Source organism: Actinoplanes sp. GCM10030250, from assembly GCF_042666575.1.
GTDB lineage: Bacteria > Actinomycetota > Actinomycetes > Mycobacteriales > Micromonosporaceae > Actinoplanes.
On the sequence record NZ_JBHTDO010000035.1, the window covers coordinates 1 to 57439 of the forward strand.

Sequence of the window (57439 nt, forward strand, 5' to 3'; positions counted from 1 at the left end):
GCGCTCAGCGGGGCCATCAGCGCGTTTGGGCACCGCTCACGCCCAGCCGAGTCGACCAGCTGGCGCTCAGCGGGGCCATCAGCGCGTTTGGGCACCGCTCACGCCCAGCCGAGTCGACCAGCTGGCGCTCAGCGGGGCCTTCAGCGCGTGGGGGCGCCGCTCACGCCCAGCCGGGGGTCAAGCGATGGCGGAGCGGATGGCTTCGGCGGTTATCTCGGTGGTGGTGGCGCGCAGGAGGTCCAGGTCGATGCCGGGGCCTGCTTCACCGGTGGCGAGAGCTACCACGGCGTCGCCGTCGAAGCGGGAGTGGGCGGGGTGCAGGGCGCGGGCGAAACCGGTGTGGCCGCTCTGCGCGAGCAGGAAGCAGTCGGCTTTCGTCAGCTGGGCGTCGGTGAGCACCACGGCGATCGTCGTGTTGTCCATGCCGAACGGTGCCCGCGCCTCGGCCACCGGCACTTCCGCGAAGCGGGGCTGCCCACCGGCGTCCAGCACATCACCCCACGCATTGACCACGGCAATCACCGCGACCCGGGCCACGCCGTTCTGGCCCGAGCTGCCCTGAGCCGCACCACTCTGGCTCACGCCGCCCTGACCCGCGCTGGGCTGACCGGCGCCGCCGTGACCCGCGCTGGGCTGAGCGGCGCCGCCCTGAGCCGCGCTGGGCTGACCGGCGCCGCCCTGAGCCGCGCTGGGCTGACCGGCGCCGCCCTGAGCCGCGCTGGGCTGGGCCGCGCCTGAGCTGCCCTGGGCCCAGCCGACACCGCCTGGGGCGGGCCGGCCGCGCCACTTGCCTGTCGAGGCGCCGGTGCCGGCTCCGACCGTACCGCTGCTCAGAACATCTCCACGCAGTGCCGCAAGCGCGGCATCCCGCCCGGCCGTGGCACCTGGTGGCGTCGTAGCCACCGATCCGTCGAAGATCGACATGCCCACGACGATTGGAACCGGACCGGCCGGTGTCGGAAAACCGAGACCCCGCTCTCGCAGGAATGTCATCACACCGTCAGCCGCGGAGAGCCCGAACGCCGAGCCACCGGAGAGCACCACCGCGTCCACCCGATCAACCAGCCGGACCGGGTCGAGCAACGCGAACTCGCGCGTCGCCGGTGCACCACCGCGCACCTCCCCGGACCCAACGGTCCCGGGCGGCGGCAGGATCACGGTCACCCCGGTGCCGGATCCGGTCCAGTGGCCGACGTAAGCCGACAGCAGTTGCGGAACGGTCATTCCCGCACGCTACGCGGATCCAGCACCGGCCGTTGGGGTGGTGAGCGCACACGGTGAGGTGGAGTGCGATCCGACAAGGCCTATGACGTGGGGTAAGAAGCGCACGGTCGGGGTGTGTGTGCGCCTGCCCCGGTTGAGAGGCGGCCCGCGCCGTCGGCGACGCAAGCCGGCGCGGTAACGGTGAAAGCCGGCGCGGTAACGGCGAAAGCCGGCGCGGTAACGGTGAAAGCCGGCGCGGTAGACGGTCAAGCCAGCGCGGTAGACGGTCAAGCCGGCGCGGTAGACGGTCAAGCCGGCGCGGTGGCCGTGGGGCCGCCGCGCCGGCTTGGTGGTGCGGGGTTGTGTGGTGCGGGGTTCAGGTGGTGCCTGTTGCTGCGGGGTCAGATGGTGCGTGTTGGTGCGGTGGTGCTTGGTGCGGGTCAGGTGGTGAGGGCGGCCTTGTCGGCGGAGGAGCCCTCGATGACCGGGGACTGGCCGGTGGCGATCTCGATGCGGCGGGGCTTCGCGGCTTCGGCGACCGGGATGGTCAGAGTGAGGACGCCGTCCTGCCAGGTGGCGGCGATGCGGTCGAGGTCGAGGCCGTCGCCGATGGTGAGTCGCCGTTCGAAGGTGCCCGTGACGCGCTCGCGGCGGACCCACTGCACGTCGGCGTCGGTGCGGGCGGAACGTTCGGCGCGGATGGTCAGCACGCGGCCGTCGACGTCCACCTGGACCGAACCCGGGTCGATGCCGGCGAGGTCGCAGTGGAGCACGAAGTGGTCACCGGACCGGTACAGGTCCATCGGCATCGCCGCGGTGGCGGCGCCGCTGACGCCCGGGGCGCCGAGCATCTGCCCGGCCAGGCGGTCGAACTCGCGGAAAGGATCGAAAGTCAGCACCACGGATCCACCTCCTCGATGCAGCCGCCGGCCTCTCCGGCGGCTCGTGGCGCTCGGCTGACAACCATTGCCGAGGTCGCCTCCCAGATTCCTTTGACCAGGGGCGACAACTATTTTTTTAGCACTGCCACGACCCGACTGCCAGTCCTTCGCCAAGATTTTTTCGACCCGATTCCGAAGCCCGTGGAGCACGCCCGCCGGCTGGCTTCCAGCGGGCCGGATCGGCGCACGAGACACCCCTGAGAGCCAGCCGGACGTTGCGCCCTCGGATGGAGGGCGGGCGGGATGGAGGGCGGGCGGGATGGAGGGGCTGGGCGAGGGTGTGCGGGGAGGCGTACGAGAAAGGGGTTGAGCGTAGGTTGATCTCATGAGCATGCGTTTCGGGGTTTTCGTGCCGCAGGGGTGGCGGATGGACCTGGTCGAGATCGCCGACCCGGTGGAGCAGTACGAGGCGATGACCGCGGTGGCGAAGCTGGCCGATGCCGGGCCGTGGGATTCGATCTGGGTGTACGACCACTTTCACACGACGCCCGAGCCGACGATGAACACGACGTTCGAGGCGTGGACGGTCACGTCGACGCTGGCGCGGGACACGAGCCGGGTGAACATCGGGCAGATGGTGGGCTGTAACGGCTACCGGCACCCGGCGCTGTACGCCAAGATCGCCTCCACGGTGGATGTGGCGAGCCATGGGCGGCTCTACGCGGGTATCGGCGCCGGGTGGTACGAGCACGAGTGGAAGGCGTACGGCTACGAGTGGACCGACGTGCCGGAGCGGATGGCGGCGTTCCGTGAGGGCGTGCAGATCGTGCACAAGATGTGGACCGAGGACCGGCCCGTGTTCACCGGTAAGCACTACCGGATCGACCAGCCGATCAACGAGCCGAAGGGTGTGCGCAAGCCGCACCCGTCGTTCTGGATCGGCGGCGGCGGTGAGAAGGTCACGTTGAAGCTTGTCGCGCAGTACGCGAACGGCGCCAACTTCGGCAACGGCGACCCGGACACGATCCGGGAGAAGCTGGCGATCCTGAAGCAGCACTGTGAGCGGCGGGAACGCGACTACGATCAGATCATCAAGTCGACGAGTTTCAATCTTCGGCTGGAGGATTCGACCGCTGACAACATCGGCAAGCTGGAGCGGATCGCCGAGGCGGGCGCTGATTACGCGATCGTCTACGTCCCGCGGGTGGCCTACGACCACGAGCCGCTGCTGCGTTTCCAGCAGGAGGTCATTCCCCAGTTCTCCTGACCGGGGCCGGACGTGGCATGATTTCGATGCCGCGTCCGAAACTTCCAGCCGAATGGACCGGCGGTAAGGAGCGCTCCCATGGCCGTGGCCAGGCAACGCGTGACCATCGCGGCCATCGCGGAGGCAGCCGGGGTTTCGGTGCCGACGGTGTCCAGGGTGCTCAACGGACGTTCCGACGTCTCGCCGCAGACGCGCGAGCTGATCGAGCGGCTGCTGCGTGAGCACGATTACCGGCCTCGCAACTCTCGGCACTCCGGCCGGGCCCGGCTGGTGGACCTGGTTTTCAACGACCTGGACAGCCCGTGGGCCCTGGAGTTGATCCGCGGCGTCGAGGACGTCGCGCACGCCTCCGGTGTCGGCACCGTGGTCTCCCAGGTGCACCGGCGCACCACCGCCACCAGGCAGTGGCTGCAGAATCTGCGGGCCCGCGCGTCGGACGGGGTCATCTTCGTGACCTCGGACGTGGCGGAGCCGGTGCACAACGAGTTGCACCGGCTCAAGGTCCCGGTGGTGATCATCGACCCGGCCGGCGGGGCGGCGTCCGACGTGCCGACGATCGGCGCGACGAACTGGTCGGGCGGCCGGACCGCCACCGATCATCTGCTGTCGCTGGGTCACCGGCGGATCGGTTTCGTGGCGGGGCCCAAGGAGCTGTTGTGCAGCCGGGCGCGGCTGGACGGTTACCGGGCGGCTCTGGAGGCGGCGGGTGTGCGGGCCGACGACGCGCTCATCGAGATCGGCGACTTCCGCCACGAGTCCGGTTTCATTGCCGGGTGCCGGCTGCTCGATCTGGCCGACCCGCCGACGGCGATCTTCGCGTCCAGCGACCTGATGGCGCTCGGTGTGTGCGAGGCGGCCCGGCGGCGCGGCATGCGGGTGCCCGAGCAGCTCAGCGTTGTCGGTTTCGACGATCTGCCCGAGTCGCGGTGGGCCTCTCCCCCGCTGACCACGGTTCGCCAGCCGCTCGCCGAGATGGGTGCGCTCGCCGCGCGGACCGTGTTGCGGCTGTCGCGCGGCGAGTCCATCGAGACTCCCCGGGTGGAGCTGGTCACCAAGCTGATGGTCAGGGAGAGCACCGCCGCCGCTCAATGACCAGCATCCGAGCTGGTCATCGAACGGTGAAGCGAGAGCTGAGTGACCAGCATCCGTGCTGGTCACTCAGCGGCGGTGCGAGAGCTGACCGGCTCCTACTTGCTGAAGCCCGCTGTCAGGCCGCTGACGAGCTGGCGGCGGCCGATCGCGTAGAGCAGGACGATCGGGACCGTGGTGAGCGTGACCGAGGCGGCGATGGCCGGCACGTTCACGCCGAACTGGGTCTGGAACGAGGCGAGCGCGAGCGGGATGGTCGACTGCTCCGGGCTCTGGGTGAGGATCAGCGGTAGCAGGTACCCGTTCCAGATGCCGACCGCGTTGTAGATGATCACGGTCATCAGAGCGGGCCGGGTGAGCGGGAAGGCGAGCCGCCACATGGTGCCCCACTCGGTGGCGCCGTCCATCCGCATCGACTCGAAGAGCTCCTTCGGGACGTCGCGGATGAAGTTGCCCAGGACCAGCACCGACAGCGGGATGGCGAAGGCGATCGACGGCAGGATGATCGCTTGGAGCGTGTCGTACAGCTCCATCTTGATGATGATCAGGTAGACCGGGATGATCACCGCCTGGAGCGGGATGGCCAGCCCCATCAGGAAGATCCCGTTGACCGTCTTCAGGAACCGGTTGCCGGCGCCGCGGACGATCGCGTAGGCCGCCATGAACGAGATCAGCGTGGCCGGCAGAACCGCGCCGGCGGTGACGATGACGCTGTTCATGAAGAACCGGACGAAGTCGCTCTCGACCACCAGTTGGTAATTTTCCATGGTGAACTCGGCCGGCGGCTTCAGCGGGTTGGTGAAGAAGTAGTTCGACTGGGTCTTGAAGCTGGTGATGACGAGCCAGTAGAGCGGCAGCATCACGATGAGCAGCCAGAACCAGCCGAATCCGCCGCCGATCCAGTTCATCTCGCGCATGCGGCGGCCCATCGACCGCCGGGGTGCGTGCGACACCGGTGGCCGGCCGGCCTGTTTGTGGGCCGTGGGGGTCATCGTCGCCACCTCAGGCTCCTTCCATCTGGCTCTCGTCGGCGCGCCCGCCCAGTCGCCGCAACAGCAGCGAGAGGCCGAGGCCGACCAGGACCAGGATGACGGCGATCGCGCTGGCCGGGCCCATCAGGCTGGCCTGGAAGCCCTGCTGGTACATCTGCACCGCGAGGGCGCGAGTGGCGTCGCCGGGACCACCGGCGGTCAGCACCCAGATCAGGTCGAAGAAGGTCAGCGAGCCCACCACCATCAGCGTCGACGACGTGATGATCGTGTACTTGAGCTGCGGCAGCGTGATGCCGAAGAACTGCCGCACCCGCCCGGCGCCGTCGATCTGCGCCGCCTCGTACATCGAATTGGGGATCTGCCGGACCGCGCCCTGGTAGATCAGCGAGTGGAACGGGATGAACTGCCAGGAGACCACGAAGATCAGCGTGGCGATGGCCAGGTTGGCCTGACCGAGCCAGTTCTGGTTCAGCGCCTCGATCCCGAGGCCGGCGCCCAGCCCGAAGTTCGGGTCGAGCAGCGACTTGTAGGTGATCGCGATGGCCGCGGAGCTGAGCAGCAGCGGGATGAAGTAGAAGACCGCGAGGAATCCGCGGTACCGGGTCTGGCGGGCCATGAAGACACCGAGCAGGATCGAGATCGGGGTCTGCACGATCCAGGAGAGCGCCATGATCAGGAAGGTGACCCACAGCGCGTTCGGCAGGCCCGGGTTGGTGAGGGCCGCTTTCCAGCTGACGAGGCCGGTCAGCTCGATGGTCGGCGTGATGCCGTTCCACGTGGCGAAGCTGAGCGCGATCACTCCGAACAGCGGGATGATCCCGAAGAAGACGAACATGATGAACGCCGGCAGGGCCATCCACACGACGGAGCCGCTCCGCCCGCCGCTGGATCTGGTGGGCTCCTGACCACGTACGACGGGCGGAGCGAGCGTCGTCATTTACCGATGACCCCGTTCATGTTGTCGACCCACTGCTGCGGGGTGACCTGGAGCTGGAACAGCTTGGCGATGTTGTCCAGCAGCACCTCGGCAGCGGTCGGGCTCAGCGCCTGGTCCCACGACTGCGCGAAGGTCTTGGCGTTGGCCGCGATCGTCGACATGTCCTTGAGGAACTGCGCGTCGTCGCCGGTGAACAGGCTCTCGGCGCCCTTGAGCACCGGAACGCCGCCGGACTTGACCCAGCCGGCCTTCTCCTCGTCGTCGACGAGCGTGGTGGAGAAGAACTTCTTCGCGGTCTCCTTGGCCTCCGGGGTCGCCTTGGAGGAGATCGACAGGTACTGGCCGGGGTTGCCGACGGTGTTGCTCGGGTCGCCCTTGCCGCCGTCGATCGGCGGGAAGTTCATCCAGCCCAGGCCGCCGTCGGCGACGAACTTGCCGCCGTTGGCCTTCTGGATGCCGAACGACCAGGAGCCGTGCACCATCATCGCGGCCTTGCCGGTGTAGAGCAGGGCCTGGTCGGCGTTGGTGTCGGCGACGGTGGAGGCGAAGCCCTTCTGGAAGGCGTTCTGCTTCACCAGGTCCTGGACCTTGGTCAGCATGTCCAGGACGGCCGGGTCGGACCAGGAGCCCGCCTTGCCGGCGAAGACGTTGTCGAACACCTCGGAGCCGGCGTTGCGGTCGAGCATGAACTCGAGCCACATCATGTTCGTCCACCGGGACTGGCCGGCGAGCGAGAACGGCGCGATGCCCTTGGCGTTGAACTTGGGGATCAGGTCGAGGATGTCGCCGTAGCTCTGCGGCGGCTGCACGCCGACCTGGTCGAAGATCTTCTTGTTGTAGAAGAGGACGATCGGCTGGACCGTCTCGACCGGGAACGCGTAGACCTTGCCGTTGACCGTGGCGGCGCCGAACGAGGACGGGAGGATCTTGTCCTTGACCGGTGCGTTCTGGGCCAGCCAGTCGGTCAGGTCCTCGACCTGGCCGGCGTCGACGTAGCTCTTGAGGCCGCCGCCGCCCCAGCCCCAGATCATGGTGGGGGCCTGGTTGGCGCCGAGCGCCGTCTTGATCTTCGCCTTGTAGGCGTCGTTCTGGAAGAACGTGGGGGTGATCTTGCTGTCCGGGTTCGCCTTGTTGAACCGCTCGGTGGCGGCTTTACGGTACGGCTCGCCGGGCTCGCCGCTGAGGGACCAGTAACTGGCCGCTCCCGCGCCGCTCGCACCTCCGGAACTGTCGTCACCGGGGCCGTCATTGCCGCAGGCGGCGAGCGCGGCACCCGCGGCGGTGCCGGCGGAGATGGTCAAGAAACTCCTGCGCTTCACGCTGATCTCCGTACTCGAAGAAGCCGCCTGGGGAGCGGCTGGTGATATGGCAACGTCTCGCCGCCGATCATCCCGAACCGGTTAAGTTTCGAAAGTTTCGATCTGCGGCTGTAAATTAACGTGAGGTTTCGTAAAACTAGGGTTTCGTTGTGACGAGTGTCAAGACCCTTGCCGTAACAGTGCTCAGGGCGCGAGAGTAAGCGGCACGAACGCCCGCCCGCGGGCGTGTCGCGGGCAGATCGCCGAAGTCCGGCGGCTCCCGAAAGTTTCGGAAACTATCGGAGGAACCGTTGACTGCTGATCAGGCGCTCCAGCCCTGGCGTGACCCGAGCCTTCCGGCAGCTGATCGGGTCGATGCACTGCTCGCCGAGATGACGCTCGAGGAGAAGGTGGCACAGCTCGGCAGCCGCTGGCTGGGTAAGGACAAGGGAGCCACCGGCGCCGCCGGCCCGGAGCCGGAGGAGAGCCACAACGTGGCGCCGATGGAAGACGAGTTCTCCGGCGCCCCCGCTCTCGAAGAGGCGAGCCGCCACGGCCTCGGTCACCTCACCCGCATCTACGGCAGTTATCCCTTGACCGTCGCCGAGGGCGCTGCCGAACTGGTCCGCCAGCAGCGGATCGTCATGGCCTCGAACCGGCTCGGTATCCCCGCGCTGGTTCACGAGGAGTGCCTCACCGGTTTCACCGCGCACGGGGCGACCGTATACCCGTCGGCGACCGCGTGGGGCGCAACCTTCGATCCTGATCTGATCGAGCGTATGGCCGGCGCGATCGGGCGGGACATGGCAGCGCTCGGTGTGCACCAGGGGCTGTCGCCGGTTCTCGACGTGGTGCGCGACTACCGGTGGGGCCGGGTCGAGGAGGCGATCAGCGAGGACCCGTTCCTGGTGGCGCGGGTCGCCGCGGCCTACGTGCGCGGGTTGCAGAGCGCCGGCGTGATCGCGACGCTCAAGCACTTCGCCGGGTACTCCGCGTCCCGCGGCGCCCGCAACCACGGCCCGGTGCCGATGGGCCGCCGGGAGCTGCTCGACGTCATCCTCCCGCCGTTCGAGACCGCGATCGTCGAGGCCGGCGCCGGCTCGGTGATGAACTCGTACGCCGACGTGGACGGCGTACCGGCCGGTGCCGACTCGTGGCTGCTGACCGAACTGCTCCGGGACGAGTGGGGCTTCACCGGCACGGTGGTCTCCGACTACTGGGCCGTGCCGTTCCTGGCCGGCAACCACGGTCTGGCCGCCGACGCCGGAGACGCCGGTGTCCTGTCGCTGACCGCCGGCATCGACGTGGAACTTCCGGACACCATCGGCTTCGGCGAGAACCTGGTGGACCGGGTGCGCCGCGGTGACGTCGACGAGATGTACGTGGACCGGGCGGCCCGCCGGGCCCTGATCCAGAAGGCCGAGCTGGGCCTGCTCGACGAGGGCTGGACCCCGGAGCGTACGGTCGCCGGCGCCCCGGACGCCGACCTGGACTCGGAGAGCAACCGCGCCCTCGCCCGCGAGCTGGCCGAACGCTCGATCGTCCTGCTCGACCCCGGCACAGCGCTCCCCCTCTCCGGCGCCGGTACGCGGATCGCGGTCGTCGGGCCGTGCGCTGCCGACGCCCGCACCTTCCTCGGCTGCTACGCCTTCCCCAACCACGTCCTCCCCCGCTACCCCGGCATCGACCCCGGCATCGGCCTGCCCGACGCCGTGACAGCGCTGCGTGCCGAGCTGCCGGACGCCGAGATCGTCCACGAGACCGGCTGCGCGGTCAGCGGCGGCGACCGTTCCGGGTTCGCCGCCGCGGTGGCCGCGGCCGAGTCCGCCGACGTGTGCCTGGCGTTCGTCGGTGACCTGGCCGGGCTCTTCGGCAACGGCACCTCCGGCGAGGGCTGCGACGCGGCGGACCTGCGGCTCCCCGGCGTCCAGGCGGAGTTCGTCGAAGCGCTTCTCGCCACCGGCAAACCGGTCGTGGTGGTGGTCGTCTCCGGCCGCCCGTACGCGCTGGGCGACGTGGCCGGCCGCGCCGCCGGCCTGGTGCAGGCGTTCATGCCGGGTGAGGAGGGCGGCGCCGCGATCGCCGGTGTCCTCTCCGGCCGGATCCAGCCGAGCGGCAAGCTGCCGGTGCAGATCCCCCGGCACCCGGGCGGACAGCCGGGTACCTACCTGCAGCCGCGGCTCGGCGCCGTGCACCTCGGTGTCAGCAACCTCGACCCCACCCCGCTGTACGCGTTCGGGCACGGCCGGTCGTACACCACGTTCACCGTGGGTGACCTCCGGGTCAGCGAGGCCGAGGTCCCGACCGACGGCGAGTTCAGCGTGACCGTCCGGCTCACCAACACCGGATCGCGCGAGGGTGCCGAGGTGGTGCAGCTGTATCTGGCCGATCCGGTCGCCGAGGTCACCCGTCCGGTGATTCAGTTGACCGGCTTCCGCCGGGTCCAGCTGGCCGCCGGAGCCGCGGCGGACGTGACTTTCCGTGTGCACACCGACCGCGTGGCCTACACCGGCCGCCGGATGCGGCGCATCGTCGAGCCCGGTGAGCTGCGCATCTCCGTCGGCACCTCGGCCGGTGACCTGCCGTGCCAGGGCACGATCACGCTGACCGGCAAGGTCCGTGAGGCCGGAACCGGTCGCCGGCTGGACACGCCGGTAGAGGTGCTGCCTGCACAATCGTGAGGGGCGGTGGCATTCCGGTGCCCGGCTCGGACACTAGGCTTTCGGGTGTGCCCCGACCCATCAATGTCGACGAGCGCCTGCGGCGCCTCGAAGCGATCACTGATGCGACGCTGTCCCGGCTGGACGTCTCCGACCTCCTCGACGAGTTGCTCGACCGGGTCCGTGACCTGCTCGACGTCGACACGGCGGCGATCCTGCTGCTGGACCTGCACGCCCAGCAACTGGTCGCGACCGCCGCGAAGGGCCTCGAGGAGGAGGTTCGTGCCGGGTTCCGGGTCGCGGTGGGTCACGGCTTCGCCGGGCGGGTCGCCGCGACCCGCGAGCCGGTGCGCCTGATCGACGTCACGAGCGACGACGTGCTGAACCCGATCCTGCTGGAGAAGGGCATCCGGTCGTTGCTGGGCGTGCCGATCATGGCGGGTCGCGATCTGGTCGGGGTGCTGCACGTCGGCTCCCTGACCAGGCGCGCCTTCGGCGACGACGACGTCCGTCTGCTCGAACTGGCGGCGGACCGGGCCGGGGTGGCCGGCCGGATCCGGTCGGCCAAGATCGATCAGGCGGCCGCGCTGGCGCTGCAGCGCAGCCTCCTTCCGCCCCGGCTGCCCGAGGTGCCCGGCGTCGAGATGGCCGCCCGCTATCTGCCGGGCCACTCGGTCGGCATCGGCGGCGACTGGTACGACGTCTTCACCCTCCCGTCCGGCTGGCTCGGCGTGGTGATCGGCGACGTCTCCGGGCACGGCCTCGCGTCGGCGGTGGTGATGGGCCGGGTCCGCAGCGCGCTCCGGGCGTACGCGCTGATCTGCGACGATCCGGCGGAGGCACTCACCCTGCTCGACCGCAAGGTCCATCACTTCGAGGCCGGCAACCTCACCACCGCCCTGTACGCCATGATCAGCCCGGACCGGACCCGGATCGTGATCTCCTCCGCCGGGCACCTCCGGCCGGTTCTGGCCGAGCCGGGCCGTCCGTCGGTGCTGATCGAGTTCCCGATCGACCCGCCGCTCGGGGTGGGCCGGATAACCGGGCCGCGGCGCAGCACCGAGATGCCCTTTCCCGAGGACGGCGTGCTCCTCTGCTACACCGACGGCGTGGTGGAGCGCCGCGACCGGGTGATCGACGTCGGGCTCGACCGGTTGATCAACGCGGTGCACGCGGTCCCGCCGGAGGCGGTGTGCGCTACCGTCATGGCTATCGCGGGCGAGGAGCAACCGACCGACGACGTCGCCGTGCTGGCGGTCCGCCGCCGGACGTGAGGGCCAGGCCGTCACAGCTGCGGAAAAATCTCTGAACCCTCTTGTTCGCCACGGATTCAGCGGAAAAGATGGGGCCGCATGCACTGATCCCACGGCTGGAGGCCGCATGACCGCCAAGACGGCATTGCACAACTTCGTCAACGGCGAGGCGGTCGCGCCCGCCGGGGGGCGCTACGAGGACCTGATCGACCCGTCCACCGGCGAGGTGTTCGCCTCCGCGCCGGTCTCCGGCGCCGAGGACGTGGACCGGGCCATGACGGCCGCGGCGTCCGCCTTCGAGAAGTGGCGTGACACCACACCGAGTGACCGGCAGCGGGCGCTGCTGAAGTTCGCCGACGCCATCGAGGCCCGCGCGGACGAGCTGGTGGCCGCCGAGTCGCAGAACACCGGCAAGCCGCTCGGCCTCACCGCCAGCGAGGAGCTCCCGCCCGCCATCGACCACCTGCGGTTCTTCGCCGGTGCGGCCCGGGTGCTCGAGGGCCGCTCCGCCGGGCAGTACATGAACGGCTACGAGAGCTACGTGCGGCGCGAGCCGATCGGCGTGTGCGCCCAGGTCACCCCGTGGAACTATCCGCTGCTGATGGCGATGTGGAAGATCGCCCCGGCGCTCTCGGCGGGCAACGCCGTGGTGCTCAAGCCGTCCGACACCACCCCTGTCACCAGCGTGCTGCTCGCCGAGATCGCCGCCGAGTTCCTGCCGGCCGGCCTGTTCAACGTGGTCCTCGGCGACCGGGACACCGGCCGCGCCCTGGTCACCCACCGCACACCGCAGATGGTCTCGATCACCGGCTCGGTGCGGGCCGGGATGGAGGTCGCGGGCAGCGCCGCCGCCGACCTCAAGCGCACCCACCTGGAGCTGGGCGGCAAGGCACCGGTCGTGGTCTTCGACGACGCCGACGTCGAGGCGGCCGCCGCGTCGATCGCCGAGGCCGGGTACTTCAACGCCGGCCAGGACTGCACCGCCGCCACCCGGGTGCTCGTCGCGCCGGGCATCCACGACGACTTCGTCGCCGCGCTCGCCGAGCAGGCGCGCAACACCAGAACCGGCGCACCGGACGACGAGGACGTGCTCTACGGCCCGGTCAACAACGCGAACCAGCTGGCCCGGGTCAGCGGCTTCATCGACCGGCTCCCCGACCACGCGGTGCTCAACGCCGGAGGCGCCCGGGTCGGCGACCGCGGCTACTTCTACTCACCCACCGTCGTCTCCGGCCTGCGCCAGGACGACGAGATCATCCAGAACGAGGTCTTCGGCCCGGTCATCACCGTGCAGAGGTTCACCGACGAGGACGAGGCGGTCCGCTACGCCAACGGCGTGGAGTACGCCCTCGCCTCCAGCGTCTGGACCAGGGACCACGGCAGGGCGATGCGGATGACGCAGCGCCTCGACTTCGGCTGTGTCTGGGTCAACTGCCACATCCCGCTGGTCGCCGAGATGCCGCACGGCGGTTTCAAGCACTCCGGGCACGGCAAGGACCTCTCGGTGTACGGGTTCGAGGACTACACCCGGATCAAGCACGTCATGCACCACGTGGGCGCCTGATGACCACGTCGGAGGAACTGCACAAGCGGCGGGTCGCGGCGGTCGCGCGCGGGGTCGGCTCGACCATCTCGTCCTACGTACGGGAAGCGGGCGGCGGCACGCTGACCGACCTCGAGGGCCGGGAGTGGATCGACTTCGCCTCGGGCATCGCGGTCACCAACGTGGGCAACGCGGCACCGCGGGTGGTGGCCGCCGTCCGTGAGCAGGTGGAGAGGTTCACCCACACCTGCTTCATGGTCGCGCCCTACGAGAGTTACGTGTCCGTCTGCGAGCAGCTGATCGAGCTGACGCCGGGGAGCTTCGAGAAGCGGGCCGCGCTGTTCAACTCGGGCGCCGAGGCGGTGGAGAACGCCGTCAAGATCGCACGGCACGCCACCGGGCGGCAGGCGGTCGTGGTGTTCGACCACGCGTACCACGGGCGGACCAACCTGACCATGGCGCTGACGGCGAAGAACATGCCGTACAAGCACCGGTTCGGCCCGTTCGCCCCGGAGGTCTACCGGGCGCCGATGTCGTACCCGCTGCGCGACGGCGGGCTGAGCGGTGCGGAGGCGGCCCGGCGGGCCATCGACGTGATCGAGAAGCAGGTCGGCGCGGGCAACGTCGCGGCCGTGCTGATCGAGCCGATCCAGGGCGAGGGCGGCTTCGTGGCGCCCGCACCCGGGTTCCTGCCGGCGATCGCGGCGTGGACGGCGGAGGCCGGCGCGGTCTTCGTCGCCGACGAGATCCAGACCGGGTTCTGCCGTACCGGTCAGTGGTTCGCGTCGGAGGACGAGCAGCTCGAACCCGACCTGATCACGACGGCCAAGGGCATGGGCGGCGGCCTGCCGATCGCCGGTGTGGTGGGCCGGGCCGACCTGATGGACGCGGTGCACGCCGGTGGGCTGGGCGGCACGTACGGCGGGAACCCGGTGGCCTGCGCCGCCGCGCTCGCCGCCATCGAGACGATGCGTGAGCTCGACCTGGCCGCGGCGGCACGCCACATCGAGAGCATCCTGAAGCCGGCCCTGGAGCAGATCGCGGACCCCGGAATCGCCGAGGTTCGTGGCCGCGGCGCCATGCTCGCGATCGAGCTGGTGCGGCCCGGCGGGATCGAGCCGGACCCGATCCGCACGGCGGCCGTGTCGAAGGCCTGCCACGAGGCGGGCCTGCTCACCCTCACCTGCGGGACCTACGGCAACGTGCTCCGGTTCCTGCCGCCGCTGGTGATCTCCGACGAGGACCTCGATCGGGGACTCTCGATCCTGCGTGCCGCGTTCCACTGACGGCGTAAGGAAGAATCGCGGCGTGACGGACGTGGCCCTGGACGAAATCAACAAGCAGATCATCGAGCACCTGCAACGGGACGGCCGGATGTCGTACGCGACACTGGCCAAGACCATCGGGCTCTCCGAGGCAGCCGTACGCCAGCGGGTGCAACGGCTGCTCGACAACGACCTCATGCAGATCGTCGCGGTGACCGACCCGCTGACCCTGGGCTTCGCTCGCCAGGCCATGGTCGGCCTGCGGGTCAACGGGGACCTCCGGGCGATCGCCGACGAGATCGCGGCGATCCCGGAGGTCGACTACGTGGTGATCTGCGCCGGTCGCTACGACCTGCTCGTGGAGCTCGTCTGCACCGACGACGAGCACCTGCTGGATCTGCTCAACGAGAAGGTCCGGGCGATCGAAGGTGTCGCCGCGACCGACACCTTCATGTACCTGAAGCTCGCCAAACAGACCTATGCCTGGGGAACCCGATAGATGAGCCCGTCCTTCTGGCTGGACTCGCTCTACCCGGCCGATAAGCACCCGGCCGATAAGCACCCGGCCGATAAGCCCTCGGCCGGGAAGGGCCCGGTTGAGAAGCGCCCCGCGCTCGCCGGTGACACGGTCGCCGACGTGGCGATCGCGGGCGGCGGCTACACCGGCCTCTGGACCGCCTACTACCTGGCGAAAGCGGCCCCGGACCTGCGGATCGTGGTGCTGGAGGCGGAGTACTGCGGTTTCGGCGCGTCCGGCCGTAACGGCGGCTGGGCGTCCGGGCTCTTCCCGGTCTCCGAGGCGAAGCTGGCCCGCCGGTACGGGCCGGAACGCGCCGCCGCGATGCACCGTGCCCTCGAAGGCGCGGTGGACGAGGTGGGCCGGGCGGCGGCTGCCGAGGGCATCGACTGCGACTACGCCAAGGGCGGCACGATCTCGCTGGTCCGCACCCGCGCCCAGCTGCGGCGGGCCCGCGGGGCGGAGGGGTTCCTCGGCGCCGCGGAGGCGAGCGCGATCTGCGGCGCCACCGGTGTGCTCGGTGGCATCTACAGCGAGCACTGCGCGTCGCTGCATCCGGCCAAGCTGGTTCGCGGCCTCGCCGACGCGGTGGAGCGGCTCGGCGTGACCGTCCACGAGGGCACCCGCGTGGAGCGCCTGGAACGCGGGCGGGTGGTGACCGGCAGCGGCACCGTTCGTGCCACCACTGTCGTGCGCGCTCTGGAGGGATACACCGCCGGGCTGCGCGGGCACCGGCGGGCGCTCGCGCCGGTCTACTCCCTGATGATCGCCACCGAGCCGCTGCCCGGCGAGTTCTGGCAGCGTGCCGGGCTGGCACGCCGGGAGACCTTCACCGACGAGCGTCGCATGATCATTTACGGCCAGCGGACCGCTGACGACCGTCTCGCGTTCGGTGGCCGGGGCGCGCCGTACCACTTCGGATCCCGGGTTCGCCCCGAATACGACCTGGAGCCGAGGGTCTTCGAGGCGCTGCGCCGCACCCTCACCGAGCTCTTCGAGATCGATCCGCCGATCGCGCGGCGGTGGGGCGGGCCGCTGGGCATCCCCCGCGACTGGATGCCGTCGGTGGGCCTGCACGACGGGCTGGCCTGGGCGGGCGGCTACGTGGGAGACGGCGTCGCGGCCGCCAACCTCGCGGGCCGCACTCTCGCCACCCTCATCGCGGGCCACGCCGGCGAGAGCGAACTGACCGCACTCCCCTGGGTCGGGCACCGCAGCCGCCGCTGGGAGCCGGAACCCGCCCGCTGGCTCGGCATCAACACCGCCCTGCGCGCCACCGCGATCCTGGACGCGTGGGATCGCCGCACTGCCTGAAACCGACGGCCGCCGGGGTGAGGTGACATGAGGGCTCAGGGGGAACACCGCGGGAGGCATCACCGTCGGCAGTGGGCAGGCGCTTCAGCCCGGCGGTCGCGCTGCGGCCCGGAGTGACGCTCAGATCGCGCTGACCCTCGAGAGCTGTTCGTCGGCCGTACCAAAAAATCAGTGAGCGCAAGCGGTCAAATCACGTCTTGGGTCCGGAGAGGGGTAGGCGGACGCGGACGACGGTGCCGGTGGGGCGGTTCTCCTCGAGGCGGATGGTGCCGCCGTGCAGGACCACGATGGCGCGGGCCAGGCTCAGGCCGAGACCGCTGCCGCTGGTGCCCTGGTGGCGGACGTTGCTACCGCGGAAGAAGCGGTCGAAGGCGCGGGCCCGTTCGGCGGACGGCGTGCCGATGCCCTCGTCGGCGATGCAGAGTTCGGCGAGGGTGTCCTCGGCACGCAGGGAGATGTGGACCTCGGATCCCGGTGGGCTGTAACGGACAGCGTTGGACAGCAGGTCGTTGATCATCTGACGGAGGAGGTCGGCGTCGGCGGGCAGGTGCAGTTCGGCGGGAAGGTCGGTCTCCACGGTGAGCAGGTCACCGGGACGACCCGCCGTCGCGGCCGCCTCGAGGATGAGAGCGGCCAGATCGACCGGACGGACGTCCGGGACGAGATGGCCGGACTCCAGGCCCGCCAGGTCCAGCAGGGTGTCGGAGATCCGCTGCAGGGAGGCCGCGTTGCGGGCGATCACCCGGGCCATCTCCTGGCAGTCCGGGTCCAGGCCGGCGGCCTCCTCGGCGAGGATGGCGGCGTTCGCGGTGATCGAGGTCAGCGGGGTACGCAACTCGTGCCCCACCAGGTCGATGAAGTCACCCTGCGCCCGGGCCAGCTGGCGGGCCAGCTCCTCACAGCGGCGCTGGGCCACGAAGACGCCGATCTGCGCCGCCACCCCGTCCAGCAGCACGGTCAGCAGGTCCGGCTCGTACTCCTGGGTGCCGGCGTAACAGGTGAGAACCCCGAGCAGCGAGTCACCGTCGCGGACCGGTACGGCCAGTGCGGTGCGTACGCCGCGCCGCAGGCAGACGTCGACCCGCTCGCGCTCGTGCGAGGTACGCAGGTCCTGGCTGAGCGCCAGGTCGGGCACCCAGATGGCCCGGCAGGTCTCCCAGACCCGGCCGGTGATGCCCTCGCCGCGGACCGGGGTGTGCCCGAAGAAGCCGTCCGGGTCGAGCCCGGAGGAGTCCCAGTGGCCGACGGACTGCAGGGTCGCGGTGTCGTCGTCGATCAGAAAGAGCTCGGCGGACGGCCAGCCGAGCGTGGTGGTGACCGCCTGGAGCACCTGCGGCGCCGCCCGATCCGCCGACCGCGATTGCTTGAGGACGTGCTCGACCGCGAGGTGGCAGGCGCGGAACCGTTCCGCCCGGCGCAGCGCGGTGACCTCGTGCGCGACGGCGACGGCACCGGCCAGGTGGCCGCCGGCGTCGTAGACGGGCTGCGCGGTGGTGTCGAAGATCCGGGCCCGGTGGCCGGGTAGCTGGCTGTAGACGTCCTCCGAGAAGATGTGCTCGCCGCGCAGCGCCCGCATCATCGGGGTCTGCTCCCAGGTCAGCGGGCGCTGGTCGGGACCGCGCAGCAGGCCGGGGGTCCGCTGCTGGTAGTCGTCGGGGATCGGGCCGTCGGCGGGGATACCGCGGGTCGCCCGCAGCGCGCGGTTGGCGAAGACGACCCGGCCGGTCCGGTCGCAGGCGATCACGCCGGCGTCCAGGCTCTCCAGCACGGCGCCGAGGAAGGCGCCGTTGTCCGGGGTGAGGCCGTGGCCGGCTTCGGCGGGCGTCAGCAGGGTCTCCGCGATCGTCAGGAGCGTGGCCGCCTGCTCGTCGGTCCAGCCGCGGGTGTGGCGGTCGAAGACGCTGAGGGAGCCGAGCGGGCGGTCGTCCCGGTCACGGACGGGTACGCCCAGAAACGCCCGGATGCCGAACTCGGTGGCGAGCAGGTGCTCGCAGAGCGCCTCGTCGGGGTCGGCGCCCATGTCGCCGGAGCGCACCATCCGGTCGGCGCAGACGACGTACTTGCAGACCGAGTAGGCGAGCGGTGCGCGGCGCGGTGCGACAAGGCGCTCGGGCATGGCGTGCGAGCCGAGGAAGAACTCCTCCTCGTCGCCGACCAGGGTCACCGCGGCCATCGGGGCATCCGCCAGGCGGGCGGCGAGCGCTGCCACGTCGTCGAGCCGGGCGACATGGCCGGGCATGGTCCGCAGCGCGTGGTCCACCGCTCGCAGGCGTACGGGGTTGCTGAGCACCTCTTCGTCCAGCATCACCATGATCCGCCCCGTTCCTCCGGCACGCGCTCGCGGCAACGAGCGTGCGGAGCGCCTTACCCACTTACCGTCTTTTCATACAGAAACCGGCAAATCGGCGTTGCAGCGGGGCTGGTCGGCGCCGTGATCGTGCGGGCCGGCCGCGATCAGGCCGGTCATCGTCGCCAGCAGGCGGTCGTTGGGGCAGGGCTTGAGCATGATCGCGCACACCCTCGCCGTCTCGGCGCGGGGATCTCCCGGGCGCAGGTGGCCGCTCAGGACGGCGATCGGGGTGTCCCGGACGTCCGGATGATCACGGATCGCCTCGACCAGCTCCCACCCGTCCATCAGCGGCATGCCGAGGTCGGTCAGCACGGCGTCCGGATGCTCGGCGAGGGCCAGGTCGAAGGCCGCCCGCCCGTCAGGCGCTCGCAGCACCCTCATCCCGGCCCGCGTGAACACCCTCACCAGCACCCGGGCGATGTCATCATCGTCCTCGGCGATCAGCAAAACGGCCATTGTCAGCTCCGTCGAAAGGCTAGTTCTCAGAATGCCCCCTGGAGGGTCCCCCAGGGTTCGTTTCCGCCACAGGGGTCTCGCGCTGTGGTGGCCTTGCGCTGCGGGAAGGGTTCGGCATGCGGCACATCACGGTACGGGCGGCCGCGCTGGCAGTCCTGGCCACTCTTACCGTGCTCGCGGTCGTGGCCGCGCTGCTGCCAACCGAGCCGGACGAGCCGGAGGCCTCGGTGATCTACCGGGACGCGCGGCAGCCGGTCGAGCGCCGCGTCGACGATCTGCTCAACCGGATGAGCCTGGCCGACAAGATCGGTCAGATGACCCAGGCGGAGAGGTCGGCGGTCGCCACCGACCCCGGGCTGGTGACGCGATGGCGGCTCGGGTCGGTGCTCTCCGGCGGCGGGTCGGTGCCGAAGCCGAACACCGCCGAGTCCTGGGCCGCCCTGGTGAACTCGCTCCAGCGGGCCGCCCTCGCCACCCCGCTCGGCATCCCGCTGATCTACGGCGCCGACGCGGTGCACGGGCACGGCAACGCGTACGGCGCGACAGTCTTCCCGCACAACATCGGCCTCGGTGCGAGCCGCGACCCGGGCCTCGTCGAGCGGGTCTACCGGGCCACCGGCGAACAGATGCGTGCCACCGGGATCACCTGGAACTTCGCGCCGTGCCTCTGCGTGACCCGCGACGACCGGTGGGGCCGCACCTTCGAGAGCTTCGGTGAGGACCCGGCCCTGGTCAGCAGCATGGGCACCGCGATCGACGGGCTGAGCGCCGCGGGAGTGCTCGCCACCGGGAAGCACTTCGGCGGTGACGGGGACACCGAGTACGGCACCGGGGACAGCGGGTACGCGATCGACCAGGGTGTCACCGTCACCAGCCGCGCGGACCTCGACCGGATCGACCTGGCGCCCTATGCCGCAGCGATCACCGAGCACGGCTTGGCGAGCGTCATGCCGTCCTACTCGAGCATCGACTGGACCGAGGACGGCACCGGTGACCCGGTGAAGGTGCACGCCAGCGCGGAGATGATCACCGGGAGGCTGAAGGGCGACCTCGGCTTCGAGGGGTTCGTGATCAGCGATCTGGAGGCGATCCACCAGATACCGTCACCCGGCGATTCCGCGGAGCCGACTCCGGCGCAGGTGCGGCTCGGGGTGAACGCGGGCGTCGACATGTTCATGGAGCCGAAGACGGCGCCGCGGTTCCAGTCGGTGCTCCGGTCGCTCGTCGAGACCGGCGAGGTGAGCACGGCGCGGATCGACGACGCGGTGCGGCGGATCCTGCGGGTGAAGTTCCGGATGGGGCTGTTCGAGCAACCGTACGTGACTGCCGGTGAGCTCGGCCCGCCCGGGCACCGGGCACTGGCGCGCGAGGCGGTCGCCCGCTCCCAGGTCCTGCTGAAGAACAACGGCGTGCTGCCGCTGCGGCCCGGTGCCCGGCTCTACGTCGCCGGTCGCCACGCTGACGACATCGGCAACCAGGCCGGCGGCTGGACCATCAACTGGCAGGGCCGCTCCGGCGACATCATCCCCGGTACCACGATCCTGGCCGGGATCCGCTCGATCGCGCCCGGTGCGACGGTCACGTTCAGTGCTGACGCGTCGGCGCCGGTCTCGCCGGACGACATCGGGGTGGTCGTGGTCGGCGAGACGCCGTATGCGGAGGGTTACGGCGATGTGGGCGGGATCGTGTGCCCGTGGTGCCCGGCCTCGCAGAAGGAGCCCAAGTCGCTGATCCCGCAACCGGGGGACCGTGCCGTGATCGACAAAGTGTGCGCGGCGGCGGCGAGGTGCGTGGTGCTGCTCGTGTCCGGGCGGCCGCAAGTGATCACTTCCCAGCTGGGCCGGATCGACGCGCTGGTCGCGTCGTGGCTGCCCGGCAGCGAGGGGGCCGGGGTGGCCGACGTGCTGTTCGGGCGGGAGCCGTTCACGGGGCGGTTGCCGCTGAGCTGGCCGCGATCGATCACCCAGGTGCCGATCAATGTGGGCGACGGTCAATACCAACCGCTTTTTCCGTACGGGTGGGGGCTGCGAACGTCCGGATCGTCTCCGTCCAGCTCGGGTCTGTTCGATGCGGCTCAGGGGCGTGTTGTCGCGGGGACGGCGCCCGCGGGATGGCAGAAGGTGATCGCGGAGGCGTCGCTGGCCCACGAGTCCGGTGACGACGAGCGGGCGGCCGAGCTGTTACACCAGGTGACCGGCTGATCCGGGGCACTCTGCCCCGCTCACGGGACGGCGCAGCGCAGCGCACGGTGGTAACTGCACACGTTGGAATTGCGTGCGCCTCTGCTCACGCCATGGGCGCAACCAGCTCGCACAGGACGTCAACGTGTGCGCTGGTGGGCCCTGCCAGGGCGGGAGAGCCGAGGGAGTCAGGCGAAACCGCCGCCGGGCGGGGATTGGGTGTGGGTTTCGACGGCTTGGCAGCGGGTGCACTCCTTGAAGCGCCCGCCGTCGTCGGTGAAGCGCTTCGTCCACTTGTGCAGGCCCAGACGGCAGCGCAGTGGTTTGCTCACCCCGGGGACGCTACGCGCGAAGGGGCCGCTGCGGGAGCGGCCCCTTCGTCACGTGCACGAACCGGCGCCACGCCACCCCCGGCGGGAGGGGCGGCTGCTCGACGCGATGGGGGTCAGAGGCGGTTGGTGGCCTCGGTGAGGACCGAGCGCAGAATCTGCTCGATCTCGGCGAACTGGGTCTCCGTAGCGGTCAGCGGCGGCGCGAGCTGGATCACCGGGTCGCCACGGTCGTCGGCGCGGCAGTAGAGCCCCGCCTCGAACAGGGCGCTGGAGAGGAACCCCCGCAGCAGACGCTCCGACTCGTCCTCGTCGAAGGTCGCCTTGGTGGCCTTGTCCTTGACCAGCTCGATGCCGAAGAAGTAGCCGTCGCCCCGCACGTCGCCGACGATCGGCAGATCGAGGAGCCGTTCCAGGTACGAGCGGAACAGCGGGCTGTTGTCGCGGACGTGCTGGTTGAGGTTCTCCCGCTCCATGATGTCGATGTTCGCCAGGGCAACCGCGGCGCCGACCGGGTGGCCGCCGTAGGTGATGCCGTGGGCGAACCAGTTGGTGCCGGTGAGGAACGGCTCGGCCAGGCGCTCCGAGGCGATCATCGCGCCGAGCGGGACGTACCCGGAGGTCAGTCCTTTCGCGACGGTGATGATGTCGGGCTGGTAGCCGTACTTGTCGGCGCCGAAGTACTCACCGAGGCGGCCGAACGCGCAGATCACCTCGTCGGAGACGAGCAGCACGTCGTACCGGTCGCAGATCTCGCGGACCCGCTGGAAGTATCCGGGCGGCGGCGGGAAGCAGCCGCCGGCGTTCTGCACCGGTTCGAGGTAGACGGCGGCGACGGTGTCGGGGCCCTCGAACTCGATGGCCTCGGCGATCCGGTCGGCGGCCCAGACGCCGAACTGCTCGGGCGTCATGTTCTCGTCGGGGCGGCGGTAGTAGTTCGTGTTCGGCACCCGGACCGTCGACGGCACGAGCGGCTCGAAGTCCTGTTTGAGCGCCGGGATGCCGGTGATCGACAGCGCGCCCATCGAGGTGCCGTGGTAGGCGATCGCCCGCGACAGCACCTTGGTCTTCAGCGGCTTGCCGGTGCGCTTGTAGAACGAACGGGCCAGCTTCCACGCGGACTCGACGGCCTCGGAGCCGCCGGTGGTGAAGAAGACGCGGCTCAGGTCGCCGGGTGCCATCTCGGCGAGGCGGCCGGCCAGCTCGATGGCTTTCGGGTGCGCGTACGACCAGATCGGGAAGTAGGCCAGCTCGGCGGCCTGCTTGGCGGCGGCGTCGGCGAGCTCCTGGCGCCCGTGCCCGGTCTGCACGACGAACAGGGCCGAGAGCCCGTCGAGGTAGCGCCGCCCGGCGGAGTCCCAGACGTAGCAGCCGTCGCCCCGGGTGATCACGGGAACGGGCGCGTCCTGGTAGGCCGAGAGCCGGGTGAAGTGCATCCACAAGTGATCACGGGCGGTCGCCGAGAGCGCGTCCACATCAGCGGGCTGGTGTTCGTTCACGGCTATCTCTCCCACGTGTTCCTATAGTTGCCGTTGATCCTGCCTACGGATTCCGTTGCACACAAGTCTATGAGCAACTATTTCCACGCCATTTCCCCGTCGGCGCCCCGCGTAACGTGATCCGCTCCGACAACTCCGGCCAGACCGGCATAGCGGACAGGCAGTGCCCCCCATCGACGATCTTGACGACCTACGATATGGACTCCCGTAACTGAAGGAGACATTTTGCGTTCACGTAAGGCTGGGCTCGCAGCGGCGATTCTCGCCCTCGCGACGATCACCGGCACCCTCACCGCCCCGGGCCCCGCGCTCGCCGCGGAGCCGGATCCGGTCATCGGCAAGGCGGTGTTCAACAACCCGGCCGGCACCAAGGCTCAGCAGAACACCGTCTACCAGCAGGTCGCCCGGCTGATCGACCGGGTGCCGGCGAACGCCGAGCTGCGCCTGTCGATGTTCCACTTCGAGCCGCCGGTCACGGCCGACACCGCCGAGGACCCCGACATCACCGCGCGCCTGCTCCGGGCGTACGAGCGGAACGTGTCGGTGAAGATCGTCCTCGACCAGGCGTCGAACGGCTTCACGGCGACCGCCAGGCTGCGGCAGGCACTCGGCACCGACGACACCAAGGCGTCGTTCGTGGTCTCCTGCGACGACGTGTACAAGGTCACCCGGGGCTGCATCGGCACCCGCACCTACACCTGGGCGGACGGGTCGAAGTCGACGTCGTACAACCACAACAAGTTCATGGCGATCTCGAAGCTGACGCTCAACGACGGCTCGGCCGTGAACAACGTCGTCTACCAGGCGTCGGCGAACATGACGCTGTGGGACGCGAACGAGGGCTACAACAACGCCCTGACGGTTGCCGACACGACGCTCTACAACGCCTACCTGAAATACCACAAGGACCTGGTCAGCCTGCGGAAGACGGCGGCCGGGAACAGCAACTACTACACCGACTCGGGTAGCGGCACCGATTACCGGGCGTTCTTCTTCCCGCGCCGTGAGGGCTCCGGCGAGGCGTACACCGGCTCGGCGACCGACACGATCTACAACACGCTCAACAGCGTCAAGTGCTCGTACAAGGACGAGGCGGGCGTGACCCGGCAGACCGACGTACGGGTCATGCAGCTGGCGTTCAACCGGACGCCGATCGCCACCAAGCTCGCCGAGTTGAAGAAGGCGGGCTGCTGGGTCGACGTGGTGGCCACCGACTACAGCTGGAACGTTCTCAAGGAGCTGGAGAAGCAGAAGGTCCAGGCGACCCGCTGCAACTGGAACCACGCCCCCGGCATCGACGTCCGGGTGCATCACAAGTACATGCTGATCGACGGCGGCTACGACGACGACATCATTCCGCGCACCTACACCGGCAGCCACAACTTCGCCTGGTCCGCGCTCCGGCTGGCCGACGAGGCGCTGATCCGGGTGATGGGCCGCGCCACCCACGACGACTACATGCGCAACTTCTGGTCGATCCGGGACACCTGCCGGCCGAAGCCGAACGGCGAGATCAAGTACCCGCTGCCGGCCGAACCCCCGGCGGCGGCGTCAGGAGTCGAAGCCCAGGCCGAGGGCATCGAGCAGCTTCAGCCATAGGTTGCGTTTCCCGCCGCGGGCGTCGGCGCGGGCGATCGACCAGCGGGTGAGCTGGATGACCGCCGATCGCACCGGCTCCGGCGGGAACGGCACCGGCTTCGCCCTGACCATTTTCAGCCGGGTCAGGGCGGTCGGTTCGCCGCCGAGCAGGTCCAGCATCACCTCGGCACCGAAGCGGGTGGCGCCGACGCCCAGGCCGGTGTATCCGATCGCATACGCGAGGCGACCGCGGTAGCCCGTACCGAAAAAGGCGCTGAACCTGCTGCAGGTGTCGATGACGCCACCCCATTTGTGGGTGAAACGCACGCCGCGCAGCTGGGGAAACGTCGTGAAGAAGTGGTCGGCCAGGGTCTGGAACGTCTCGTCGCGCAGATCGTGCGACGGCGTGATCCGCCCGCCGTTGTAGTAGACGGCGTCGTAGCCGCCCCAGAGGATCCGATCGTCCTCGGTCAGCCGGTAGTAGTGGAACTGGTTGCCGGCGTCGCCGACCCCCTGCCGGTTGCGCCAGCCGATCGCGCTCAGCTGTTCCGCGGTGAGCGGCTCGGTCATCAGAACGTAGTCGTAGACCGGCACCACCCAGTGATTGAGCCGGCGCAGCAGGGTGCCGTGCGCGCCCGTCGCGAGAGCGACCTTGGCGGCCTCGACCCGCCCGCCGGCGGTGTGCAGAATCAGTCCGGTCGCGCTCTTGGTGATCTTCTCGACCCGGGTGTTCTCGTAGAAGCGCACGCCGAGCTCCAGGCACGCGCGGCGCAGGCCCCAGACCAGCCGGGCCGGGTCGAGGGTCGCGGTGCCGCCGGGCTCCCACACCCCGCCCAGATAGGTCGGCGAGTTGATCTCGGCGCGAACCGCCTCCCGGTCCAGAAGCCGAACCTCAAGACCACGATCAAGAGCCTCTTTCCGGTACGCCAGCAGCTCACGCCACTGCCACTCCTCGGTGGCGACGGTGAGCTCCCCCGTCCGCCGGAAATCGCAGTCGATGCCGTGGCGCCCGACGGTGTCCTCGATCGCGTCGAGGTTGGCCCGGCCGAGCTTCTCCAGCACGTCGATCTCGTCCGGGAACCGGCTCAGGCCGTTGTCGAAACCGTGCGTGAGGCTCGCCGAGCAGAATCCGCCGTTACGTCCCGAGGCGGCCCAGCCGGCGGTGGCCGCCTCCAGCACGACCACGTCGCGGCCCTGATCGCGTTCCTTGGCGATCAGAGCGGTCCAGAGGCCGCTGTAACCGGCGCCGATCACTGCCAGATCGGCCGTCTCGGTGCTGGTCAGAGGTGGTGCGGGCAGCGGGGCGCCGTCCTGGCTCAGCCAGTACGGCTCCCCAACGGCCTGCTCGATCGAGTGGGCTGCCGAAGGATCGCCCATGCGTTATCAGTCCTGTTTCTTGGTCAGTCCTGTGTTTTACGCGGCCTGGACCGGAGGTTGGCGATCACCGCGATCAGCACACCCACCGCGAAGATCAGCGTGCCCATGACGTTGACCTGCGGCGGAAGGCCGACCCGGGTGGAGCCCCAGATCCACAGCGGGAACGTCTGCACGTTGCCGGCGGTGAAGTTGGTGATCACGAAGTCGTCGATGGAGAGCGCGAACGCCAGCATCACGCCGGAGAAGATCGCCGGGAGCAGGATCGGGAAGGTGACCTTCCAGAAGGTGGTCCACGCGGTGGCGCCGAGGTCGGCGGCGGCCTCCTCGATGGACCGGTCCAGGGTGATCACCCGGGCCCGGACCACGGTGGCGACGAACGCGATGGAGAACATGACGTGGGCGATGGTCAGGGTCATCCAGCCGGGGCCCACACCCATCGAGACGAAGAGCGTGAGCAGCGAGGCGCCCATCGCCAGCTCCGGCGAGGAGATGGCGGCGAACATGACCAGGTTGGTGGCGCCGGCGCCGCGGAAGCGGTAACGGCCGAGCGCGTACCCGATGCCGGTGCCGAGCGCGCCGGAGATCAGCGAGCTGACCACCGCGACGACGAGGGAGGCGATCAGGGCGTCGGTCAGGTCGGGAACCGCGAACAGCTCCCGGTAGTGCTGGAGGGTGAAGCCCTGCCAGGTCTGGTTGTAGCGGCCCTGCGGGTCGTTGAACCCGAACAGGATCATCACCGCGATCGGCACGACCAGCCAGGCGATCAGCAGCCAGGTGTAGAAGTGCATCACCCGGGCGCCGCCGATGGTCCGGCGGGGCTTCGCCACCTTCGCCGGCCGGGTCAGCGTGTCGGTCATCGGGCTGCCACCTTCATCACGTCCTCGGTGCCGAGGGCCCGGGCGTACGCGAAGACGCCGACCAGCAGCACCGCCATCAGGGTGAACGCCAGTGCCGAGGCGGACGGGTAGTCGGAGCTGGTCAGGAACTTGCTCTGCACCACCTGGCCGATCATGGTGGTCCCGGTGCCGCCGAGCAGCTCCGAGTTCACGTAGTCGGAACTGGCCGGGACGAACGTCATCAGCACGCCCGCGAAGACGCCGGGCAGGGCGAGCGGGAAGATCACCCGCCGGAAGGCGGTGGCGGGTGTGGCGTACAGGTCGCGGGCGGCCTCGACCACCCGCGGATCGATGCGCTCCAGGGCCACGTAGATCGGCAGCACCATGAAGGGCAGGAAGTTGTACACCAGGCCACCGATCACCGCGACCGGTGTGCCGAGGATGTGGAAGCCGGCCGAGAGCAGGCCGGCCTCCTTCAGCGGGTGGAGCAGGACGCCGTCGTCGGTGAGGAGCATCCGCCACGAGATGGTGCGCAGGACGAACGACACGAAGAACGGCAGGAGGATCAGGAACAGGTAGATCGTCTTCTTCTTGCCACCGTAGAAGGCGATCCAGTACGCGACCGGGAACGCCAGCACGATCAGGATCAGTGAGGTGATGGCGCCGTACACCAGCGAGCGGATCAACTGGGTCTGGTAACCCGAGATCGCCTCCACATAGGTCTGCCAGTGACCCGTGAAGACGTACCCGTTGACGATGTCGCCCTCCTGGAGCGACAGCGACAGCATGGTCGCCATCGGAACCACGAAGAACAGCAGGAGCCACAACCCGCCCGGAAGGACGAGCAGGTAGGGGGCGAGTGCACGTTTCACCCGGTTCATCGCATCAGCCCAGCACGATCGGTTCGAAGACCTTGGTGAAGTCCTGCTGCTCCTCCGCGGTGTTGAAGTCCACGTAGTAGTGCAGCTTGGCGTAGTCGGACTGGCCCGGGAACACCAGCGGGCTCTCGGCCACCAGGGTCAGGGCCGCCTTGTCGTCGCCGCTGAGCTTGGCGGCGTGTGCCCGCATCACCTCCTGCGCGGCCGGCACCGGGCAGACGTAGTTGATGTACTCGGCGAGGGTGGCGGCGTTCTCCACCTCGTAGAAGAAGTCCATCAGCGTGATCGCGTCGACCGGGTTGGCGGCGGTGACCGGGATCGACATGTTGTCGGTCCAGATGGTGCCGCCCTCCTCCGGGATCACGAACTTGAAGTTCGTGCCGTCGGAGACGTTCTTCTGGAAGATGTCACCGGACCACGCCTGGGTGATCCAGACCTCGCCCTTGCCGAGCGCGTCGACGTAGCTCTGGTCGTAGTAGCTGCGGACGATGCCGGCGTCCTTCTGCTCCTGGAGCTTGGCGGCCGCCTTCTTCCAGTCCGCCTCCCCCGACTTCGCCGGGGTCAGGCCGGCCGCGAGCAGGCCGAAGTTGCCCAGCTCCTGGACGTCGCGGAACATGCCGACCTTGCCCTTGAACGCCGGGTCCCACAGGTCGGCGAGCTTGGTGATCGGCCGCCCGGTCTTCGACTCGTCGTAGGCGATGCCGGTGATGCCGGACGCCCACGGGATGCTGAAGACGTTGCCCATGTCGTAGGACGACTGGGCGTAGGACTTGGCGGCGTTGGCGGCGTAGTTGGGCAGCTTCGAGTGGTCCAGCGGGGCGAGGAAGCCGGAGTCGCGGAACTGCCCGAACTGGATCGAGTTGGTGATCACCATGAGGTCGTAGCCGATCGACTGCCCGGCGGACAGCTGCGGCTGGACCTTGGCGAACCACGGCCCCATCTCCTGGATGACCTCGTCGTACTTGACGGTGATCCCGGTCTTCTTGGTGAAGGCCGCGAGTTCCGGCTTCTTCGGGTCCATGTAGAGCGGCCAGTTCGCGAAGTCGAGCTTGCCGTTCTTGGTCTTGCCGCCCCAGAACTTGGCGACGGCGTCGGGAGCGACACTTGCCTGCGGCTTGCCCTTGCCCTCCACGCCACACGCGGCGAGGAACGCGCCCATCGCCGACAACCCGCCGAGGCGCATCGCGTCACGGCGGCCGAGCCGCCGCTGCGTCATGCCGCGGAGGAGGGAGGGGTCCGGCTTATCGGTGGGGAACAACTTCAGACTCCGATCGGGTACGAGTGCTGCGGGGCCCAGGTGAGGTAGACGCGCTCGCCTCGCGAGGCGACGTCCTCGGCGTCGTTGGCGTTCTGATCGAACACCACGAAGTCTGATCCGGCGGAGGTCGCCACTGTGTAGTTGGTCGATGTCCCGTGGTAGACGACCTCGGTGACCACGCCGGAGAGCACGCTGGTGCCGGCGTCGCGCGGGATCGTGCGGTGCAGGTCGATCTTCTCCGGGCGGACCAGCACCTCGAGGTTGCGGCCGGTCTCGACGTGACCACCGACCGGCACCAGGACCCGCTCCTGCGGAGCCGGCTCGAGGACCGCCACGCCGCCGTCGACCCGGGTGACCTGCCCGTCGACCAGGTTGGAGGTGCCGATGAAACCGGCCACGAACCGGGTCGCCGGCTTCTCGTAGATCTCCCGCGGCGAGCCGAGCTGCTCGATCATGCCGGCGTTCATCACGGCGATCCGGTCCGACATGGTCAGCGCCTCACCCTGGTCGTGGGTGACGTAGACGAAGGTGATGCCGACCTCACGCTGGATCCGCTTCAGCTCGACCTGCATCTGCTGGCGCAGCTTGAGGTCCAGTGCGCCGAGCGGCTCGTCGAGCAGCAGGGCCCGCGGGTGGTTGACCAGGGCGCGGGCCAGGGCGACCCGCTGCTGCTGGCCGCCCGACATCTCCCGGGGCTGCCGCTTCTCCATGCCGGTCAGCGAGACGATCTCCAGCATCTGGCCGACCCGCTGCTTGATCTCGTTCTTCGCCACCCGCTTGCGCTCCAGCCCGAAAGCGACGTTCTGGAGGACGTTGAGGTGCGGGAAGAGCGCGTACGACTGGAAGACCATGTTGACGTCACGCTTGTTCGGGGTGACATCGGTGACGTCCTTGCCGTCGAGGAACACCCGGCCCTCGGTCGGCTCCTCGAACCCGGCGATCATCCGCATGGTCGTGGTCTTGCCACAACCGGAGGGGCCGAGCAGCGAGAAGAACTCCCCCTGACCGATCGCCAGATCCAGACTCTTCACGGCGGGCACCGACTCACCGTGCGACAGGTAGTCCTTGCGCACACCGGCGAACTCGATCGCCGGGTGCGCGGCGCGCTGCCCGGCACCGGGCTGCACGCTCGTGGCGTGATGCGGGGGAGAAGTGGTCATCTATCACCTCTGGGCGGTATTCAACAGGTGGCGTGGCCCGGATCAGCCGTTGAAGCTCATCACGTGCTTGATCCGGGTGTACTCCTCGAAGCCGTACATCGAAAGGTCTTTGCCGTAGCCGGAGTGGCCGTAACCGCCATGCGGCATCTCGGACACGAACGGCAGGTGGGTGTTGATCCAGACCGCGCCGAAGCCGAGCCGCCGGGAGACGCGCATCGCCCGGCCGTGGTTCTGCGTCCAGACGCTGGCGCTCAGGCCGAACCGGACGTCGTTGGCGTGGCGGATCGCCTCGTCCTCGCCGGCGAAGGTCTGCACCGTGATGACCGGGCCGAAGATCTCGTCCTGGATCATCTCGTCGCGCTGGCGCAGGCCGGTGACCACTGTCGGCTCGAAGAAGTAACCGCGGTCGCCGATCCGGCTGCCACCGGCCACCACCTCGGCGTGCTCCGGCGTGCGGTCCAGGAAGCCGGTGACCCGCTCCAGCTGGCCGGCGTTGTTGACCGGCCCGAAGTAGGCGCTGGCGTCGGAGGGCGCGCCGACCCGGGTGCCCTTGGCCGCCGCGGCGAGCGCCGCGACGAAGTCGGCGGCGATACCGTCCTGCACCAGCACCCGGGTGGCGGCGGTGCAGTCCTGGCCGGCGTTGAAGAATCCGGCGCCGGCGATCGCGGCGGCGGTGGCCTCGACGTCGACGTCGTCGAAGACCACGACCGGGGCCTTGCCGCCCAGCTCCAGGTGCACCCGCTTGAGGTCGGGGGCGGCGGCCGAGGCCACCTCCATCCCGGCCCGGGTGGAGCCGGTGATCGACACGAGCTGCGGCACCGGGTGCGAGACCAGGGCCCGGCCGGTGTCCCGGTCGCCGCAGACGACGTTGAGTACGCCCGGCGGCAGGAACTCGGCGGCGATCTCGGCGAGCAGCAGGGTGCTCACCGGTGTGGTGTCCGACGGCTTCAGAACGACGGCGTTCCCGGCGGCGACGGCGGGCGCGAACTTCCAGACGCCCATCACCATCGGATAGTTCCACGGCGTGATCTGTGCGCAGACGCCGATGGGCTCACGCCGTACGAAAGAGGTGTGGTCCTTCAGATATTCACCGGCGGCCTTGCCCTCGAGCACGCGCGCCGCCCCGGCGAAGAAACGCAGCTCGTCAAGGAGCGGGCCGAGTTCCTCCTGCCGGGTCGCCTCGACCGGTTTGCCGGTGTTGCGGCACTCGGCCGCGATCAGCTCCTCGCCGCGCGCCTCGACCGCGTCGGCGATCCGCAGCAGCGCACGCTGCCGCTCAGCCGGCGTGCTGTCCCGCCACACCTCGAACCCGCCGGCGGCGGCCGCCACCGCCGCCTCGACATCCCGCGCCGACGAGACCGGTGCCTGCGCATAGGTCTCGCCGGTGCTGGGGTCGACGACCGGCGAGGTGATCCCGTCGACGGTGTCGGTGAACGAACCGTTGACGAAATTGCGCAGCACGCTCACGTGGAGTGGCCTTCCGGTCGGGGGCTGGGGGGAGGTTGTCACAGGAGGGATAGTGCGGGCAAGGGAATCCGAAGTAATTTCCAAGCACGAAACGGAATCAGAACGTCGGGCACCGTTCAGACGACGCAATCCGGGGTTCAGCCGGTGTAGTAGCCATCCGCGACGGTGAGTGCCTCGTCCAGGATCGCCAGGCCCTCACGCAGCTCGTCCACCGTGATCGTGCAGGGCGGCACCACGTGGATCCGGTTGAAGTGGGTGAACGGCCAGAGGCCCCGCGCCTTGCAGGCCGCGGCCACCTCGTTCATCGGTGCGGCCGCCGCGCCCGCGGCGTTGAACGGCACCAGCGGCGCCTTCGAGACACGGTCGGTGACCAGCTCGACGGCCCAGAACACGCCCAGGCCGCGCACCTCACCCACGCTGGGGTGCCGGTCCGCCAGCTCGGCCAGGACCGGGCCGATCACGTCGTCGCCGAGCATCCGGGCGTGCTCGACGATCCCCTCCTCCTTGAAGATCCGCATCGAGGCCACGGCGGAGGCGCAGGCGAGCGGGTGACCGGAATAGGTCAGCCCACCCGGGAACGGCCGCTCCCGGAACGTCTCGGCGATCTCGTCGGAGATGACGACACCGCCGAGCGGCAGATAGCCGGAGTTGACGCCCTTGGCGAAAGTGATCAGGTCTGGGGTGACGCCCCACCTGTCCACGGCGAACCACTCGCCGCAGCGGCCGAAGCCCGCCATCACCTCGTCGGCGATGAACACGATGCCGAACTGGTCGCAGATCTCCCGGACGCCGGCCAGGTAGCCGGGCGGCGGGACCAGGACGCCGTTGGTGCCCACCACGGTCTCCATCAGGATCGCGGCGATGGTGGCCGGGCCCTCGAAGACGATGGTGTCCCGCAGATGCTGAAGGGCGCGTTCGGTCTCCTGCTCGGGAGAGGCCGAGTGGAACGGCGAGCGGTACGGGTACGGGCCCCAGAAGTGCACCACCCCGATGGCCACCGGCTCGTTCGGCCAGCGCCGCGGGTCACCGGTCGCCGTGATCGCGGTGGCGGTCGAGCCGTGATAGCTGCGGTAGGTGGAGAGCACCTTGTGCCGCCCGGTGTGCAGCCGCGCCATCCGGATCGCGTTCTCGTTGGCCTCGGCGCCACCGTTGGTGAAGAAGACCCTGTTCAGCGGGCCGGGCGCCACCTCGGCGATCATCCGGGCCGCCTCGCCGCGCTTGTCGTTGGCGAAGGCCGGCTGGATGGTGCAGAGCTTCGCGGCCTGCTCCTGGATGGCCTGGACCATGCGCGGATGCTGGTGGCCGATGTTCATGTTGACCAGCTGTGACGAGAAGTCCAGGTATTTCGTGCCCTGGTAGTCCCAGAAGTGGCTGCCCTGTGCTCTCTCGATCGGCAGGGGATCGATGAGGCCCTGGGCGGACCAGGAGTGGAAGACGTGGGCGCGGTCGTCCGCCCTGGTTTGCTTATCGGACATTCCGGTCATCGCGTCTGGGGGAAGCCGAGGTCGACGCTGGACGTGCCGGGGTCCGGCCAGCGGGAGGTGACGACCTTGCCGCGGGTGTAGAAGTGGATGCCGTCCGGGCCGTACATGTGGGAGTCGCCGAACAGCGACGCCTTCCAGCCGCCGAACGAGTAGTAGGCGACCGGCACCGGGATCGGCACGTTCACGCCGACCATGCCGGCGTCGACGTCGAACTGGAACTGGCGCGCGGCCCCGCCGTCCCGGGTGAAGATCGCGGTGCCGTTGCCGTACTCGTTGTTGTTGACCAGGTCGACAGCTTCCCGGTAGGTCTCCACCCGGACCACCGAGAGGACGGGGCCGAAGATCTCGTCGGTGTAGACAGTCATCTCCGGTGTCACGTTGTCGAGCAGGGTGGCGCCGAGGAAGTAGCCCCTTTCGGGCAGGTTTTCCCTTTCTCGCCCGTCCGCGACCACGGTGGCGCCGGCTGCTTCACCTTTTGTCACGTAATCTGCGACTTTGTCGCGATGTTGAGCGCTGATCAACGGGCCCATCTCGGAGGACGGGTCGCTGCCGTCGCCGATCCTCACCTTGGGCAGGCGGGCGGCGATCGCCTCCACCAGCGGGTCGGCGATGTCACCGACGGCAACGACCACGGAGATCGCCATGCAGCGCTCGCCGGCCGCGCCGTAGCCCGCGCTGATCGCCGCGTCGGCGGCCGCGTCGAGTTCGGCGTCCGGGAGCACGATCATGTGGTTCTTCGCGCCGCCCAGCGCCTGCACGCGCTTGCCGTGCGCGGTGCCGGTCTCGTAGATGTACTTGGCGATCGGCGTCGAGCCGACGAAGCTGACCGCCGCGATGCCCGGGTGCACCAGGATGGCGTCGACCGCCTCCTTGTCACCGTGGACCACGTTGAAGACGCCGTCGGGCAGGCCGGCCTCCTTCCACAGCCTGGCCAGGAAGAGCGCCGCGGACGGGTCCTTCTCGCTGGGCTTGAGCACGAACGCGTTGCCCGCCGCGATGGCCGTGGCGCACATCCACAGCGGCACCATCGCCGGGAAGTTGAACGGGGTGATGCCGGCGACCACACCGAGCGGCTGACGGATCGAGTACACGTCCACGCCGGTGGCGGCCTGCTCGGAGAACGAGCCCTTCATCAGGTGCGGGATGCCGGTGGCGAACTCGACGTTCTCCAGGCCGCGGGCGATCTCGCCGCCCGCGTCGGCGAGCACCTTGCCGTGCTCGGTGGTGACGATCGCGGCCAGCTCACCGGAGCGCTCGGCGAGCAGCTCCCGGAACTTGAAGAGCACGGCGGAGCGCTTGGACAGCGACGCCGTACGCCACTCCTTGGCCGCCTCCTGCGCCACCGCGACGGCAGCCGCCACCTCGCCGGCTGACGCCAGGGCGACCTCGGCGATCTGCTCGCCGGTCGCGGGGTTGAACACCGGGCCGACCCGGCCGGACCCGCCGGCGCGCTCAGCGCCACCGATCCAGTGCGCAATGTAGTCCATGGCCCGAGATTATGTGACGACTCTAGACCGAACAATGCTTCGCTTGTACTGTCACAAAAATGCTGGACCCGGTACGCGAGCGACTCACCGACCCCAGCGCCAGGGGACTGGCCGAGGCGGTGAGCCGCGCGGTCGGCGACGGCTTCCTGGAGCGCGGCGCGAAACTGCCACCCGTCCGCCGGGTCGCCACCGAGTTGCGCCTCTCCCCCAGCACGGTCAACGCAGCGTGGCAGCTCCTGCGCCGCGCCGGCACCATCCGGACGGACGGCAGGCGGGGCACGGTCGTCGCCACCCCCGGCACCGGCGGCCCCGGCCGCTACCGCGCGGCACTGCGCCGCACCCCCGGCTTCGGCCTCGACCTCTCCACCGGCGTCCCCGACCCGCGGCTGCTCCCGCCGATCCCGGCACTGCACGGCCTCTCCCCCGCCCCGAGCAGCTACCTCGACGAGCCGGTGCTGCCCGCGCTCGGGGCGCTGCTGCGGGAACGCTGGCCCTACCCGGCGGAACGGCTCGCCGTCTTCGACGGGGCGATGGACGCCATCGACCAGGTGGCGTCGGCGCTCCTGCGCCTCGGTGACCTCGCGGTCGTGGAGAACCCGTGCTTTCCACCCCTGCTCGACCTGCTGGAGGTGCTCGGCGTACCCGTCATCGGTGTCGACACCGACGCCGAGGGCATGCTCCCCGACCGGCTCACCGCGGCCCTCGCACGGCGGCCCGCCGCCGTCTTCCTGCAACCCCGCGCCCTCAACCCGACCGGCGCGTCGTGGTCACCCTCGCGGGCCACCGCACTCGCCGCGGTCCTCTCGCAGCACCCCCAGGTGTACGTCGTGGAGGACGACTCCGCCGGAGACCTGGCGTCGGGCCCCCACTGCTCACTGGGCTCCCACCTGCCCCGGCAGACCGTCCACGTCCGCAGCTTCTCCAAGTCGCACGGCCCCGACCTGCGGCTGGCAGCCGTCAGCGGCCCGGCAACCGTCCTCGACCCGATCCTGGAGCGGCGACTGCTCGGCCAGGGCTGGACCAGCCGCCTGCTCCAGCACCTGCTCCTCTCCCTGCTGACCGACCCCGCCTCGATCGCCGCGGTGGAGGCCGCCCGCGACGAGTACGCCCGCCGCCGCCGCCTGATCACTTCCGGCCTCGCCGGCGCGGGGATCGTGCTGCCCCCGGGCGAGGGCCTGAACATCTGGCTGCCGGTGGCGGACGAACAGGCGGCCCTGCTGAGCCTGGCGAGCGCCGGCATCGGGGCGGCGGCCGGTACGGCGTTCGCGGTAGGCGCCGGCACGGCACCACACCTGCGGGTGACGGTGGGGCTGGTCGCCGAGGACCACGCCGAGGTCGCGGACCGGCTGGCAGAGGCCGCCCAGGCGGCGGCTCCGCCGATTCCCCGCTGATCACCGGCCCGGTAGCTTCCATTGATCACCGTTGACGCATGACAGCTAGGCATGGGACGGTTCGGGGGTGCTGCCACATCTGGAACCCTGGACCGAGAACGAGTACCTGAACCTCGACAGAGCAACCGACAACCTGGAACTGATCGACGGAAGCCTGCTCGTGAGCCCCGCCCACGACGGGCCGCACCAGGACATCAGGTCACGGCTGTGGATCGCGCTGGACTCCATGGCACGCTCGCTCAACCTGTGGGTGCGAGCGGGAATGAACGCCCGCCTGACAGCGGGCACCATCGTCATGCCCGATCTCGTCGTCACCGGCGGCCCGCGCATCGTCAACATCAACGAGGCCGCCGACATCCGCCTGGCCTGCGAGATAACCGGCCCGGGAACCATCACCACCGACCGCGTCCTGAAAAAAGTCCTCTACGCCGACGCGGCGATCCAGTGGTACCTACTGGCCGAACCCGACATGCCCGGCTACGAGTCGCTGACACTCACCCTCTTCCACCTGGAGCCCGGCGGCTACCGGCAGCACGCGACAGCCGGCCCCGGCGAGACCCTGGCTCTGGACGATCCGGTGCCCGCCCTGATCAACACCGAAGAACTCCTCCACCTCTGAGCAATTCACCCGTTGACGCACGCCCACTAGGCGAGAGACGGTGATTGGCGTGAGCGCATGCGACACTCTGCTGATGAGCATCGACCCGCTGCTGGACCACACCGGGCCCTGGACCGAGGAGGAGTTCTTCGCGCTCGGCGTGACCAACAATCGGATCGAACTCGTCGATGGGAGCCTCTGGGCGACCCCGAACGCCAACGGACCCCACCAGCGCATCTCCCGGCACCTGACCGAAATGATCAATCCGGAGCCCCGGGCCATCGGCAAAGAACTCCTGGCAACGACGGACGTCCGGCTCGCACCACATCGCATCGTGATTCCCGATCTGATCATCGGAACCTTCCCCCGGGTATTCACCACCGCCGAGGCGTCAGACGTCACGCTCGTCTGTGAGATCACCTCACCGAGCAACGCGGCCGTCGACCGCATCATGAAGAAGGACTTCTACGCCGCTGCCAAGATCCCGTGGTACCTGCTGGTCGAGCCCGACATGAAGGCATACGAGTCGGTCAACGTCCGGCTGTTCCGGCTCGACGGCGACAAGTACATCGAGCACGCTGCCGCCACGCAGGGCGAGACGCTGACCTCGGACGAGCCTTACCCGATCTCGATCGACACCGACAGGCTGCTCGACTTCTAGTCCACCCGCGCAGTTGACCACGAGCTCGTCGACCTCTGCGGTAGAGCCCTGCCTCGCTCACCTTGCGCGCCCACCCCCTTGCAGGCTCGCTCACCCTGCGGGCCCACCCAGCCCCACCCAGCCTGCGGGCTAGCTCAGCTTGCGGGCCCACTCAGCCTGTGGGCTCGCTCAGCTTGCGGACCCACCCCGCCTGCGGGCCCACCCCGCCTGCGGGCCCACCCCGCCTGCGGGCTCGCTCAGCTTGCGGGGCGGAAGCTGTCGAAGATCAGTTGGAGGTCGGGGCGGGCCGCGTTCCACTCGGAGTCGCGGGTCTGCCAGTAGAAGCCGTAGGCCTTGTCGTCGGCGACCACGACACCGCGGTTGTTGACGTGCTGACGGGTACCGCCGCGGGTGAAGGTGAACTCCCAGTCGGCGGCCTTCCGGAAGTACTTCACCGACTCGATCTTGATCTCGTTGTAGGCCGGGAAGTCCCCCCGCGACACCCGGTACTGGGACTGGCTGCGCCAATCGGCCACCGGATTCGACTTCGGCTTGTCGGTCTGGTCGATACCGAGAACCCGCCCATCCCCGCGGAAGTAGACCATCGTCTTCTCCTTCGAGCGCGTCCAGCCCTCGGGCACGTACACCGAGAACCCACTCGAATCCTTGTGCTCCCTCCACCCGGCCGGCAGAGGCGGCCGCTCGCCGGCCACGACCGACGGGCTCGGCGACGCGCTGGCGGGCGACCCGCCGACAGGCCCGCCGGCCGGTGCGCTGCTCGGCGCCGGCGTGTTCTCGGTGGCCTGCGCGGCCGGAGCAGTCGTCGTCGCCCCCGCTGATCCGGTAGCGGCAGGCTGGGAAGACGCGGCCTCCGGGCTCTCCTTGTCCTCCCCCGAACTGGTGACCGCCCAGACCGCACCGACGATGAGCACCAGAACCAGAGCTACCGCCGCAACGAGCAGCCGCCGCCGGGATTGGGCCCGCTCGAACTGCCCAGCCCCGGCGTCGCCCGGCCAGTCGGCCACATCGGCCTCGCCGCCACCATCCGGATCCACCGCCGTCCCGGAGCCATCCCACGCCACCGCCGACCCGGAGCCAGCGCGCGCTACCGCTGTCCCGGGCCCATCCCACGCCACCGCCGTCCCGGAGCCGTCGCGCGCCGCTGCCCTCCCGGATACCGACGGCGATGCCTGTCCAGCCGCCGGGGCAACCACATCCGAAGGATCTGAGGTCCCGGCCTTCGATGACCCAGGTGTTGCTTCCCCCGCAGACTCCGGAACTGCTACGTCGGCAGACGCCGGGGCCGCAGCCTCCGCAGACGCCGGGGCCGGCGCGCCCGCAGACGCCGGACTCGCTTCCGACGCCTCGGCCGCAGCCTGCGCCGGTTTTGCAGCCGGCTCCGAGTCCCCGGTCGATGCCGGGGTATCCCCCTTGCCCGACCCGAACAGGCCACGGCCGAAGCTCCAGGACCGCTTGTCCGGTGCTCTGTCCGACCCACCGGCCGACGTCCTCTGGCGGGGAATCCGGGCGGGGGCCGGAGCGTCGTCGTCCAGCTCCGCGATGACCTGCCGGAGCTGAGCCTCCGCGTCCTCGGCGCTGATCCGCCGCGCCGGGTCCTTGCGCAGCAGCCCTTCGAGGACCGGCCGCAGGGGACCCGCCTGCCGCGGCGGCGGCACCTCCTCGGTGGTGAGCGCTGCCAGCGTCGCCATCGTCGACGGGCGCTCGAAGGGTGCACGCCCCTCGACCGCGGCGTAGAGCGTCGCGCCGAGCGACCAGAGGTCCGCCTCCGGCCCGCTGGCACCGGCCTGGGCCCGCTCCGGCGCCATGAACTTCGGTGAGCCGACCACCACGTCCGACCGGCTGATCACCCCGTCGTCGTCCACCGCCGCGATACCGAAGTCGGTGAGCAGCACCCGCCCGTCGTCGGCGAGCAGCACGTTCGCCGGCTTCACGTCCCGGTGCTCGACACCGGCCCGGTGCGCGGCCCGCAACGCGGAGACCAGGTCCAGCCCGATCCGGGCCACCCGGTACTGGTCGAGCGGGCCGTTCTCGGCGATCGCCTGGCGCAACGACTGGGAGGGCACGTACTCCATGACGATCCAGGTACGCCCGTCCAACTGCAGTACGTCGTAGACCTGCACCACGCCGGGATGGTTGAGCCGCGCCGCCGCCCGCGCCTCCCGCAGCGTCCGCCGTGCCGCGGCCTCGTCCTCGGCACCCGGCGGCAGGTCGATCGCCTTGATCGCGACGTCCCGCTGCAGGGTCTCGTCGCGCGCCAGCCGCACCTCGCCCATCCCACCCCGGCCCAGCGAATCGCCGAGCCGGTACCGTGCGGCGAGCAGTGGGGGCGCGTCGGGCATGCGCACCGTTATACCCGCCTGCCGCCCGCGTCACTCCGGCCCGGGTCTTCGTTCCACCCCACGGACCATCGGATATGGGCCACCACCGATACCAGGCGCGCCGCCCGGTGTGAGGCTCGTCGCTCCACCACCGGCTGAACAGACCGCCCAGGAGCTGGATTGGGGACTTCATCGGGCTGCGGCGGGTGATCGGATGAGCCGCGCCGCCGGCAGGATCGCGGCACCCACAGCGAGGACGAGGCAGGCCAGCACAGTGGCGGCGATGACCGGCCAGGAGACCAGGACGGGAACGTCGGTGCCGATCTGGGCGCCCAGCGAGCGGGCGGAACCGGCCACCGCGATCAGTCCCGCCGTCCCGCCCAGCAGGGAGCCGATGACCACCGCCAGGCCCGACTCCAGGGCGACCGCCCTGATCACCTGTCCTCCGGTAGCGCCGGATAGGCGAAGCACCCGCAGGTCGGGCCGGCGGCGCCGAGCGGTCATGAGCAGGGTGTTGGTCACCGCGAGGGCACCGGCCCCGGCCGAGACGGCGAGCAGGATGAGGGTGAACGTGGCGACCAGCCTGTCGTCCTCGGCGTCCAGCCGCCGTGCCATGTCCGCCGGGTCGGCTTTCCGGGCGCCCACGCCCGCGGCGCCCTCCGGTGCGGGGTACACCGCGGGTGCCAATGCGGACGGATCGTGCCGCCGCACGGTTTCGCGGGCCAGAACCAGGTCTGAGGTGAACGGGCCGTCCGGGGCTGCCCCGACGACGCGGAGACGCTCACTCGCTCCGTCGGCGTAGGTGACGGTCACCGCGGAGCCGAAGCGCTCGGCGGCCGACGGTGAGACCTGAGCTGTCCCGGGCGCCACGCCGTCGGCGCCACTCGCGACCGACGCCGAACCGGCGACGTAGACCGTGGTGTCCAGCGATGCCCGGCCGGCGACACCGTCGTGCAGGCCCGGGGTCCGGTCCGGGACGAGGACCTGCCCGGCGGGAACAGCCTCGGTCCGCCCGGCGTCGAAGGCTGCGGTCGAGGTGCGAACGGTTCCGGTCACGAAAACGGCGAACGCAACGGTGAACAGGACCGGCGCGGCGGTGGAGGCGGTCCGGCGCACGGCGGTGCGGGCGCTCTCCCGGGCCAGCGTGGAGGTGATCCCGGTCAACCGGCCCAGCAGCACCCGGATCAGGGCAGGCACCACTGCCGGAGCTAGCAGTGCCGCCGCCACGATCAGAGCCATGGCGCCCAGCAGGGCATAGGTGCCGTAATCCCGTACGTCATCGCCCGAAGCAGCAGCGACGCCTGCCGCAACCGCACCGCCGACCGCGACCGCTCCCACGGCCCAGCGTGCCCGGCTCATCGCCCGTGGTTCCAGCTCAGCGGTGCGCAGAGCCTCCATCGGGCCGATCCGGGTGACCCGGCGAGCCGCGGTGATCGCTCCCGCCAACGCCACCAGCGGGCCCGCGGCGAAGGCCACCGCCAGCACCCACAGCTGCCAGTGGACGCGGTAGCCGGGTGGCTCAAAGCCACTCGCCACCAGCAGCTTGGCCAGCGGGAACGCGGCGAGAGCGCCAACAGCCACCCCGGCCACGGCGGCGCGGGCGCCGAGCAGCAACGCCGAGCGGTAGAGCATCGACCGCACCTGGCGGCCGGTGGCGCCGACCGCCCTCAGCAGACCGATCTCACGACGGCTCTGGTCGACCGCGTAGGCGGAGGTGGAAGCGATCAGAAACAGACAGGCGAAGACCGCGAGGGCGGCGGTGGCGCTGAGAACCTGCATGCCGATCCAGCGCACGCGCGCGTCGTCGCGGGGCTCGGCGAGGCCTCGCGCGTCGCCGGTCAGGACCGTTCCGCTCGTCCCCGCCGCCGTCCGCAGCGCCTCCGGGTCGGGCTTTCCGGAAACACCGATCATGCGGACGCCGGGAGCGAGCCGAGCCGCGGCCTCCTCGGGCAGGTAGACGCCAGGCCACACGGTGTGGCCGCTGACCCGCCACGTCACGGGACCGCTGCCGGTGAGCAGCGTGACGGACGCACCGACCGGTATGCCGAGCTCCCGGTCCACGACCATCTCGCCGGGGCCAGGAGTGTTGCCGGTGGCGAGTTCCGTTCCGGGGTGCCAGGAGTGGCCGCTGGTGCTGCCCTCGACCGGACGGCCGTCGACGACCGGCTGGGCGTAGAAGCTGCGGTCGACGACCACCGAGCCGGCTCCCGGAACGGTTCGCAGGCGCTCGACCAGGGACTCCACGGTCTCAGCCGGCCAGGGCACGGGCTCGGCGAACTCGTCGGGCCGGTTGCCCGCATCGGGGCTCCGCACCACGGCGGTGAACCCGGAGAGCCGGTCCGGCACGCGCGGCTGCGCCGAGGTGAGCAGCACCAGGAACGTGGTGACGAGGGTGGTGCCGAGCAGGACCGCCACGAAGGTGCCGATGCGGTCGCGGCTCAGCATGCCCGCTCCAGCGCGGTCATCCGGTCCGCGACGCCGGCCGCGTCCACCCCGGTCAGCTCGTCGGTGACGCGGCCGTCGACAAGCAGCACGATCCGGTCGGCCACGGCGGCGGCCACCGGGTCGTGGGTGACCATCACGACGGTACGGCCGTGGCGGTCAACCAGACCGCGCAGCAGCGTCAGGACCTGGCGCGACGTGCGGTTGTCCAGCGCACCGGTCGGCTCGTCGGCGAAGAGCACGTCCGGCCGGCTGAACAGTGCCCGGGCGATCGCCACCCGTTGCTGCTGCCCGCCGGAGAGCTCCCGGGGACGGTGCCCGGCGCGGTCCGCGAGGTCCACTTCGGCCAGCGCGGCCAGCACTTCGGACTGATCAGTCCGGCGCCCGGCGAGGCGCAGAGGGAGCGACACGTTCTGCGCGGCGGTCAGCGAGGAGACGAGGTTGAAGTCCTGGAAGACGAACCCGACCCGGTCACGGCGCAGCCGCGTCAGCGCGGTCTCCCCCAGGTCACCGAGGCGGATTCCCGCGATCGTCACCGATCCCCCGGTGGGCGGCTCGAGGCCCGCGGCGCAGTGCAGCAAGGTTGACTTGCCGGAGCCGGACGGCCCCATCACCGCGGTGAAGGTGGCCTCGGCGAACCGCACGGACAACCCGTCCAGCGCGGTCACCTCACCGGCACCCCCGGCATAGCGTTTGCTCACCTCGTGCAGCTCGACTGTCATGCCCCAAGACGATCCCCGGATCGCGGGCCGATGTCGTCAAGCCACGGGATGCATTCCCGGTCCACCCCTGGGATGCACTGCGGGACCTTTCTTCATACCCAGGTATGAAGACCCTGGGTGGACGACCGGCGGCGCCCACGTCGATACGCTCGCCGGGTGCCCGTACCCTCGCTTCTCCTTCATGGTCTCGGCCCCGTGCCGCAGCGGGCCGTCGATGTCGTCCTCGCCGGCTCGGCCGGCATGCTGTGCCTCTATGCCGCCGCCGATACACCGCCCGCGGCCCTTGCCGAACCGGCCTGGCTGACCCTGCTCGCCGGAGTGGCGATGGGCGCACCGCTGCTCGCCCGCCGGTCGTGGCCGCGCACGACAGCAGTCGTCGTCGGGCTGGTGGCAGGCGTCCTCCTGGCCACCGGTCTCATTCCCGATTACGCATCCCCCGCTCCGGTGGCCGTCGCCGGCGTCGCCCTCTATACCGTTGGCCGGCTGGTCCCCGGCCGAGAGGGTGCGACGGTCGCCGTGCTCGCCTCGGCACCTCTGCTCGCCGGGACGACAGTCGGCGGCAACACGGCAGAAAGTCCGGGACCAGCCGGTTTGGCGTTCGCCGCTCTGATCCTCGGCGCGAGCTGGGCGGTCGGCTGGACCCTGCGCGAGCGACGACGGCACGCCGAGATGACCGCGGCGCAGAGCACCGCACGGGCGGTGGCGGAGGAACGGCTGCGGATCGCCCGCGAGATGCACGACGCGGTCGGCCACAGCCTGAGCCTGATCACCGTGCAGGCGTCCGTCGCGGGGCACGTCGCCCGGCAGCGCCCGGAGGAGGCCGTCGCGGCACTCGCGGTGATCGAACAGGCCGGGCGCAGTGCGCTGACCGAGCTGCGGCGGGCGGTGGGCGCGCTGCGGACCGAGCCGGAATATCACGTACCACCCACATTGAGCGATCTGGGCAAGCTCGCCGACCAGGCGCAGTCTGCGGGGGTGTCAGTGCTTCTGGACGTACGGGCGGACGACTCGCTGCCCGACGGATTGACCCTCGCCGCGTACCGGATCGTGCAGGAGTCCCTGACGAACGTGGTGCGGCACGCCGCGCCCACCGCGTGCCGGGTCGAGGTCGAGTGCGTCGGAAGCAGCCTGCGGATCGAGGTCACCGACGACGGCACCCGGCGGCCCGCACCGGCCGCCGACGGTACGGGGCTGGCCGGGATGCGGGAGCGCGTCGCGGCCTACGACGGCACCTTCAGCGCCGGTCCCCGCGCCGGCGGCGGCTTCGCGGTCGTCGCCACCCTGCCCTACGGTGCTCCGTCATGACCAGCACGGAGGCGTTCATGACCGGCACGGCGACCTCATGACGGCCGCGGGCACAGCGATCCGTGTGCTGATCGCCGACGACCAGGCGTTGCTGCGGGCGAGCTTCCGGCTGCTGGTCGACAGCACCCCCGGCCTGCTCGCCGTCGGCGAGGCGGGCACCGGCGCGGAAGCCGTCGACCTCGCCCGGCGTGAGCAGCCGGACGTGATCCTCATGGACATCCGCATGCCGGAGATGGACGGCATCGAAGCCACCCGGCGGATCTGCGGCTCGGCCGAGACCCCGGGCACCCGGGTGCTGATCCTGACGACGTTCGACTACGACGAGTACGTGTTCGCCGCCCTGCGAGCCGGGGCCAGCGGGTTCCTGCTCAAGGATGCGGCGGCCGCCGAGCTGATCGCCGCGGTCCAGGTGGTGGCCGGTGGCGACGCACTGCTCGCCCCGGCGATCACCCGGCGGTTGATCGCTCACTTCGCCGCCCGCCCGGAGCCGGCCGCCCGGCCCGCGGCGGGGCTCGACACCGTCACCGAGCGCGAACGGGAGGTACTGACACTTGTCGCCGGCGGCCTCTCCAACACGGAGATCGCCGAGCATCTGCAGCTCAGCCTGGCCACGGTGAAGAGCCACATCGGGCGGCTGCTGGCCAAGGTGCACGCTCGGGACCGGGCACAGCTGGTGATCGTGGCGTACGAAACCGGCCTCGTGGTCCCGGCTCGGTAACGTGCGAGACATGCATGATCATGAGGTTGCGATCGCCGCCGCGGAGGCGGGCGCCGTCGTGGTGCGCGAGCGGTACGGCAAGGAGCTGGCACGGCTCGACAAGGGCGGCGGGGACTTCGCCACGGAGGCGGACGTCGCTGCCGAGCAGGCGATCCTCGGCGTGCTCCGCCAGTACCGGCCGGACGACGCGATCACCGGCGAGGAGGGCGGTGCGTCGGGTCCCGCGGGGTCGGAGCGGCGGTGGCTCGTCGATCCGTTGTGCGGGACGCTCAACTACGCCGTGCGTACGCAACTGGTCGCTGTCAACGTCGCGCTGCGGGCCGGCGACGACATCACGGTGGCCGCGGCGGCGGACCCGTTCGCCGGAGAGATCTTCTGGACCGACGGGGTCACCGCCCAGGTCCGGCGGGACGGCACCGACGAGACGCTTGTCCCGTCCGCCGGATCGGCCCTGGTCGACGTCGACCTCGACCCGCCGTTCCCCCGGCACCCGGCGCTGCTGCTGGCCGCGCCCGGCTTCACCGGCCGGTTCCGGCCCCGGGTCCTGTCCACCACTCTCGCGCTGGTGTGGGCGGCCGCCGGGCGGAGAGCCGCCTACGTGACGTACAGGGACGTTCGGGACAGCGTGCATTTCTCCGCCGGGATCGCCATCTGCCGGGCCGCGGGTTGTGTCGTCACCGGAATCGAGGGCCAGCCGCTGCACACCGGAGCGCTCGGCCTGCTGGCGGCGGCTGACCAGCCAACTCACGAAGCGCTTTGTGCGATTAGTCAGGTTTGACCGGGGTACCTGACCCTCCGGACAACCGTGCAGAACGGAGGGGAACGATGACCCATACAGACGCACGTTCCGACCAGGATTCCACCGCGCACCTGGTCAGCCGGCTCAGCGAGCAGGTGACGACGCTCGTCCGGGACGAGCTGGAACTCGCCAAGATCGAGATGGTGGAGAAGGGCAAGCGGGCCGGGAGGGGCGCGGGGTTGCTCGGCGGTGCGGGCGTGATCGCCATGTACGGGCTGGGCGCCCTCTTCGTCACCGCCGGAGCGGCCCTGTCACTGGTCATGCCGGTGTGGGCGGCAGCCCTCATCGTGACCGTGGCCCTGTTCGCCGCCGCCGGCATCGCCGCGCTCTTCGGCAAGAAGGAAGTCAAGCAGGCCGTTCCGCCCGCCCCCGAAGCCGCGATGGCCAGCGGCCGGCGTGACGTCGACACCCTGATGACGGCGGCCCGGCACGGGAGGAACTCGTGAGCAACAACCTGAGCCCCAAACCCGGCCAGTCCCCACAGAAACGGGACCGGCAGGCCGCGGCCCAGACCACTCCCGAGCGGGGCCGCACCGACCCGAAACCGGCCCCGCCGAGCCGCAACCGCACCGACTCCCGCCCCGGCCCCGGCCAGGGCGGCCAGAACCGCACCGGCCCGGCCCCCGCCAAGCCCAACCGCGACCAATCACCCACCCCACCAACCGCCCCCACCCCACCAACCTCCCCCACCCCGTCCCCGGCCCCGGGTGCCACCTCGTCGCCGGGCGGGGCCTCATCATCAGGCGGGGCCTCATCGCCGGGCGCCGCCTCGCCGCCGGACTCAGTGGGAGCGGCGGGCTCATCGGCGTCACCATCGGCCTCGGGCGCCAAACCAGCACAGGGCACAACCGCGACGCCGGCATCCACACCGGCCCACGGCGCCAAACCGGCCCAAGGCGCGACCACGACACCGGCATCCACCGCGGCTCAAGGCACCAAGCCGGCCCACCACACGCCGACGGCGACGCCGAGCGTAAGGCCTGGTCAGGACACCCTGGCTTCCACGCCGGCCCAGGGCGCGAAACCGGCCAGCAGTGCGGGCTCGACTGCCTCGGGTGACAAGGCGAGCTCGGCGGATGGCAAGTCCGCGTACCAGACCAAGCCGACCGCATCCGGCCTGACCGCCCACACACCGACAACGGCACCGGCCACGCCAATCGGTGGGCTCGCCGGCGGGGCCACCGGCGCGACCACCAGCGCGACCACCGGCGCGACCACCAGCGGGACGACCAGCGGGACCGTCGGCGGGACGACCGACTCGGCACCCCGCCACGCCGCCCCTGCCGCGTCGGCGCCGGCCGGTACCCACGTCACCGAACCGCGCCACGCCGCTGCTCCGAAGCCCGGGACGATCGGCGCCGCGCCGATCGTCAAGCCGGGCAACAGCGACGCCGCCAGGCCCACGACGGACCCTGGCACGCCAAAGGCAGACTCCGGCAAGGCTCCAACTCCCAGCCAGAAAGCCGACCCGGCGCTCAGCCACAGCCCGCGCGCCGAGCCGGCACCCAGCCACAGCGCCGGATCAGCCAAGCCGGGCAACGAGTCACGCAATCACCCGGGATCAGAAACGGCCGCGGGAACGGGATCGAGTGCGGGCTCGGACAAGGACGCGCCGGACCGGGTGGACCAGCTCAAGGCTGAGATCGAGCAGACGCGCGCCGAAATGGGAGAGACCGCTGCGGCGCTGGTGGCCAAGGTCGACGTTCCGGGTCGCATCAAGCAGTCCGCTGCTGAGACCGGCACGCAGATCGCCGAGTCAGCCGCCGATACGGCTCAGCGTGCGACCACGGCTGCCAGGTCGCTGTCGAGCCGTGTCTCCGGGGATCCGAAGCGCTACGCCATGATCGGGGGCGCGCTCGCTGCCGCGGCCGCCGGGATCGTGTTGATCCGCCGGAGGCGCTGACTCGCGAGAGACTCCGTGAGGTATCTGAGCGACGGCCGGCATGTCTCGGCCGTCGCTCAGGCACGTAATCAGGGTGCCATTCGGTGCCTGGGCTACGGCTCACGTGAGCGAGCCGCGCCAGCCAGCGGAACGCGAGACGCAGGCCGGCGCAGCAGCGGGACGCGACGCGGGGGCCGGGGAAGAGCCGCCGAGGCGCGGCGCAGCAGCACGGCGGCAAATGTCGAGTTGGCAAGCAGACACGGCGCCACCCCCTTGAAACGTCTCACTCCCTCGGCCACTCCAATTCACCCCAGCCCCGACCACATCTTCCAGACAGGCCAGAGTCAACTCTTGACCCTGCGCTAACTGGATCGTAACGTGAGTCACACCCCCGCTAGAACGTTTCAACGAAGCCTAAAAACCTAAAAACAGGAGGCGTCATGCGCCCTCGCTTCGCCGCCGCCGTCGCGCTCACCGCGACGGCCGCCATAGCGCTCACCGGTTGCACCAAGAAGAACGACACCGACACGGCCGCCGGGTCCGGTGACGCCGCGGCCAAGACGTACAAGGTCGCGTTCGTCCCGAAGTTGCAGGGCGTGCCCTACTTCGAGGCGATGAACGCCGGCGGCAAGGAAGCCGCCGCCGCGCTCGGCAACGTCGAGTGGCTGTACCAGGGGCCGACGCAGGCTGACGCCGCCGCGCAGGCCGACATCGTCCGGTCGTACATCCAGCAGAAGGTCGACGCGCTGATCGTGGCGCCGAACGACCCGGACAGCATGGCCCCGCTGCTCCAGCAGGCCAAGGACGCCGGCATCCACGTCGCGACCGCGGACACCGACGCGCCGAGCAGTGTGCGGGAGGTGTTCGTCAACCAGGCCACCGCGCAGGGCATCGGCGAGGGGCTGACCGACTCGCTGCTGAAGGCGATGGGCGGCAAGGGCAAGTATGCGATCGTCTCCTGCGGCCAGACCGCCGAGAACCTGAACTCGTGGATCGAGGTGCAGAAGACGTACACGAAGACGAAGTACCCGGACGCCGAGATCGTCGACATCGTCTACGCCGGTGAGGACCAGGCCAAGGCGACGCAGATGGCGACCGACCTGATGAACGCCCACCCGGACCTGACCGGCCTGGTCGGCGAGTGCACCTCGTCCGCGCCGGGTGTGGCGCAGGCGGTCAAGGACGCCGGCAAGATCGGCAAGGTGTTCACCGTCGGGCTGGGCACCCCGCAGGCGATGAAGCCGTACCTGCAGGACAAGTCGTCGACCGCGGCGATCCTCTGGGACGTGGAGAACCTGGGCTACCTGACCGCGTGGGCCGGTGCCCAGCTGGCACAGGGTAAGCCGTTCGCCGCCACCAACAACGTCTCCGGTGATCTGTCCGCGGTCGCCTACACCGAGGCGGACAAGATGCTGCTCCTCGGCCCGGCTCTCGCGATCACCGACCAGAACGTCGACCAGTTCAACTACTGATGGCCGACAACAACGACGACGTCCGGCTGCGCCTGACCGCTGTTTCCAAGCGGTTCGGCGCGGTCCGGGCCATTCAGCACGGCGATATCACCGTACGGGCGGGCCGGGTGCACGCGCTCGTGGGTGAGAATGGCGCCGGCAAGTCCACGATGATCAAAATCATCGCAGGGGCGGAGACCGCCGACACCGGTGAGATCGAGTACGACGGCGCGAAAATACAGATCAATTCCACCACCGACGCGATCGCGCTCGGTATCGCGACGGTCTACCAGGAGCCCCAGCTGTTCCCCGAGCTGACGGTGGCCGAGAACATCTTCCTCGGCCGCGAGGTCAAGAAACGCGGAACCGTCGACTGGGCGGGACAGAACGAGCGCGTCGTCGAGCTGCTGGAGCTGCTCGGCCTCCCGGCGAAGTACGCGACCGCCTCGGTCGGTGACCTGTCGATCGCCGAGCAGCAGCAGGTCTCGATCGCCAAGGCCCTCGCGGGCGACGCGAAGGTGCTGATCCTCGACGAGCCTTCGGCGATCCTGACCGACGCCGAGATCGAGGTGCTCTTCGAGGTGGTCCGGCGGCTGACCGCCACGGGCGTGTCGGTCATCTACATCTCGCACCGGCTCGACGAGCTCTTCCGGATCGCGGACGAGGTCACTGTCATGCGTGACGGCAAGACCATCGGCACGTACCCGATCAAAGATCTGAGCGTGCGCCAGATCGCCCACCTGATGGTGGGTGAGGACCTTTCGGACGCGCGGCCGCACCGTGCTGTTCCACAGGGGCCGGCCGTGCTGGAGCTGCGCGGCCTGACCCGCGCCGGGAAGTTCCGCGACGTCGACGTGTCGGTGCGGGCCGGTGAGATCGTCGCGCTGTACGGCCTGGTCGGCAGCGGCGTCTCGGAGATCGCCGCGTGCGTCTACGGCATCGACCGGGCCACCGGCGGTGAACTTCTGCTCGACGGGAGCCGGACACTGCTGAAGAGCCCGGAGGACGCGCAGCGCAGGGGTGTCGCGCTGCTGCCGGCGAACCGCAAGGTGGAGGGCATGTTCGGCTTCCAGTCGATCGCCTTCAACATCTCGGCCGGCCACCTGAAGCTGCTGTCGAAGTTCGGGATGTTTCTCGACCGGGCTCGCGAGACCAAGGTCGCGACCGACCTGATCAAGCGGCTCGCGGTGAAGACGCCGAGCGAGCGGCAGCCGGTGAACATGATGTCCGGCGGCAACGCGCAGAAGGTGGTCCTGGCCCGGCAGCTGGTGGAGCGGCCGAAGGTGCTGGTGCTGGCCGAGCCCACCCAGGGTGTCGACGTCGGCGCCAAGGAGGAGATCCACCGGATCATCACCGAGCTGGCCGAGGAGGGCACCGCGGTGCTGGTGGTGACCTCGGACCTGCCGGAGGCGCTGCGCATCGCCGACCGCATCCAGGTGGTGCGGGGCGGCACGACGACCGACGAGTTCGGTCCGGACGCCAGCCAGGTGGATCTGCTGGCGGCGGCAGCGGGAGGCAGGGAATGACAGCACTGGCTTCCCCCAAGATCAAGAACAGGGTGCTCCCTCCCCCGGTCACCGGCCAGGAGATCGTGCTGGTCGGCGTGATCGCGGTGCTGTGGGCCGTGCTCGCGGTGAGCACCCCGGCGTTCCTGACCGCCGGCTCGATCCAGCCGCTGCTGGTGGCGACCGCCCCGGTGGCGCTGGTCGGCGTCGGCATGACCATCGTGATCATCACGGGCGGCATCGACGTGTCGGTCGGCGGCGCCATCATGGTGTGCTCGGTGCTGACCGCGAAGATGCTGGTCGAGGCCGAGGTGAACCTCGCCGTGGCGGTGCTGCTGTCGGTCGTGGCGGGCGGTCTGCTCGGGCTGATCAACGGCGTGCTGATCGCGTACGGCCGGGTCCACGCCATCATCATCACGTTCGGTACGGCGAACCTGTTCATGTTCCTCGGCCTGCAGATCTTCGGCTCCGGCACGGTGAACGGCATCCCCGGCACCCTGGCGTTCTTCGGCCGTGGTGAGGACGGGCGCACGCTCGGCGTACCGCACGCGTTCCTGATCACGCTGCTGATCACCGCGGCGGCCTGGTGGTACCTGCGGCACGCCGCCGGTGGCCGGCACTTCTTCGCGATCGGCGGTGACGCGCAGGCGGCACGGCTGGCCGGCGTCCGCGTCCAGCGCCGGGTCCTGCTGGCCTACGTGCTCACCGGCCTGCTCGTCGGCCTGGCGTCCTGCTTCGTGATCGCACAGGGCACCTCGACCCTCGACCAGTCGGTCGGTTCCGGCAAGGAGCTCGCCGTGATCGCGGCAGTGGTCATCGGCGGCACCTCGATCATGGGCGGCCGGGGCTCGGTGCTCGGCACCCTGCTCGGCGCGCTGCTGGTCCAGTCGGTGGCCTCCGGCGTGACCCAGCTGGGCTGGCGCTCGCAGCTCTCCGACCTGTTCGTCGGTATCTTCATCATCGTGGCGGTCGGTGCCGACCTGCTGCGTGCACGGGCGAGGAGAAGCCGGTGAGCAAGGCAGTCCGGATCCTCCTGACCCAGCGGATCGCGCTGCTCGCGGTCCTCATCGTGATCGTCGTCGCGACGTTCTTCCTCAACGACGCGGGCGGCTACCTGACCGCGCCGTACGACTTCGACTACATGTCGGCGTCCCTGATCAACGCGGTCCCGCTGGCCATGCTCGGCCTCGCCGAGCTCCTGGTGATCGTCTCCGGGCGGGGCGGTATCGACCTGTCGGTGGGCGCGATCGTCTCGCTGGCCGGCATGGTGTTCGGCTTCGCGTACGGCGAATGGGGCTGGCCGCTCTGGCTGGCGATCCTGGCCACGGCCGGGTTCGGCGCCCTGTGCGGTGCGATCAACGGTGTCCTGGTCTCCTACATCGGGTTCCCGGCCCTGATCGCGACGCTGGCGACGTACTACGCGTTCAAGTCGATCGCCATCGTGATCAACAACCAGCAGCCGATCAGCACCGAGCCGATCCAGGACATGTACTCGCTGAGCAAGTCGGTGGAGCTACCGATCATCGGCCAGTACCTCCCGGACGTCCCGCTCGGCATCTTCACGTTCCTGCTGCCCACCGTGGTCGTGGTCTGGGTGCTGCTGGCCCGCACCGCGTACGGCCGGCGGCTCTACGGCATCGGCACCAACGACGTGGCGGCACGCTGGTCCGGCCTCCCGGTACGGGACACGCGCTTCAAGGCGTACGTCTATGCGGGTTTGATCTCCGGTCTGGTCGCCGTCGTGACGGTCGCGCAGTTCGCCTCCGCCCGCCCCGACGCGGGCGTCTCGGGCAGCGGTATGGCGCTGCCCGCCATCACCATCGCCGTGCTCGGCGGGGTGGCGATCACCGGCGGCATCGGCAGGGTGGCCGGCGTCGTCCTCGCCACGCTGCTGATCGTCTGGCTGAACGCGGGCATCCTGCTCGCCTTCGTCGGCAACGAGGGATCGCAGTACCAGCTGCTCGCCCTCGGCACGGTGCTCGTCTTCGCCGCCCTGTTGAACGGGCTCACCAACCGACGGTACGGAGGTACCACGTCATGACCGACCGCACCGAGCGGCAGCAAGCCGCACCGGCCAACGGCCTCGCAGGCGAGGGCCGGGAGGGCATGACAAAGAAGGCACAGCACAGCCTCGACGAATTGGACGACTTCACTGTCGAGGTCCCCAGCTGGGCGTACGGGAACTCGGGCACCCGGTTCAAGGTCTTCACCCGGCCCGGGGTGCCGCGCGACCCGTACGAGAAACTCTCCGACGCCGCGCAGGTGCACCGCCTCACCGGGCTCGCCCCACGGGTCTCGCTGCACATCCCGTGGGACGTCGTGGACGACTGGTCCGACCTCAAGGCCCACGCCGACAAGCTGGGCGTGCGGATCGGTGCGATCAACTCGAACCTGTTCCAGGAGGACGACTACCGGCTCGGCTCGCTCTGCCACCCGGATCCGGCGATCCGCCGCAAGGCGGTCGACCACCACCTGCGCTGCCTGGACGTGATGCGCGAGACCGGCTCGACCGATCTGAAGATCTGGCTGCCGGACGGCACGAACTACCCGGGGCAGGACTCGCTGCGCGGACGGCAGGAGCGGCTCGCCGAGTCGCTGCGGGCCGTGTACGACGCGACCGACGACAACCAGCGGATCCTGCTGGAGTACAAGTTCTTCGAACCGCACTTCTACAGCATGGACATCCCGGACTGGGGCACCTCGCTGCTGCACTGCCTGGCGCTGGGTGACAGGGCCACCGTCGTGCTGGACACCGGCCACCACGCGCCGGGCACCAACATCGAGTTCATCGTGATGCAGCTGCTGCGGGTCGGGAAGCTCGGCGCGTTCGACTTCAACTCGCGCTTCTACGCCGACGACGACCTGATCGTCGGCTCGGCCGACCCGTTCCAGCTGTTCCGGATCATGTCGGAGATCGTGGCGGTCGGCGCGCACCGGCCCGAGTCCAAGGTCAACTTCATGCTCGACCAGTGCCACAACATCGAGGAGAAGATCCCGGGCCAGATCCGCTCGGTCCTCAACGTCGAGCAGGCCCTGGCCAAGGCCCTGCTGGTGGACCAGGACGCGCTCGCCACCGCGCAGCGTGACGGCGACGTTCTGGGCGCGAACGCGGTGCTCATGGACGCCTACGAGACCGACGTGCGGAAGACCCTCGCGGACCGGCGTGAGGAGCGCGGCCTGCCGCGCGACCCGGTCGCGACCTTCAACACCTCGGGGTACGCCGACACGGTCGCCGCCGCACGGGTCGGCGGCACGCAGGCCGGCTGGGGCGCATAGGCCCCTCCCCCGGGTCGTGCCGGTACGGCGGCGCGACCCGGGGATCTCGCCGAACCGCCCGCGCCGGGGCGGGAACCCGGCGCACGATGTGACGCATGGACGGCGCCACCGGCACCCGGGACGAGACCCGGCTGGCCGGTGTCCGCGCCCGCCTGGCCGATCTGGCCGACGACGACCCGACGCCCGCCGAGCTGGCCCTGATGCGGCGGCTGCTCCGCTCGTTCGAGAACCGGGCCCCGGCCGCCGCGGACCGCCTGGTCGGCCTGCTGCACGACGGTGACCCGGGCCGGGTCCGCGAGCAGGCCCACTCGCTCAAGGGATCGGCGTCGAACATCGGCGCGACAGCCCTCGCCGACCTCTGCGAGACCGTCGAGGACGCCGCCCGGTCCGGGGTGGTACCCGAGCCGGCGACGACAGCGGACCGTGTCCGGGAGGAGGTCGCCGGGGCGCTGCGGGCCGTGTCGGTGGTCGCCGGCGAGTACGAGCCGGAGTGATTCCTCCCGCCGAACTCCTCAACCACCCCCGCCGGGACGCCGAATGGCGATCCACGACCGGGGCGGACGTCCGCCGGCGGCTCTGGAGAACGGATGCGAATGTGAGCGCAGTAGGGGAAGACGCCCGCCTCGCCGCGGTGCACAGCTATCGCCTGCTCGACGCCCCCCGCCCGGTGGTGCTCGACGAGCTGACCAGGCTGGCCAGCTCGGTACTCGAGACGTCCATGTCCACGGTCACCCTGATCGACAGCGACCGGCAGTGGTTCGCGGGTAACACCGGCATGCCGGGCCGGGGCGCCGGTCCGCTCGGCGCGTCGTTCTGCGGCCGGGTGGTGGACCGCCGGCTGTCGCTGGTGGTCGAGGACACCCTGGCCCATCCCGAGTACCGCACCTGGTCGAACGTCGTCGGCGCACCGCACGTCCGGTTCTACGCCGGTGTGCCGCTGATCGACGAGGACGGGCACGTGCTCGGCAGCATGTGCGTGCTGGACAGCCGGCCCCGGGAGATCAGCGACCGGCAGATGGACCTGCTGATCAGCATGGCCGGGCAGGCCTCCGGTCACCTCTCGGCGATCCGCAACCGGCTGCTGCTGGCCGAGGTGGGCGACGAGCTGTCCCGCGCGATCAGCCGGGAGGAGGACTTCGTCGCCACCGTGTCGCACGAGCTGCGTACACCGGTGACGACCATCCAGGGCTACCTGGAACTGCTGGTGGACAACGAGGACCTCACGCCGTACCGGAGGTTGATCGACCCGATCCAGCGCAACGGTGAGCGCCTGGTCCGGATGGTGGACCACCTGCTCGCCGGCACCCGGCCGGCCGGGACGCCGCTGCCGCTGCTGCGCGCCCACGCCGACCTGGTCACCGTCGCCGAGGCCGCGATCGCGGCCTGCCGCCCCCAGTCGGGGCCGCGTGACGTCCGCGTCGTCGTCGAGGCGGGTGACACCCCCGGCTCGGTGCCCGGCGACTTCACCCGGCTCAGCCAGGCCGCCGAGCAGCTCATCCGCAACGCGATCCTGTTCAGCCCGTCCGGCTCCACGGTGACCGTCCGCGTCCACGCCGACGGGCTGGAGGTCGTCGACACCGGCGCCGGCATCCCCGCCGGCGAGCTGCCGCACGTGGCCGAGCGCTTCTATCGCGGCACGTTCGCCCGGGACCAGGCCGTGCACGGTGTCGGGCTGGGGCTCAGCATCGCCGACCGGATCGTCCGCGCGCACGACGGCGAGCTCGCCGTCACCTCGGCCGGGAACGGCCGGGGTACGACCGCGAGGATCACGCTGCCCCGATCCTGACCCCCTCCGCGACTCGCACGCCCGGGCACGGCAGCAGGTCGACCCGCACCCGCTTGCCGCCCTGATGGTCGTGCACCGACCAGCCGAGCGACATCGCCTCGATCAGAGCGATCCCGCGCCCGCCCATACCGTCCGGGTCGCGGCGCCGGGGCATCGCCGGCGAGCGGTCGGCGACCCAGACCACGACCTGCCCGTCGTGTGCCTCCACGTGCAGGGCCAGGCAGCCGCCGCCGTGCCGGACCGCGTTGGTGACCAGCTCGCTGACCACGACCGCGGCGACGTCCAGCCAGTCCGGGTCCAGGAAGCCCCAGCCGGCCAGCACCGCGGTCACGGCCCGCCGGGCGGTGGCCGGGGCGCGGCGGTCCAGAGGGACGTCCAGGTGTGCGGTCAACGCGCTCATGCAGAAGAACCTCGAGAGTCGCCGATGTGCGGGCGGGACGATACCCCGCACGGTACAAGACCGAAACCTCACCAGCCGCTATGTCACCTTTCATATGATTCTTGAATGGCAGCGGTGCTGGTCGTCGAGGACAACCCGGAACACCAGGCGGTGATCGCCGAGGTGGTCCGCCGGCTCGGCCACGACGTCACCCTCGCCGGGGACGGCCTGGCCGGACTGGCCGCCGCGCTCGCGCACCGGCCGGACCTGGTGGTCGCCGACGTCGACATGCCGCACATGGACGGGATCCGGATGTGCCGGGCGCTGCGCGACGACCCGAGCACCGCCACGGTGCCGGTGGTGCTCGTCACCGCGTACCTCCCGCCCGGTGACACCCTCCTGACCGGCGCCGACGCCGCCGCGGTGGTCCCCAAGCCGTTCCGGGTCAGGGAGCTGACCGAGACCCTGCGCGCCTGCCTGGAGGCACCGCCCGCTCCCCTGCCCGCTCGCGCGCACCACACCGCGTTCGTCGAGGCGATGCTGCACAGCCTGGACACCGGGGTGGTGGCCTGCGACCTCGACGGCCGGCCGGTGGTGGTCAACCAGGCCGTCCAGGAGCTCTTCGGCGACCGCAGCAGCACCGTGCCGATCCACGACTGGGTGAGCGAGTTCGGCCTGCGCCGCCACGACGGCAGCCCGATGACACCCGGCGAGATGCCGGTGCTGCGCGCCCTGGCCGGCGAGGAGGTACGCCACGCCGGCATGCTCGCCCACGACCGGCAGCACCGCCCGCGCTGGTTCTCGATCAACGCCCGCCCGGTACGCGACGCCGCCGGGGTGCCGCTCGGTGCGGTCGCCGCCGTGCACGACGTCACCGCCGACCACCACCAGCACCGGTACGAGCGCTGCAAGAGCCGGGTGCTCAAAGCGCTGGTCAAGGCGCCGGACACGGCAGCCGCCGGTGAAGCGGTCCTGCTGGCCATCGCCGGCGAGCTGGGCTGGCCGTACCTGCGGCTCTGGCTCGTCGACGAGGTGACCGACCGCCTGCGCCCGGTCGCCACGCACAACGAGCCCGGATCACCCGAGATCTACATCCCCGCCGGCATGGACCGCGGTTCGGGCCTCGCCGGAACCTGCTGGGAGCGCGGCGAACTGATCTGGGTCCCCGACATCCAGGCCGCCGGCTCCCCGGTGCTGTCCCAGGTGCGGGAGTCCGGCGCCTACCGGGCGGCCGGTGCCGTCCCGGTGCGCAGCGGCGACCGCGTGGTCGGCGTGCTCACCTTCTTCACCCACGACCTCCAGGAGCCGGAGCCCGCCCTCGCGGTCCTGCTCACCGGCATCTCCGGCCACATCGGCGCCTACCTGGACCGGCGGCGCGCCGAGGACCTGGCCGGGCAGCTGGCCGCGAGCATCGGCGAGTACGTCGCCCTGGTCGGGCACGAACTGCGCACCCCGCTGACCTCGATCGGCACCTACACCGACCTGATCGCCGAGTCCGGCGACGACACCACCATCGGCGAGGTCCGCGATCTGCTCGCGGTCATCGAGCGCAACAACGCCCGCCTGCGCACCCTGGTCGACCGCCTCCTCGACCTCTCCGCCCTCGAATCCGGCCACGCCCAGCTGACCGTCACCGCCGTCGACCTGA

At 70.3% G+C, this 57439-nt stretch carries 48 protein-coding genes (1 of these 48 cut by a window edge); 26 read left to right on the plus strand and 22 right to left on the minus strand.

The window, feature by feature from the left end:
* Nucleotides 1-177: 177 nt before the first annotated feature.
* Nucleotides 178-1224 (minus strand): P1 family peptidase, encoded by a 1047-nt coding sequence (locus tag ACFQV6_RS34045; RefSeq protein WP_378031769.1) that lies wholly within the window; start codon nt 1222-1224, stop codon nt 178-180.
* A gap of 419 nt (nt 1225-1643) precedes the next feature.
* On the minus strand, nt 1644-2105 hold the full coding sequence (locus ACFQV6_RS34050) for an Hsp20/alpha crystallin family protein (RefSeq protein WP_378031770.1): 462 nt from the start codon (nt 2103-2105) through the stop codon (nt 1644-1646).
* A gap of 364 nt (nt 2106-2469) precedes the next feature.
* Here ACFQV6_RS34050 and ACFQV6_RS34055 point away from each other — a divergent pair, with 364 nt between their 5' ends.
* Both ACFQV6_RS34055 and ACFQV6_RS34060 read left to right on the plus strand, forming a co-directional pair.
* Nucleotides 2470-3351, plus strand: a complete 882-nt coding sequence (locus ACFQV6_RS34055) for an LLM class F420-dependent oxidoreductase (protein ID WP_378031771.1) — start codon at nt 2470-2472, stop codon at nt 3349-3351.
* Nucleotides 3352-3429: 78 nt separating this feature from the next.
* On the plus strand, nt 3430-4443 hold the full coding sequence (locus ACFQV6_RS34060; RefSeq protein WP_378031772.1) for a LacI family DNA-binding transcriptional regulator: 1014 nt from the start codon (nt 3430-3432) through the stop codon (nt 4441-4443).
* 95 nt (nt 4444-4538) lie between these two features.
* On the opposite strand, the gene ACFQV6_RS34065 is transcribed toward ACFQV6_RS34060, so the two are convergent.
* Genes ACFQV6_RS34065 through ACFQV6_RS34075 form a run of 3 tightly spaced genes read right to left on the minus strand, consistent with a single transcriptional unit; the run spans nt 4539 to nt 7688 of the window.
* On the minus strand, nt 4539-5432 hold the full coding sequence (locus ACFQV6_RS34065) for a carbohydrate ABC transporter permease (protein ID WP_378031773.1): 894 nt from the start codon (nt 5430-5432) through the stop codon (nt 4539-4541).
* A gap of 10 nt (nt 5433-5442) precedes the next feature.
* Nucleotides 5443-6369 (minus strand): carbohydrate ABC transporter permease, encoded by a 927-nt coding sequence (locus ACFQV6_RS34070; RefSeq protein ID WP_378031774.1) that lies wholly within the window; start codon nt 6367-6369, stop codon nt 5443-5445.
* Nucleotides 6366-7688 carry an extracellular solute-binding protein gene (locus tag ACFQV6_RS34075; RefSeq protein WP_378031775.1) on the minus strand — a complete coding sequence of 441 codons (1323 nt, stop codon included), beginning with the start codon at nt 7686-7688 and terminating at the stop codon, nt 6366-6368. Before ACFQV6_RS34075 ends, ACFQV6_RS34070 begins: the two co-directional genes overlap by 4 nt.
* A gap of 371 nt (nt 7689-8059) precedes the next feature.
* On the opposite strand from ACFQV6_RS34075, the gene ACFQV6_RS34080 reads away from it, so the two are divergent.
* From ACFQV6_RS34080 to ACFQV6_RS34105, 6 genes are all read left to right on the plus strand, one after another.
* Nucleotides 8060-10348, plus strand: a complete 2289-nt coding sequence (locus tag ACFQV6_RS34080; RefSeq protein WP_378031860.1) for a glycoside hydrolase family 3 N-terminal domain-containing protein — start codon at nt 8060-8062, stop codon at nt 10346-10348.
* A gap of 47 nt (nt 10349-10395) precedes the next feature.
* Complete coding sequence (locus tag ACFQV6_RS34085) at nt 10396-11601, plus strand: PP2C family protein-serine/threonine phosphatase (protein ID WP_378031776.1); 1206 nt, start codon at nt 10396-10398, stop codon at nt 11599-11601.
* 106 nt (nt 11602-11707) lie between these two features.
* On the plus strand, nt 11708-13144 hold the full coding sequence (locus tag ACFQV6_RS34090) for a gamma-aminobutyraldehyde dehydrogenase (protein WP_378031777.1): 1437 nt from the start codon (nt 11708-11710) through the stop codon (nt 13142-13144).
* Entirely contained in the window at nt 13144-14409 is a 1266-nt protein-coding gene (gene gabT / locus ACFQV6_RS34095; protein ID WP_378031778.1) for a 4-aminobutyrate--2-oxoglutarate transaminase, read from the plus strand. Before ACFQV6_RS34090 ends, gabT begins: the two co-directional genes overlap by 1 nt.
* Before the next feature lie 37 nt (nt 14410-14446).
* Nucleotides 14447-14887, plus strand: coding sequence for an Lrp/AsnC family transcriptional regulator (locus ACFQV6_RS34100; protein WP_378031861.1), 441 nt, complete (start codon nt 14447-14449; stop codon nt 14885-14887).
* A complete protein-coding gene (locus ACFQV6_RS34105; protein WP_378031779.1) occupies nt 14888-16219 on the plus strand; it encodes an NAD(P)/FAD-dependent oxidoreductase in 1332 nt (443 codons plus the stop codon).
* Nucleotides 16220-16409: 190 nt separating this feature from the next.
* Here ACFQV6_RS34105 and ACFQV6_RS34110 read toward each other — a convergent pair whose 3' ends face one another.
* Both ACFQV6_RS34110 and ACFQV6_RS34115 read right to left on the minus strand, forming a co-directional pair.
* Nucleotides 16410-18530 (minus strand): ATP-binding protein, encoded by a 2121-nt coding sequence (locus tag ACFQV6_RS34110; RefSeq protein ID WP_378031780.1) that lies wholly within the window; start codon nt 18528-18530, stop codon nt 16410-16412.
* 72 nt (nt 18531-18602) lie between these two features.
* Nucleotides 18603-19025: a response regulator gene (locus ACFQV6_RS34115; protein WP_378031781.1), complete on the minus strand. Its 423-nt coding sequence runs from the start codon at nt 19023-19025 to the stop codon at nt 18603-18605.
* Between the two features lie 116 nt (nt 19026-19141).
* On the opposite strand from ACFQV6_RS34115, the gene ACFQV6_RS34120 reads away from it, so the two are divergent.
* Nucleotides 19142-21226: a glycoside hydrolase family 3 protein gene (locus ACFQV6_RS34120; protein ID WP_378031782.1), complete on the plus strand. Its 2085-nt coding sequence runs from the start codon at nt 19142-19144 to the stop codon at nt 21224-21226.
* Between the two features lie 167 nt (nt 21227-21393).
* Here ACFQV6_RS34120 and ACFQV6_RS34125 read toward each other — a convergent pair whose 3' ends face one another.
* Together ACFQV6_RS34125 and ACFQV6_RS34130 are read right to left on the minus strand one after the other, a co-directional pair.
* Nucleotides 21394-21537 (minus strand): hypothetical protein, encoded by a 144-nt coding sequence (locus ACFQV6_RS34125; RefSeq protein WP_378031783.1) that lies wholly within the window; start codon nt 21535-21537, stop codon nt 21394-21396.
* A 113-nt stretch (nt 21538-21650) separates the two neighbouring features.
* Complete coding sequence (locus tag ACFQV6_RS34130; RefSeq protein WP_378031862.1) at nt 21651-23009, minus strand: aspartate aminotransferase family protein; 1359 nt, start codon at nt 23007-23009, stop codon at nt 21651-21653.
* A gap of 249 nt (nt 23010-23258) precedes the next feature.
* Here ACFQV6_RS34130 and ACFQV6_RS34135 point away from each other — a divergent pair, with 249 nt between their 5' ends.
* Nucleotides 23259-24632 (plus strand): phospholipase D-like domain-containing protein, encoded by a 1374-nt coding sequence (locus tag ACFQV6_RS34135; RefSeq protein ID WP_378031784.1) that lies wholly within the window; start codon nt 23259-23261, stop codon nt 24630-24632.
* Here the strand turns inward: ACFQV6_RS34135 and ACFQV6_RS34140 are convergent.
* From ACFQV6_RS34140 to ACFQV6_RS34175, 8 genes are all read right to left on the minus strand, one after another.
* Nucleotides 24585-25988, minus strand: a complete 1404-nt coding sequence (locus ACFQV6_RS34140) for an NAD(P)/FAD-dependent oxidoreductase (RefSeq protein WP_378031785.1) — start codon at nt 25986-25988, stop codon at nt 24585-24587. The two genes, ACFQV6_RS34135 and ACFQV6_RS34140, sit on opposite strands and share 48 nt — an antisense overlap.
* 23 nt (nt 25989-26011) lie before the next feature.
* Nucleotides 26012-26845, minus strand: coding sequence for an ABC transporter permease (locus ACFQV6_RS34145; RefSeq protein ID WP_378031786.1), 834 nt, complete (start codon nt 26843-26845; stop codon nt 26012-26014).
* Nucleotides 26842-27705, minus strand: a complete 864-nt coding sequence (locus tag ACFQV6_RS34150) for an ABC transporter permease (protein ID WP_378031787.1) — start codon at nt 27703-27705, stop codon at nt 26842-26844. The genes ACFQV6_RS34145 and ACFQV6_RS34150 overlap by 4 nt, the downstream gene beginning before the upstream one ends.
* A 4-nt stretch (nt 27706-27709) precedes the next feature.
* On the minus strand, nt 27710-28918 hold the full coding sequence (locus ACFQV6_RS34155; protein ID WP_378031788.1) for a spermidine/putrescine ABC transporter substrate-binding protein: 1209 nt from the start codon (nt 28916-28918) through the stop codon (nt 27710-27712).
* Nucleotides 28919-28962: 44 nt separating this feature from the next.
* Nucleotides 28963-30120, minus strand: a complete 1158-nt coding sequence (locus tag ACFQV6_RS34160; RefSeq protein WP_378031789.1) for an ABC transporter ATP-binding protein — start codon at nt 30118-30120, stop codon at nt 28963-28965.
* A gap of 42 nt (nt 30121-30162) precedes the next feature.
* Nucleotides 30163-31587: an aminobutyraldehyde dehydrogenase gene (locus ACFQV6_RS34165; RefSeq protein ID WP_378031790.1), complete on the minus strand. Its 1425-nt coding sequence runs from the start codon at nt 31585-31587 to the stop codon at nt 30163-30165.
* Nucleotides 31588-31724: 137 nt separating this feature from the next.
* Complete coding sequence (locus ACFQV6_RS34170; RefSeq protein ID WP_378031791.1) at nt 31725-33062, minus strand: aspartate aminotransferase family protein; 1338 nt, start codon at nt 33060-33062, stop codon at nt 31725-31727.
* 5 nt (nt 33063-33067) lie between these two features.
* Nucleotides 33068-34558: a CoA-acylating methylmalonate-semialdehyde dehydrogenase gene (locus ACFQV6_RS34175; protein ID WP_378031792.1), complete on the minus strand. Its 1491-nt coding sequence runs from the start codon at nt 34556-34558 to the stop codon at nt 33068-33070.
* Between the two features lie 59 nt (nt 34559-34617).
* On the opposite strand from ACFQV6_RS34175, the gene ACFQV6_RS34180 reads away from it, so the two are divergent.
* From ACFQV6_RS34180 to ACFQV6_RS34190, 3 genes are all read left to right on the plus strand, one after another.
* Entirely contained in the window at nt 34618-35949 is a 1332-nt protein-coding gene (locus ACFQV6_RS34180; protein ID WP_378031793.1) for an aminotransferase class I/II-fold pyridoxal phosphate-dependent enzyme, read from the plus strand.
* Nucleotides 35950-36016: 67 nt separating this feature from the next.
* On the plus strand, nt 36017-36568 hold the full coding sequence (locus tag ACFQV6_RS34185; protein WP_378031794.1) for a Uma2 family endonuclease: 552 nt from the start codon (nt 36017-36019) through the stop codon (nt 36566-36568).
* A 73-nt stretch (nt 36569-36641) separates the two neighbouring features.
* A complete protein-coding gene (locus tag ACFQV6_RS34190) occupies nt 36642-37208 on the plus strand; it encodes a Uma2 family endonuclease (protein ID WP_378031795.1) in 567 nt (188 codons plus the stop codon).
* A gap of 236 nt (nt 37209-37444) precedes the next feature.
* On the opposite strand, the gene ACFQV6_RS34195 is transcribed toward ACFQV6_RS34190, so the two are convergent.
* The 3 genes from ACFQV6_RS34195 to ACFQV6_RS34205 all read right to left on the minus strand — a co-directional run bounded on the left by ACFQV6_RS34195 (nt 37445) and on the right by ACFQV6_RS34205 (nt 42690).
* Nucleotides 37445-39547 (minus strand): APA family fibronectin-binding glycoprotein, encoded by a 2103-nt coding sequence (locus ACFQV6_RS34195; RefSeq protein ID WP_378031796.1) that lies wholly within the window; start codon nt 39545-39547, stop codon nt 37445-37447.
* Between the two features lie 168 nt (nt 39548-39715).
* Nucleotides 39716-41971 (minus strand): ABC transporter permease, encoded by a 2256-nt coding sequence (locus ACFQV6_RS34200; protein WP_378031797.1) that lies wholly within the window; start codon nt 41969-41971, stop codon nt 39716-39718.
* Entirely contained in the window at nt 41965-42690 is a 726-nt protein-coding gene (locus tag ACFQV6_RS34205; protein ID WP_378031798.1) for an ABC transporter ATP-binding protein, read from the minus strand. The genes ACFQV6_RS34200 and ACFQV6_RS34205 overlap by 7 nt, the downstream gene beginning before the upstream one ends.
* 156 nt (nt 42691-42846) lie before the next feature.
* On the opposite strand from ACFQV6_RS34205, the gene ACFQV6_RS34210 reads away from it, so the two are divergent.
* Genes ACFQV6_RS34210 through ACFQV6_RS34225 form a run of 4 tightly spaced genes read left to right on the plus strand, consistent with a single transcriptional unit; the run spans nt 42847 to nt 45958 of the window.
* Entirely contained in the window at nt 42847-43995 is a 1149-nt protein-coding gene (locus ACFQV6_RS34210) for a sensor histidine kinase (RefSeq protein ID WP_378031799.1), read from the plus strand.
* Between the two features lie 37 nt (nt 43996-44032).
* Nucleotides 44033-44713 (plus strand): response regulator, encoded by a 681-nt coding sequence (locus ACFQV6_RS34215; RefSeq protein WP_378031800.1) that lies wholly within the window; start codon nt 44033-44035, stop codon nt 44711-44713.
* A 10-nt stretch (nt 44714-44723) separates the two neighbouring features.
* The gene (locus tag ACFQV6_RS34220) at nt 44724-45491 is read left to right on the plus strand and encodes an inositol monophosphatase family protein (protein WP_378031801.1); all 768 of its coding nucleotides are present in this window, start codon (nt 44724-44726) and stop codon (nt 45489-45491) included.
* Nucleotides 45492-45538: 47 nt separating this feature from the next.
* Nucleotides 45539-45958 (plus strand): phage holin family protein, encoded by a 420-nt coding sequence (locus ACFQV6_RS34225; RefSeq protein ID WP_378031802.1) that lies wholly within the window; start codon nt 45539-45541, stop codon nt 45956-45958.
* A 538-nt stretch (nt 45959-46496) separates the two neighbouring features.
* On the opposite strand, the gene ACFQV6_RS34230 is transcribed toward ACFQV6_RS34225, so the two are convergent.
* Nucleotides 46497-46931: a hypothetical protein gene (locus tag ACFQV6_RS34230; protein ID WP_378031803.1), complete on the minus strand. Its 435-nt coding sequence runs from the start codon at nt 46929-46931 to the stop codon at nt 46497-46499.
* A 202-nt stretch (nt 46932-47133) separates the two neighbouring features.
* Between ACFQV6_RS34230 and ACFQV6_RS34235 the strand changes: the two genes are divergently transcribed.
* The 8 genes from ACFQV6_RS34235 (at nt 47134) to ACFQV6_RS34270 (ending at nt 55412) form a co-directional block, all read left to right on the plus strand.
* Complete coding sequence (locus ACFQV6_RS34235; RefSeq protein WP_378031804.1) at nt 47134-47415, plus strand: DUF3618 domain-containing protein; 282 nt, start codon at nt 47134-47136, stop codon at nt 47413-47415.
* A 419-nt stretch (nt 47416-47834) separates the two neighbouring features.
* Complete coding sequence (locus ACFQV6_RS34240; protein ID WP_378031805.1) at nt 47835-48866, plus strand: autoinducer 2 ABC transporter substrate-binding protein; 1032 nt, start codon at nt 47835-47837, stop codon at nt 48864-48866.
* Nucleotides 48866-50371, plus strand: coding sequence for a sugar ABC transporter ATP-binding protein (locus tag ACFQV6_RS34245; protein WP_378031806.1), 1506 nt, complete (start codon nt 48866-48868; stop codon nt 50369-50371). Before ACFQV6_RS34240 ends, ACFQV6_RS34245 begins: the two co-directional genes overlap by 1 nt.
* Complete coding sequence (locus tag ACFQV6_RS34250) at nt 50368-51363, plus strand: ABC transporter permease (protein WP_378031807.1); 996 nt, start codon at nt 50368-50370, stop codon at nt 51361-51363. Before ACFQV6_RS34245 ends, ACFQV6_RS34250 begins: the two co-directional genes overlap by 4 nt.
* Nucleotides 51360-52391, plus strand: coding sequence for an ABC transporter permease (locus ACFQV6_RS34255; protein WP_378031808.1), 1032 nt, complete (start codon nt 51360-51362; stop codon nt 52389-52391). Before ACFQV6_RS34250 ends, ACFQV6_RS34255 begins: the two co-directional genes overlap by 4 nt.
* Complete coding sequence (rhaI, locus tag ACFQV6_RS34260) at nt 52388-53626, plus strand: L-rhamnose isomerase (RefSeq protein ID WP_378031809.1); 1239 nt, start codon at nt 52388-52390, stop codon at nt 53624-53626. Before ACFQV6_RS34255 ends, rhaI begins: the two co-directional genes overlap by 4 nt.
* Nucleotides 53627-53721: 95 nt before the next feature.
* On the plus strand, nt 53722-54120 hold the full coding sequence (locus ACFQV6_RS34265) for an Hpt domain-containing protein (RefSeq protein ID WP_378031810.1): 399 nt from the start codon (nt 53722-53724) through the stop codon (nt 54118-54120).
* A 101-nt stretch (nt 54121-54221) separates the two neighbouring features.
* The gene (locus ACFQV6_RS34270; protein ID WP_378031811.1) at nt 54222-55412 is read left to right on the plus strand and encodes an ATP-binding protein; all 1191 of its coding nucleotides are present in this window, start codon (nt 54222-54224) and stop codon (nt 55410-55412) included.
* Here the strand turns inward: ACFQV6_RS34270 and ACFQV6_RS34275 are convergent.
* The gene (locus ACFQV6_RS34275) at nt 55393-55812 is read right to left on the minus strand and encodes an ATP-binding protein (protein WP_378031812.1); all 420 of its coding nucleotides are present in this window, start codon (nt 55810-55812) and stop codon (nt 55393-55395) included. The two genes, ACFQV6_RS34270 and ACFQV6_RS34275, sit on opposite strands and share 20 nt — an antisense overlap.
* Before the next feature lie 105 nt (nt 55813-55917).
* Between ACFQV6_RS34275 and ACFQV6_RS34280 the strand changes: the two genes are divergently transcribed.
* Nucleotides 55918-57439: the 5' portion of an ATP-binding protein gene (locus tag ACFQV6_RS34280; protein ID WP_378031813.1), read on the plus strand. Its footprint extends 443 nt past the window's final position; 1522 of the gene's 1965 nt are visible here — the first part of the coding sequence; it begins with the start codon at nt 55918-55920; its stop codon lies beyond the right edge, outside the window.

Excerpts from the sequence above, each read along its gene's own strand:
- ACFQV6_RS34045 (WP_378031769.1), bottom strand. The coding sequence starts at position 1,224 with ATGACCGTTCCGCAACTGCTGTCGGCTTACGTCGGCCACTGGACCGGA.
- ACFQV6_RS34055 (WP_378031771.1), top strand. The coding sequence starts at position 2,470 with ATGAGCATGCGTTTCGGGGTTTTCGTGCCGCAGGGGTGGCGGATGGAC.
- ACFQV6_RS34060 (WP_378031772.1), top strand. The coding sequence starts at position 3,430 with ATGGCCGTGGCCAGGCAACGCGTGACCATCGCGGCCATCGCGGAGGCA.
- ACFQV6_RS34065 (WP_378031773.1), bottom strand. The coding sequence starts at position 5,432 with ATGACCCCCACGGCCCACAAACAGGCCGGCCGGCCACCGGTGTCGCAC.
- ACFQV6_RS34070 (WP_378031774.1), bottom strand. The coding sequence starts at position 6,369 with ATGACGACGCTCGCTCCGCCCGTCGTACGTGGTCAGGAGCCCACCAGA.
- ACFQV6_RS34080 (WP_378031860.1), top strand. The coding sequence starts at position 8,060 with ATGACGCTCGAGGAGAAGGTGGCACAGCTCGGCAGCCGCTGGCTGGGT.
- ACFQV6_RS34090 (WP_378031777.1), top strand. The coding sequence starts at position 11,708 with ATGACCGCCAAGACGGCATTGCACAACTTCGTCAACGGCGAGGCGGTC.
- gabT (WP_378031778.1), top strand. The coding sequence starts at position 13,144 with ATGACCACGTCGGAGGAACTGCACAAGCGGCGGGTCGCGGCGGTCGCG.
- ACFQV6_RS34105 (WP_378031779.1), top strand. The coding sequence starts at position 14,888 with ATGAGCCCGTCCTTCTGGCTGGACTCGCTCTACCCGGCCGATAAGCAC.
- ACFQV6_RS34110 (WP_378031780.1), bottom strand. The coding sequence starts at position 18,530 with ATGGTGATGCTGGACGAAGAGGTGCTCAGCAACCCCGTACGCCTGCGA.
- ACFQV6_RS34115 (WP_378031781.1), bottom strand. The coding sequence starts at position 19,025 with ATGGCCGTTTTGCTGATCGCCGAGGACGATGATGACATCGCCCGGGTG.
- ACFQV6_RS34120 (WP_378031782.1), top strand. The coding sequence starts at position 19,142 with ATGCGGCACATCACGGTACGGGCGGCCGCGCTGGCAGTCCTGGCCACT.
- ACFQV6_RS34140 (WP_378031785.1), bottom strand. The coding sequence starts at position 25,988 with ATGGGCGATCCTTCGGCAGCCCACTCGATCGAGCAGGCCGTTGGGGAG.
- ACFQV6_RS34145 (WP_378031786.1), bottom strand. The coding sequence starts at position 26,845 with ATGACCGACACGCTGACCCGGCCGGCGAAGGTGGCGAAGCCCCGCCGG.
- ACFQV6_RS34150 (WP_378031787.1), bottom strand. The coding sequence starts at position 27,705 with ATGAACCGGGTGAAACGTGCACTCGCCCCCTACCTGCTCGTCCTTCCG.
- ACFQV6_RS34155 (WP_378031788.1), bottom strand. The coding sequence starts at position 28,918 with ATGACGCAGCGGCGGCTCGGCCGCCGTGACGCGATGCGCCTCGGCGGG.
- ACFQV6_RS34160 (WP_378031789.1), bottom strand. The coding sequence starts at position 30,120 with ATGACCACTTCTCCCCCGCATCACGCCACGAGCGTGCAGCCCGGTGCC.
- ACFQV6_RS34170 (WP_378031791.1), bottom strand. The coding sequence starts at position 33,062 with ATGTCCGATAAGCAAACCAGGGCGGACGACCGCGCCCACGTCTTCCAC.
- ACFQV6_RS34175 (WP_378031792.1), bottom strand. The coding sequence starts at position 34,558 with ATGGACTACATTGCGCACTGGATCGGTGGCGCTGAGCGCGCCGGCGGG.
- ACFQV6_RS34180 (WP_378031793.1), top strand. The coding sequence starts at position 34,618 with ATGCTGGACCCGGTACGCGAGCGACTCACCGACCCCAGCGCCAGGGGA.
- ACFQV6_RS34190 (WP_378031795.1), top strand. The coding sequence starts at position 36,642 with ATGAGCATCGACCCGCTGCTGGACCACACCGGGCCCTGGACCGAGGAG.
- ACFQV6_RS34195 (WP_378031796.1), bottom strand. The coding sequence starts at position 39,547 with ATGCCCGACGCGCCCCCACTGCTCGCCGCACGGTACCGGCTCGGCGAT.
- ACFQV6_RS34200 (WP_378031797.1), bottom strand. The coding sequence starts at position 41,971 with ATGCTGAGCCGCGACCGCATCGGCACCTTCGTGGCGGTCCTGCTCGGC.
- ACFQV6_RS34205 (WP_378031798.1), bottom strand. The coding sequence starts at position 42,690 with ATGACAGTCGAGCTGCACGAGGTGAGCAAACGCTATGCCGGGGGTGCC.
- ACFQV6_RS34215 (WP_378031800.1), top strand. The coding sequence starts at position 44,033 with ATGACGGCCGCGGGCACAGCGATCCGTGTGCTGATCGCCGACGACCAG.
- ACFQV6_RS34220 (WP_378031801.1), top strand. The coding sequence starts at position 44,724 with ATGCATGATCATGAGGTTGCGATCGCCGCCGCGGAGGCGGGCGCCGTC.
- ACFQV6_RS34225 (WP_378031802.1), top strand. The coding sequence starts at position 45,539 with ATGACCCATACAGACGCACGTTCCGACCAGGATTCCACCGCGCACCTG.
- ACFQV6_RS34240 (WP_378031805.1), top strand. The coding sequence starts at position 47,835 with ATGCGCCCTCGCTTCGCCGCCGCCGTCGCGCTCACCGCGACGGCCGCC.
- ACFQV6_RS34245 (WP_378031806.1), top strand. The coding sequence starts at position 48,866 with ATGGCCGACAACAACGACGACGTCCGGCTGCGCCTGACCGCTGTTTCC.
- ACFQV6_RS34250 (WP_378031807.1), top strand. The coding sequence starts at position 50,368 with ATGACAGCACTGGCTTCCCCCAAGATCAAGAACAGGGTGCTCCCTCCC.
- rhaI (WP_378031809.1), top strand. The coding sequence starts at position 52,388 with ATGACCGACCGCACCGAGCGGCAGCAAGCCGCACCGGCCAACGGCCTC.
- ACFQV6_RS34265 (WP_378031810.1), top strand. The coding sequence starts at position 53,722 with ATGGACGGCGCCACCGGCACCCGGGACGAGACCCGGCTGGCCGGTGTC.
- ACFQV6_RS34275 (WP_378031812.1), bottom strand. The coding sequence starts at position 55,812 with ATGAGCGCGTTGACCGCACACCTGGACGTCCCTCTGGACCGCCGCGCC.